Genomic DNA, 57,671 nt, shown 5'->3' on the forward strand with positions numbered 1-57,671 from the left:
CTAACATTTGTTTAGCCATATAACCTGCATAGGCATGAGGAATCGCGTAGTGAACGTGTAGAACATCAATTTGATGCAATTTCACCATGTCTACCAATTTACTCGAAAGTGCTAATTCATAAGGTTGGTAATGAAATAAAGGATATTCTGGAACGTGAACTTCATGATAATGCACATTTTGATTCAATAATGCTAAACGAACAGGCTGACTGTAGGTGATAAAATGAATTTCATGACCTCTTTTAGCCAATTCCAAACCAAGTTCGGTTGCTACAACACCACTTCCTCCAAATGTAGGATAACAAACTATCGCAATTTTCATCTATTTAAATTTTGAAATAAAATTACCACTTCTAACGTTGGCAATTATAAAACATTTGTTAAAAATTATTTTTTTAAAGACGCTTCGTAGGTAGCTATCCAATCTTGCACTGTGATTTTTTTTACTAATTCACCAATCAATTCAAATGGTATATTTTCTGGTTTTTTGATGCGCAAACAGCTTTTGCCAATATCTAATTTTTGCTTTGAATGTTTTGGATATTCGGTTACAAACCAATCGTATAATTCTGGCTTAGCATAAATTCCCATGTGATAAAAATTGATGCTATTTTTCTGGCTTGCAAATCCCATAAAAGGCAATGCTTGTTTCGGATTACAATGGTAGCCTTGCGGATAAATTGAATGTGGAACTACATAGCCTGCCATACCATAGCCCATACCTTCTTGAAAACCTTCTGGAAGATTCTCTAAAATTATATTTCTTAATTTATGTAACGCTTCTCTTCTATCTTCTGGAGCTTCGTTGATGTATTGATCTACTGTTGTTGCTTCTGACGTCATGGTTAGAAATAGTTTTCGATTAAATTAAATTACTCAACAATTGCTTCATAAATTACTTTCTGAATATTTTCTCTGATATTCTCTTTTGATAATTTGTTGGTTGCATTTGAATCAGGATACGTTCTATTGGACAGAAAAACATAAACAATTTCTTTTTCTGGATCGGCCCAAGTCATGGTTCCAGTAAAACCGGTATGTCCAAAACTCGTCATAGAAACACAACCACAGGTAGGACCTTCATTTCCTAATTGCGGCTTATCGAAACCAACACCTCTTCTATTACCATCCTTACAGAAATAACACGTATTGAAAATATTAAATGTATTTTCAGAAATGTATGTTCTTCCACCATAAGTTCCTTTTTGAAGATACATTTGCATCACTTTAGCTACATCCAAAGCATTAGCAAATAGACCAGCATGACCCGATATTCCGCCTTGCATAGCCGCCGCCATATCATGAACATAACCTTGCACCAATTGATGTCTAAAATAGGTGTCATTTTCCGTTGGAATTACTCTATTTGAATTTACTTTTCGTAACGGATTATACATGATAGAATTCGCTCCAAGTGGATTGTAAAAATTATCCTGAGCCAATACTTCGAGCGATTTTTTATTGTGATATTCTAAATATTCTTTGAAAAGAATGAAAGAAAAATCACTGTATTTGTATTGTTTTTTTGGTAATAATTCACTTTCTAAAATAGTGTTTATAATAGTGTCTTTATAATCTTTTCTTAAATACAATTTATCCGCTACATGAATTGGAAAATCCTCTGAAAATTCACTTCTATAATAATGAGTGCTAGGTCTTTTTAAGCTATCAAGAGTAGCCTTGTAAAATGGAATCCATGGTTGAAAACGCGCCTGATGTGTTAACATATCCAAAACTGTTGCATTTGCTTTGTTAGAACTTTTTGCTATTGGCAACATGGTTTTCAACTTGGTTTCTAATGACAAATGGCCTTGATCAAACTCTCTCATTACACTGGGTAAAGTAGCTATAATTTTGGTTAATGAGGCAATATCATACAAATCCGTGTTACTCACTTTTTGAGTGGATTCATATGTGTGATTCCCAAAGGATTTTTGATAAATTACTTTTCCTTTCCTAGCGACTACCACCTGAAGTCCTGGTGTCATTTTTTTTGAAATTGCGTAATTGGCAATAGAATCAATTTTGGTCAAAACTTTAGAATTCATACCAACATTTTCTGGTATAGAAAAACCTAATCTTTTGATGTCTAATGTTTCAATCCCTTCATTAACTTTGAATTCGTCATCAATAGTAACAGGTAATTTTCCTTTTGCTCCCATAGCGCCAAAAATGATTTGAGGAGCAATAGTTTGAGCAATATCGTTATTTTGGTAGGCCAAAACTATGGTTTCAATATCCTCAAAATTTTTCAAATTTGTCAGAGAATAAGGTTTTGTAAAACAAGTTAAAATCACATCATTTTGTTTAGCAATTTGATTAATCCAAAGCATTTCTTTGAAATTCAAATTGTGATTTCTCCAAGCTCCATCTTGCTTGTGATATCCAATAATGACTTTTGTATAATCTTGTAATTGTACTAAAACAGAATCTAAATTTTGATTGGTAATTTCACTAATTGAAGCAAAGTTTCTCAGATTAGCTAAAAAAGTATCCGATTTATCATTTCCTAACTTAATGTAAGCTATTCTCTCTTTCTCGATATCTCGAATAGGCACTATATTTTCATGATTTTTAACAACCGTTACTGCATTTTCATACAATTTGTAATTCAAAGCATCAAATTCTATTGAATTTAAATCTTTATAAAGATTATCTAAAACTATTGGTTGGTAATTGTTTAAATTCGATTTGTATTTGAAATTTAAAATCTTTTTAACCGAATACATCAATCGTTCTTCGGTAATAATTCCAGCATCATAAGCTTCTTTGAATTTCTGTATCGCAACAGGAACATTTTCGGCAAATAACAATATGTCATTTCCAGCTAAAAAAGCTTCTAAATCAATATCTCCTGGCTTTTTAAAATTACTTGCTCCTTTCATATTTAAGGCATCGGTAAAAATTAAACCTTCAAATTGCAATTCTTTTTTTAAGATATCAGTAACTACAGGATAAGAAATGGAAGTTGGATAATTATCTCTAGGTTCAATGCTAGGTACATTTAAATGCGCCACCATTATACTCGCCAATCCATTTTTAATCAATTCTCTATATGGAAAAAGTTCTATGTCATTTAATCTGTTTTTGTCAAAATTCACAACGGGTAACGTATGATGTGAATCGGTTGAAGTATCGCCATGACCTGGGAAATGTTTAGCAGTTGCATAGACGCCTTCATCTTGCAAACCTTTCATTAAAGCAATCGCTCTCGCAGTAACATTTTCTTTAGTTTCTCCAAACGAACGATTGCCAATAATTGGATTTTTTGGATTGGTATTGATATCGACTACTGGCGCAAAATTGAAGTGAATTCCCATTCGTTTTGATTGCTTTGCCATTTGATTTCCGGCTTTTTCAATCAATTTCATATCTTGAACTGCACCTAATGTCATGTTCCAAGGATAACGATAGGTAGAATCCAATCGCATGCTTAATCCCCACTCAGCATCAATTCCAATGAACAATGGCACTTTAGCTTTTGCTTGATATCGATTGGTTAATTTAGCCTGACGAACAGGTCCGCCTTGAAAGAAAATCAAACCTCCAATTTTATATTCTTCCACTAATTTATCGATGGATTTATTGTGTGCTTCATCTTTATTAGAATACGCTGCTACCATGAATAATTGTCCCACTTTTTCTTCGAACGAAAATTGGTTGTAAATACTGTCGACCCAAACTTGTTGCGAAACGACTTTTTTTGCAGTTAAAACAGGTTTAGATTTATTTTGGGAAAATGATATATGTATGAAAACTACCGAAAACAGTAGGGTAAGCACTCTTTGCATAAATTATTGTTTGATTTTTTAACTTAGAACTAAATCCATGCCAAAATACTACATCTTTACTTTAAAATAAAGTGTTTTAGATTTATTTTATGAAGAAAGTTGTTAACGAAAGATTCAGTTCCTTTTCTGAAAGATTTGAAAGATTAATCCATCAAATCGATATGGCGGTCATGATAGCCTAATAAATAAAGAATTCCATCTAATCCTATACTTGAAATGGAGCTTTGAGCGTTGTCTTTTACTTTTGGTTTTGCATGAAAAGCAATTCCTAAACCAGCCAGATTCAACATGGGTAAATCATTAGCGCCATCACCAACAGCAATGGTTTGGTTAATGTGAATTCCTTCTTTAAGTGCGATTTCTTTTAAATAATCTGCTTTTTTATTTCCGTCGACGATTTCACCGATATATCCACCAGTCAAAACTCCATCTTTGATTTCAAATTCATTGGCATAAACGTAGTCAATTCCGAGTTCTTTTTGCAAGTATTTTCCAAAATAAGTAAATCCACCAGAAAGAATGGCGGTTTTAAATCCGTATGATTTCAAAGTATCAATTAATCGTCTTGCTCCTTTTGTGATGGGTAAATTTAGGGCAACTTCTTCCAGAACATCTTCACTTAAACCTTTTAAAAGTAACATTCTTTGCTTAAAACTTTCTTGAAAATCAATTTCACCTTGCATTGCAGATTCTGTAATGGCTTTTACTTGTTCGCCAACGCCTGCCAGTTCTGCTAATTCGTCAATAACCTCGGTTTGGATTAAAGTGGAATCCATATCAAAGCAAACTAATCGCCGGTTTCTTCTAAAAATATTGTCTTCCTGAAAGGCGATATCTAGATTTAATTCAGATGCAATTGCCATGAATTTTTCGGTAAATTCAGACTTATTTTTTATTTCACCACGAATGGATAACTGAATAGAAGACCTTGGATAATCATCTTTCTTTGTTAAGGAAATTCTACCAGTTAATCTTTTGATAGCATCGATATTTAAGTTCTTTTCAGAAATAACTTGCGTTACACGAGAAATTTGTTCGGCAGTTAATTTATCCCCTAAAAGGGTTACGATATAACGATCTTTTCCTTGAAGACTGACCCATTTTTCATACTCCTCAAGAGTAATGGGTTTAAATTTTGCTTTTATTCCTAATTCATAGGATTTAAATAAAATATCTTTTAAAACGGCAGCCGATTTTTTGCCCGATTTAATTTGAAATAAAATACCTAATGAAAGTGTATCGTGAATATTAGCCTGACCAATATCAAGTACATTGGCATCATATGCTGCCAAAACAGCTGTTAATGCAGAAGTCAGACCTGGTTTATCTTGTCCTGAAATGCTTAATAAAAATATATCGCTATCCATGATAGAGTCAGAAAATGAATCTAAAAAAATCGATTGTGCCAACTTTCACTAGCAGGAACTTCCCAGAAATCTTGCCACTCTCCTAAAGTATTTAAAAGATTGTTGAAGACAATTGTGTTTTCTGAAACAGCCTTTTCTTTAGCCATTTTTTTAAATTCGATAAGCGGTTTAAAAGCAACGTGATCACCAACTTTAAAAGTAACGTTCATTTTGTCTAGCAAATCCACCTTATATTTTTGTTCTAAATTTTGGATAAATTGTACCGAAGCATCAATCGAACAACCTGTAGCTGCTTGTACTTCCTGATTTACAGCAATAATAATAAAACGATTATAGCGAGTTACAAAAGAAGCTTCAAGATGCTGCCCATGGGCAGTCCAATTCTCTAAAAAAGAAGTCAAATCTTTCTCAATTTCTTGAATTTCTTCATCAGAAAATTTTCTATTGGACTGATAAATCCAAATCTTAGATTCTTCTGGTAAGGTATCAAATGGTACAAACATGTTTTATTATAAATTTTGTGCGTTTGCTATTATTTCTGCAATATCTAATACTTTAACTTCGTTTTCTTTGTGTGCAAATTTTACCCCATCCGTCATCATTGTATTGCAATACGGACAACCCGTAGCAATGATATTTGGAGTAGTTTCAAGTGCATCTTGTGTTCTTAAAACATTTATTTCCATGTTTCCTTTTTCAGGCTCTTTAAACATTTGGGCTCCACCCGCTCCACAACATAATGCAGAACTTTTACTTCTTTTCATCTCAACAATTTCGGCATTGATTTGAGATAATATTTCTCTTGGAGCTTGGTATTCATTATTCGCTCTTCCTAAATAGCAAGGATCATGAAATGTAATACGACTACCTTTGTAGGTATCCTTATTAAAATTAATACGCCCTTCTTTTAAGAGTTGCTGAATAAATTGAGTATGATGTAAAACCTCGTAATTTCCACCCAAACCAGGGTATTCATTTTTTAAACAATTAAAAGAATGAGGATCACAGGTAACTATTTTCTCTACTCCATAAGCATTAAGTAACTCAATATTCATTAATGCTTGCATTTGAAAAAGAAATTCATTACCCGCTCTTTTTGCTACGTCTCCCGTACAACTTTCTTCCGTTCCTAAAACTGCGAAATTTACATTTGCTTTATTTAAAATTTTAACGAAAGCTCTTGTAATTTTTTTTGCTCTGTCATCGAAACTACCAGCAGAACCTACCCAAAATAAAATTTCAGGTTGTTTTCCTTCGGCCATCATTTGGGCCATTGTTGGTACAATTAAATTATCTGACATATTATATACTATTTATGATAGTTAATGTAAAATTATTCGTTTATCCAATTTAAACGATCCATTTGATTGTATTGCCATGGAGCGCCATTGTTTTCAATATTACTCATCATATTATTTAATTCCATTGGAGCTGCACTTTGCTCCATCACTAAATAACGACGCATTTCAATGATAATTGATAATGGACTAATATTTATAGGACATTCTTCTACACAAGCATTACAAGTGGTACAAGCCCATAATTCTTCTGGTGTGATATAATCGTTTAACAATGATTTTCCATCATCAACAAAAACGCCTTTATTCAAATCGATGTTTCTTCCTACTTCTTCTAAACGATCACGAGTGTCCATCATAATCTTACGAGGAGATAATTTTTTGCCTGTTAAATTAGCCGGACAAGATGAAGTACAACGACCACATTCTGTGCAGCTGTATGCATTTAACAATTGAACCCAATTTAAATCTTGAACATCTGAAGCTCCAAATTTAGCTGGAACTGCATCAGGATTTGCTGGTGCTGCAAATGGATCAGCATTTGGATCCATCATTAATTTCACTTCATTTGTTACACTTTCTAGATTATTAAATTTTCCTTTTGCGTTTAAATCTGCATAAAAAGTATTTGGAAACGCTAATAAAATGTGTAAGTGTTTAGAGAAATATAAATAGTTTAAGAAAACTAAAATTCCGGCAATGTGTAACCACCAAGCTGCTCTTTCAATTAGTACTACAGTTCCTTCACTTATACCATTGTAAATAGGAGCTATAAATTGTGAGATTGGAAAACTTCCCGCTTGACTATAATGTCCAATACCTAGAGTTTGTAAATGCAAATCAGCCGAATTCATAGTGAAGAATAAAGACATGATAACAATTTCAAAATATAGAATATAATTAGCGTCATTTCTAGGTTTACCATTTAAATCTGTGCTAGTAAAACGTCCAATTTTAACAACATTTCTTCTGATCCAAAAAATACTTACTGTTACTAAAACTAAGAAAGCTAAAATTTCAAACGAACCAATTAACACGTCATATAATCCTCCCATGAAAGATAAAACTCGATGTGTTCCAAAAAGTCCGTCAATAATAATTTCAATAATCTCGATATTGATGATTACGAAACCAACATAAACCACAATGTGAAGAAATCCTGCAATAGGACGTTTTACCATTTTAGATTGCCCTAAAGCAACCATCATCATGTTCTTCCAACGTTCTGAAGAATTGTCTGATCTGTCAACATCTTGACCTAACTTTATGTTACGAATCAGTTTTTTTACGTTCATTGTAAAATAACCAATACCTGCTCCTAAAAGCAATGCGAATAAAATGTTATCTAAAAAATTCATCGTGTAAAATTTACTTTTTAATAGTATCGTTAACTGGTGCTACGTAAGGCTTATTTTTTTTACCAAAAAGAGAAACGTTTACATATCTCGTAGGATTTAACCTCAAATCTTGTAATAATAATTCTAACTCTTTAGATGTTTTAGAAAAATTAGTATACATCGCATCATCCTTCATTAATTTACCAACAGTTCCATTTCCTCTCTCGATATCTGACATAATTTTGTCTACACTAGCCAATGTCTTTTCAAGATTTTTTACGGTTTGCCCTAAATTAGCTCTCGACAAAGAATCTGAAATTTTTGAAAAATTAGCAGAAGTTTTGTCAATATTAGCCATAGTAGAATTAATTTTCGATTTGTTATTGGCAATCATCTCATTAATATTTTTAGATGCCACACTAAATTCAGTTAATGTTTTATTAAGCTCCGCAATACTACTTTTTAAGTTTTGTTTTGTTGAAGCATCTAAAATATCATTAATATTAGAAACCATAGCATCTGCATTGTCTAGTAGTTTCTGAACTTTATATTGAAGCGGTTCTAATTGTTGGGCTAAAGCATCTGTTATCCCTAATTTGCTACTAGCTTTTAGATAGTCGCCTGATTTGATGTAATTTTTATCTTGAAAATTAGGTTTAATTGCAATTTGTCTTCCTCCCACTAATCCAGAATCATATATTTCTGCAATACTGGATTTTGAAATTGGAAAATCAGTAGTGATTTGGATTTCAACCAATAATTTACCATCCGGTTGAATATTAATTGAATTCACTTTTCCAATTGCTAATCCATTTAAAGTAACTGGCGCTGAATCTACAAGGCCTGCAACGTTGTCATACACTACATAAACTCTTGTACTGCTATCTAAAATGTCTCTTCCTTTTAAAAAATTGAATCCCCAAATAAATAATAAAATCGATACAATTACAAGGACAGCGGTTTTGATTTCTCTTGTTAGTTTCAAAGCGTTATATTTTTACAACAAAATTAAACTTTTATTTTATTTTATGGCATCGGTAATGCTTATTTTTATTCCGTCTTTATAAGCAACTATGAAAGCTGAAGAATAGCCTTTTTGCTTGGCTATTGTTAATTTTTGTTTGGCCAAGTCAAAGCTTTTTTCAGAAGCATAATAATACTTATATAAATTTCCGGATTTTTCAAAAGAAATTGGTTCTAATCCTTTAAAATTTGATGGTATTACCTCAATTTCTTTTGTACTAGCAGAAATTTGAACTTTAAACACTATTCCTTTTTCCGTTTTATCTGTTTCAGTTTTAGTGATAATTTCTTTTTTAGGATTTTCTTTCACTACAATTTCCTCTCTTACCACAACTCTTTGTTCTTCTTTTTCGTCATTATCAGAAGGATTGTGAAATTCATTTTTGTAATCAATTATAGCTCCTGCAATTGATGCTGCTAGCTTATCTTGACCTTCCTCTGAATTTAAAAACTCACCTTCTTCTCTGTTCGAAATAAATCCCATTTCCACTAAAACCCTTGGCATAGTAATTTGACGAAGTACTAAAAACCCTGCTTGTTTAACTCCTCTATTTTTAAAATCAGTAGTTTTCGAGAAAAAGTCCTGTACTCTTCCTGCCAACTCAATGCTTTGGTCCAAATGCTCTTCTTGAAGAATTGAAATTCCGATTACCGATTCAGGAGATTTTGGATCATAACCATCATATTTTACTTTATAGTCGGTTTCTAACGTTACTACTTCGTTTTCCGTTTTAGCCACTTCTAAATTGGAAGCATTTCGAGTGATCCCCATTACAAATGTTTCACTACCAGAAGCTTCTAAATTCTTATTAGCATTGCAATGCACAGAGACAAAAATATCAGCTTTTGATTTATTAGCAATTTTAGCTCTTTGTTGTAATTCTACAAAAACATCGGTTTTACGAGTGTAAATAACCTCAATTTGTGGATCTTTTTCTAAAATTGCTCCCACTTTTAAAACCGCTTTAAGCGCTATATTTTTTTCGATATTTCCATGATAAACAGCACCATAGTCTTTACCACCATGTCCCGCGTCCAAAACTACTTTGAATTTGTGATTTTGACTGTAGCCAAAAAATACACTTAAAAAAAATATTGGAAAAATGATTTTCTTAAACATGATTCTAACTCTTAATTAGTAAATGTAACAATATAAGCTGATTTATACCCTTTTTTCTTTGCTTCTTCTAATTTTTTCTTACACTCATTGTAATCAGTTTCTTCACCATAATAATATTTGTACAACTTCTTATCTTGTTCGAAAGTAATGCCTCTTAAACCTTTGAAATTTGAAGGTTTTATTTCCAACTTTTTAGTACCTGCTGAAATTTGTACCTTATAATATGTTTGAGCCGATTTTGAAATTTCTTTTGGTACGTTTAGGGTTGTCGTAACTTCTGGAATTGAATTGTCTGATTGCGTTATATCCTTACCATCAAAAACATCATTTTTGTAAGCTAAAATTGCCTTAGAAATAGAAACTGACATTTCATCTTTTCCCTTTTCTGAATCTAAATATTTTGCTTCTTCTGGGTGCGACACAAAACCTAATTCAATAAGAACCCCGGGCATTACAGTGGCATCCAACACCCACAAAGGTTGTTGATGTACTCCTTTATCTTTTCTTTTTAATTCATTTTTAAATTGATTTTGAATCATAGTAGCAAATTCAATACTTTGAAGTAAAGATTCTTCTTGAACAATTTTTAAACCTATTAAAGTTTCGGGATTGTTTGGATCGAAACCTTTATACTTGTTCTTGTAATCTTTCTCCTGAAAAATTACGGCATTTTCAGTTTTAGCGATTTCTAAATTAGTTCCAGTTCTAGACATTCCCATTACCAAAGTCATAGCACCTATAGGATTTCCAGCCTTAACCGAATTACAATGAACAGAAACAAATAAATTAGCTTTAGCCTTGTTAGCGATTTGAGCACGCTCTCTTAGCTCTACAAAAACATCTGTTTTTCGAGTATATACAACCTCAATTTCCTTATGACGTTCGAGAATTTTTCCTAATTTTAAAACTACATCTAACACTACATCTTTCTCTTGCACTCCATTTTTAACAGCTCCTGGATCTTTACCTCCATGACCAGCATCCAAAACTACTTTAAATTTAGAGTTATTCTGACTAAAACCTGTTGTTACACAAAAAATAAAGATAAATATGAACAAATAATTAGCATTTTTTTTAAATGGCATAAAACAATTGATGGTATTATGAGTTATAATTTTATTAAAAGATTATTTTTGCAAAAAAATATATGTAAGTTTGACACTCCAAAAAGTGAGCCAAATTTTTACAAAAATACTATTAAAAGCATTGCATAACAAGATAATTCATATCGTTTTTTCAGTAATTTTTCTAACATTGGGATCGCATTTGGCTTTTTCACAAGAAAATCCAGCATTAAATACAATCAATTTATCTAAAACCGACTTAGAAAAAGTTAGAGATACTTCAAAAACAAATACTTCAAAAACAAATACTTCAAAAGCTGATACTCTAAAGAAGAAAAAACCTTTTCTTGACGGAGTTGTCAATATGAAAGCTAAAGAATATGAAAAGCTTGACCAAAAGAAAAAAACGGTAACTCTTCATGATGAAGCAGAAATTTACTATACCGATTTTGAGTTAAAAGCAGGGCGTATAGTTTTGGATTATGATAAAGACTTAGTATATGCTGGTCGTTTAAAAGATTCTTCAGGAAAATACATTCAAAGGCCTGTTTTTAAACAAGGAAGTAATGTTGTCGAACCTGATTCCATAATCTTTCATACGAAATCCAAAAGAGCTAAAGTTTGGAATTCAAGAACACAACAAAGTGATTTGTTTATTAAAGCCGAGATTTCCAAAAAAGAAAATGATTCGGTTTATTTTATGAGAAATGCCCGCATGACCACTTCAAAAAATGAAGAGGATCCTGAATATTATTTTTTAGTCAAAAAAGTAAAGTTTGTTCCGAAGAAGAAGGTTATCATCAACTCAACTCAAATGTATATTGCTGATGTGCCTACTCCTATTTGGTTACCTTATGGTTATTTTCCTATAACAGAAAATAGCGCATCTGGATTTATCATGCCAACACCCGGACAAAACAATCAGAAAGGATATTTTCTTCAAAACGGTGGATATTATTTTGCGTTAAGCGAAAATTATGATTTAGCAGTTTTAGGAGATTACTTTACCAATGGAAGTTACGGATTACGAGCCGAGAGTAGCTATGCCAAACGCTATAAGTTTAACGGAAGATTCAATTTAAGATTTGAAAACAATATTCAAAGTGAAAAAGGGTTCCCTGATTACACAAAATCAAGACAATACAATATCCAATGGTCTCATAGCCAAGATGCAAAAGCTGCAGCAAATTCAAGGTTTTCTGCTTCGGTAAATCTTGGTAGTAGTCAATATTACAGACAATCTGTGAATTTAAATAACATTGGATCAAGTATTAATAATAATTTAAGTTCTTCTGTTTCATTCTCAAAAACGTTTCAAACAGTTCCTCAAGTAAACATGTCGCTATCTGCCACACATTCTCAAAATACCAATACCCAGCAGATAGATATGACACTTCCTACTTTTCAAGCAAGTGTTGATCGAATATTCCCTTTCGCTTCCAAAGATGGGGTAAAAAAAGGATTGATTAAAAATATTAATTTTCAATATAACATAAGAGGTGAAAACAGAATCAGAACTACCGATTCGTTATTCTTTAAACCTCAAATGTTTAGAGATGCTCGTTCTGGATTTCAACACTCTATTCCTATAAGCACCAACTTTAAAATTTTTAAGCATTTCAGCATTAGTGCTAATGCTAGTTATAATGAAGTTTGGACAATGAATACGATAAGAAAGTTTTTCAGTCCAACAGCTAACAAAGTATTGACTGTTGAAGAAAAAGGTTTTGAATCATTTAGAACTTACAATTTTAACGTAGGAATTGGTACAACAATTTACGGGACATTCAATTTTGGTGAAGACAAGAAAATTCAAGCTATTCGACACGTAATTCGTCCAAATATATCTTATGGCTACACCCCAAGTTTTGACCAATACTTTGAAAGATATGCATTGGATGCTTCTGGAATTAACTTTTCTGAGTATACTAAGTTTGATAATGGTTTGTTTGGTGCTCCATCAAATAGTATTTCAAATGCAATGAATATTTCGATGAGTAATACTTTTGAAGCAAAAGTAAAAGACAAAGAAAGTAAAAAGGGGGAGTCTAAAAAAGTAATGTTGTTGAATAATTTAAACTTTGCAACACGTTACGATTTTACCGCTGATTCTTTAAAACTTAAGGAAATTACTATGAGCGGTGGAACTCAATTATTCAAACAAAAAATGAATATCAACTTTGCAGCTGTATTTGACCCTTATGCTATTGATAATGCTGGAAGAAGAATTGAGAAATTTAACATCGACAATGGTGGAAGTTTATTGCGAATGCCAAGAGCTAACGTTACGGTTAATTACAGTTTTTCAAACACAGGTTCTGATAAAGGTAAAACCTCTGAACAAAATGTTCAAAATGGAGGTCGTGAAGATGATTTATTTGGAGTAGGTACTGATTTAAGTAACAATAGAAATAGTCTTTTTGATAAAGATAAAAAGAAAAAAGAAGGTGAAGAAAATACGAATTCACAATGGTACAACACAAAATTACCTTGGGATTTAAGAATTGCATACTCCATGAATTATAACAACTCTAACAGACAGAATGAAATTGCCTCACATTCCTTAATGGCATCGGGAAATATTGAAATGGCACCAAGATGGAAATTAGGTTTCTCTTCTGGATATGATTTTGTTCAAAAAGGAGTTACTTTTACTCAGTTACGTTTTGAACGCGATTTAGAAAGTTGGAGAATGAGTTTTAACTGGGTTCCTTTTGGAACCAATACGTATTGGGGCTTTTTCGTAGGAATTACTTCTTCTATTTTGAGTGATATTAAATACGATAAACGTCAACTACCAGATCGTACTTTCAGACAATAATAGTAACCGTTACATTATGAAAAAAATAATTCACACCAAAAATGCACCTGCTCCTATAGGGCCTTACAATCAAGCAATTTTAGTTGGTAATACTTTATACACATCCGGACAAATTGCTTTAAACCCAGAAACTATGGAATTAGTTTTAGATGATATTGAAACTGAAACCAAACAAGTAATGGAAAATCTAAAAGCACTTTTGGCTGAAGCAGATATGACATTTGAAAATGTGATAAAAACAACCATTTTTATCATGAACATGGCAGATTTTTCTCGTATTAATGCGGTTTATGGAAGTTACTTTCACGAGGCAACAGCACCTGCTAGAGAAACGGTACAAGTTGCTTGCTTACCAAAAAATGTAAATATTGAAATTTCTATAATTGCTGTTAAATAACTTTTAATTCAATGTAACACAAAAAAAGAGTGATAAAGTACGACTTCATTACTCTTTTTGTATTATTATGAATTAGTGACAATCTGCCTCAGGCTGCACAAATAAACTCATATTACTTGGTGAAACGTAAGGAATATCTAAACCTAATCCTCTAATTATAAACAACATCCCAATAATAACAGCTACAAAAGGAATCGCTTTTTGAATAGTTCCTCTAAAAGAAAAGGAGATCAGATTAGAAATATAAACAACTGCAGCAAGCATCGGAATGGTACCAATTCCAAACAATATCATATAGAAAACACTCAAGGATAAACTTTGCATCGCTATGGCTCCAAAAAGTGCTACATAGACCATTCCGCAAGGTAAAAAACCATTCAATAATCCAATTGTAAATAATGATTTGTAGCTTTTATTTTTAAATTGTTGCCCTAAACTAGATTTTACTTTTGTAATGATTCGATAAATTGGTTTTGAAAAATTATATTTTGCAAATACCTTTTCAGGAACTAAAGCTACCATAATCATTAAAATTCCAACAATTATAGATAGTTGTTGTTGCATTCCTGCTAAATAAAAACTTCTTCCTAAAAGTCCGAAAATTAAACCTAAGATTGCATAGGATGTTAACTTACCGATGTGATAAGTTATTATTTGCGTTACTTTTTTAGCTTCATTAGTTCTATCCACCGGTAACATGATAGCAATCGGACCGCACATTCCTATACAGTGAAAACTACTTATTAAACCAAATATGAAAGCGGAATACAACATGAGAGCAATTTATTCGATTTTGAATGAATCTTTATTTAAGAATTTCACACCATCGTACTCCCAATCGATAGAAATGTCCCAAAGACCGCTAGCCAAATTACTTTTAGGTATGAGCAAATGTGGACTAGATAATGAAAGCGGAATTTCAAAATCTAATTTTTGGCTAGACGGTCTATATAGGGACACTTTTCCATTTATTTTTGAATAATCGAAATCTGATGGAAATTCAATTCTAACTCCTTCAGAAGTTTTTTCGATTTTTACTTTATTTAGTAAAGCATTTGCATTTTCTTGTCTTTCTATTTCACTCTGAACCGTAGATTCTTTTTTATAATAATCCTCTACAACCAATTCATGATCATATTTATCATTTGATTGTACCTTAAATACATAAGATAAAATAAAAGTCATAAATAGTGCAAAAGCAATTACAATTCCGGTTCCCCAATTAAATTTCATAGTAGCAATTTTTTTTTTAATTAAAGTTTCTTGGACCTTGGAAATTAGTTGATGTTTCTTCAATTAATTTATCACCATTATACAATTCCAATTCTAAGTGAACTTTTTCGTCTTTTAAATCACGTTCCAAAATGTCGATGTATAATGTACCGCTAGTTAAACCTTGTTTTGGAACTTTTATAACAGGATTTCCAACCAATTTAATTTCACCTTTATAATTTACCAGTTTAACTGTTACATTATCAAACTCTTGGTCAGTTTTATTGACAATCTTAAAGGTATAAAAATTTCTGATTTTTTCACCGTTATGTTGGAATAACTGTCCAGACATTGGTAAGAAATTAGCCTCAACATCATTACGTAAAAACAACATTCCGACTAAGACCCCAATTAATAAGGTTAAAACTGTAATATACCCTTTCATTCGAAGTGTTAGCTTGAATTTTTCTTTGTTTACAATTTCATCCTCGCTTGCATAACGAATTAAACCTTTAGGCAACCCAACTTTTTCCATAATGGTATCACACTCGTCAATACAAGCGGTACAATTAATACATTCTAATTGAGTTCCATTACGGATGTCTATACCCGTAGGACAAACTACTACACATTGATTACAATCGATACAATCTCCGTGACCTAATGCAGCTCTGTCCTCTCCATTTCTCCATTTCTTTCTTCCGTTTGCGCCCTCACCTCTTACATGATCATAAGCAACATTAATAGATTTATTATCTAAAAGTACCCCCTGCATTCTTCCATAAGGACAAGCGATGATACATACCTGTTCTCTAAACCAAGCGAATACAAAGTAAAAAACACCAGTAAAAATTAATAAAGCAATAAGTGTACTTAAATTGTTTTTTGGACCTTCGGTTACCATTTTGATAAGTTCATCACTGCTAATCAAATACGCTAAAAAAACATTCGCAATGAAAAATGAAAAAATAAAAAAGATAGTCCATTTAGAAACTCTTTTTCTTATTTTTTCAGCATTCCACTCTTGTTTTGCTAAACGAATTTGAGCTCCTCTGTCTCCATCAATCCAATATTCGATTCGTCTGAAAACCATTTCCATAAAAATAGTTTGTGGACAAAACCAACCACAAAAAATACGTCCAAAGGCAACAGTAAATAGTGTTAAACCTACTACTCCTACAATCATTGAAATTACAAACAAATGAAAATCTTGTGGCCAAAATGCAAATCCGAAAATACTAAAACGGCGTTCCAATACATTAAACATCAGAAATTGATTTCCATGTATTTTAATAAAAGGAGAAGCTATTAAAAAAAGTAATAGAAAATAACTTAATAATTTTCTTTTGTCATAAAAGAGTCCAGAAGGTTTCTTAGGATAAATAAAATTTCTCTTCCCTTCTGCATTGATGGTAGAAATGGTATCTCTAAAACTTTCGTCTGGTAAATTTGACATGATCTAATTTATTTAAAGTTTAAAAAAGGTTTTGAGATGAACTCAAAACCTTTTTTATTAATTATTTTTTAGGAGCTTCAACTTTTGAAGAATCAACTACAGCTGCAGTAGCTGGAACTGCCTCTGCAGTTTCAACCCAAATTTCACCTTCAGCCGCTTTAGCATCTGGTGGATTTGAGCCTTCTAAAGTTAAAATATAACTTGCAACACTTTGAATATCTTTTGAAGATAAGTTAGATTTCCAAGCTACCATCGAAGGGTTGTTTTTACTACCTTCAGATATAATTTTGAAAATATTTTTTATACCTCCACCATTAATCCAATGTTTATCAGTTAAGTTAGGTCCAACTAAACCTCCACCATCTACTTTATGACATGCAGCACAAGCATTTGTGAAAATTTCTTTTCCTTTTGCTAAACTTGCATCATCTGTTACAGCAACAACAGTTTCGTAACTCACTTCATCAGCTGGATCTTTTGGTAATTTAGATTTCTCTAATTCAGCTAAAGCTACTTCTTTGTTAAATTCTTCTGTTTGAGTATAATCACCCACAATATGGAATCTTACCAAATATACAGCAGCAAAAATAATGGTACCATAGAACAAATACACCCACCAAGGTGGCAAAACGTTATCTAATTCTTTAATACCGTCATAATCATGATCTAACATGATGTCTTGCTCACTTTCTATTTCTTTAGAACGAGTTAATTTACTCACTAAATTTTGATACCATTCGCTTTCTGTAAAAGAAACAGATTGCGCCTCTGCCAATTGTTTCTTTTGTTCGTCTGTTAATAAATGATAGGTAACTTTATCTACCGCATCTACTACAATTTCTATTGCAATTAAAAGGAACAAAAACACTCCTAAAAATAAAGCAACCATTGGAAACTTAATAAAGGCTGGCTTGTCTCCTGAATCAATAAAGTATTCCAAAGCTGCAAACACTATCGCAAACAGTAGTGGAACTCTTACGTATGATGGAATTAATTTTTTCATATATCGAAAATTTTGATTTTACGAGAACCTTAACAACCATGAAACTACCCCAAAAAATCATGGTTGTCTTAGTATCTCTTAATTTATTAATTTTAATTAATCGTCATTTAAAGGTATTTCGCTAATTTCTTTAATCTTTTCTTTACTGTAAGTAAAAGCCCAAACAGTGAACAATACAAAAGCTGTAAAGAAAATAGTTAAAGAAACAATTGGATAAATATCTACTCCAGCAATAGTTTCTAAATTATGTTTTATAAACTTTAGCATAATATTTATTTTTTAACTTGAGTATCAGTACCTAATCGTTGTAAATATGAAATAAGCGCTACAATCTCTCTATCTTTCAAAGGAGAAGCTGTTTCATTTCCAAATGACTTCTTAATTTCAGGATTTGCTAACAAATTAGTTTCAATTTTAGTAGCTTGCTCCTCCATATTTTTAAGAGCATTATTAATTTCTGCATCAGTATAAGGTACTCCTAATGTTACCATTACTCGCATTTTGTCTTGAATAGATGACTTGTCTAATTCATTTTTAATTAACCATTGATATCTTGGCATAATCGATTTTTCATTTAATCCTTGAGGATCATACATGTGATTAAAATGCCACACATCATCTCTACCTCCATTAAATGGTTTTCCTTTTACACCTTCACGAGCTAAATCAGGACCAGTACGTTTAGAACCCCATAAGAAAGGATGATCGTAAACAAATTCTCCAGCTTTAGAATAGTCTCCATAACGCTCTACTTCTGAACGGAACGGACGAACCATTTGTGAGTGACATCCCACACAACCTTCACGAATATAAATATCTCTTCCTTCTAACTCAAGCGGTGTATAAGGTTTTACGGAAGAAATTACAGGAATATTAGATTTTACTAAAATCGTTGGTAAAATTTGAATTAAACCTCCAATTAAAATTGCAATTGTAGTCAAAATCATAAATTGAACTGGTTTTCTTTCTAACCAAGTGTGTAATTTTTCACCTTTTAATCGGTTTGGAGAAATAGCTGCTAAAGCTGGTGCTTCTGCTAATTCATTTTCAACAGGCGAACCTTGTTTTACAGTTTTAATTACGTTGTAGACTAACACAATTACACCCACTAAATATAACGTTCCACCTACTGCACGCATCCAATACATTGGCATTAACTCAGTCACAGTTTCTAAGAAATTACCATATTGTAAAGAACCTCCGTCTGGTTTAAATTGTTTCCACATAGAGGCTTGCGTAAATCCAGCAACATACATTGGAAGTGCATATAAAATAATACCTAAAGTACCTATCCAAAAATGGAAATTAGCCAACTTTTCAGAGTATAATTTTGTTTTCGTCATTCTAGGAATTAACCAATAAATCATACCGAATGATAAGAAACCATTCCAAGCTAAAGCCCCAACGTGTACGTGAGCAATAATCCAGTCTGTAAAGTGCGCGATAGCGTTAACGTTTTTCAATGATAACATTGGACCCTCAAAAGTAGCCATACCATAACCCGTAATTGCTACCACAAAGAATTTCAATACTGCATCGGTACGAACTTTATCCCAAACACCTCTTAAGGTTAACAATCCATTAATCATACCTCCCCAAGATGGAGCAATCAACATTACAGAGAATACAACTCCTAAGTTTTGTGCCCAATCTGGTAAAGCAGTGTATAATAAGTGATGTGGTCCTGCCCAAATGTATATAAAGATTAACGACCAAAAGTGAATAATAGACAATCTGTAAGAATATACAGGACGATTTGCCACTTTAGGAACAAAATAGTACATCATACCTAAGAAAGGTGTTGTTAAGAAGAATGCTACTGCATTGTGTCCGTACCACCATTGTACTAAAGCATCTTGAACACCAGCATAAACCGAATACGATTTCATTGCAGAAACTGGTAATTCTAAACTGTTAAAGATGTGAAGTACTGCAACAGTTACAAAGGTTGCAATATAGAACCAAATAGCTACATAAATATGTCGCTCTCTTCTTTTGATTATGGTTCCAATCATATTGATACCAAATACTACCCAAATAAGAGCAATAGCAATATCAATAGGCCACTCTAATTCTGCATACTCTTTAGAAGTTGAATACCCTAATGGTAAAGAAATTGCTGCGGCAACAATAATTAATTGCCAACCCCAAAAGTGAACTTTACTCAAAAGATCACTCATCATTCTAGTCTTTAATAAACGTTGCATAGAATAATAAACTCCTGCAAACATTGCATTACCAACGAAGGCAAAAATTACCGCATTGGTGTGTAAAGGTCTTAAGCGTCCAAAACTTAAAAACGAAATACCGCTGGTTAAGTTTGGAAACAAAAATAGGAAAGCTAATATAAGCCCTACTAACATTCCTACTACACCAAAGACTATACTGGCATAGAGGAAATTCCTTACAATTTTGTTGTCGTAATAAAATTGTTGCTTCTCCATAATTAGATTGATTTTTGTTTTTCTGTTTGTATTAATTTGTTAGGTTTTTCTTTTTTTACCACTTCATCATCAAATAACATTCGGACTGATGGAGTATAATCATCATCATATTGACCACTCTTAACAGCTCTTATAAAAGCTATTAAAAAGGCAACGGCAACAACTATGCTTATTGAGATTAATAAATAAATGACACTCATACCTTAAATTGTGTTAACAAAGTTAATTCCACTTGTTTTTATAAAACATGACTTTTATCATGTATTAAAATTTTCTTAAAATTAATAAAATTATTTTTCTTTTGCATATAAATTTGTAAGAATTGTTACAAAACTTACAATAGTAATGGTACTAAGTGGCATTATAATAGCCGCCACAATAGGATCTAGATTTCCTGTTACCGCATAACTTAACCCTACTACATTATACAATAATGAAAGTCCAAAACTCATATAAATGGTTTTCATAGCATTTTTAGAGTAACGCATAAAAAAAGCAATTTTATCAAACTGGGATGCATCTAAAATCCCATCACACGCGGGGGAAAATACATTTACATTTTCAGAAATAGATAATCCTAAATTACTTTGCGCTAATGCTCCCGCATCATTTAAACCATCCCCTACCATCATTACATTTTTGCCTTCTTTTTGTAATTGAGCAATGTATTGTAATTTTTGTTCTGGTTTTTGGTTAAAAACCAAAGTAATTTTAGAAGGTAACATTTTTTCTAAAATCTTACGTTCTCCATCATTATCACCCGACAAGACTACTAAATTGTAATGTTTTGCTAAGGCATCAAACAATTGCTCTAACCCTTTTCTGTATTGATTATTGAAAACGTAACTTCCTTTATAAATACCATTAATTTCGACATGCACTTTGGTTTTCTTATGCGTGTTTTCGGTCATGGTTTTTAGGAATTGTGAAGAACCAAGTTTTATTGTATTTCCTTCAATTTCTGCAAAAATCCCTTTTCCAATGACTTCTTCAAAACGGGTAGTTTCTAACTTTTCTTGATTCGGAATGAAATCATATAATCTTCTACTTAACGGATGATTCGAACCACGTAAAACGTTTTTCAATAATATTAGTTCGGATGCATTTAATTCCGTTCCTTCGTAAGTAATAGCCGTTTTTTTATTGGTTGTAATTGTTCCTGTTTTATCGAAAACAATGGTATCTACTTTAGCCATTTGTTCCACTACTAAAGCATTTTTTAAGTATAATTTTCGATTACCTAAAATTCTTAAAACATTTCCCAAAGTAAAAGGAGCTGTTAAGGCTAAAGCACACGGACAGGCCACAATTAAAATAGCTGTAAATACATTAAAAGCCGTTTGAATGTCAATAAAAAGCCAGTAGATAAAGCAAACTACAGCTAATATCAGCAAAGCTGGCGTAAAATAACGACTGATTCTATCGGTAATATTTTTATGTTGTTGTTCTACTCTTTTTTGAAACACATCGTTACTCCATAATTGGGTTAAATAACTTTGAGAAACCGAAAATAAAACTTCCATTTCAATAACTTTCCCCATTTGTTTTCCACCTGCAAATATTTTATCACCTGATTTTTTTTCAATAGGAACCGCTTCTCCTGTTACGAAACTGTAATCGATTGACGCTTTTTCGGAAATCAAAATCCCATCTACTGGAATTAACTCTTGATTACGAATTAAAAGTCGATCTCCTTTTTGAATATCATATACTTGAACCGATTCTTCATCTCCATTTGGTAAAACCTTCGTAATAGCAATTGGAAAATAGGATTTATAATCGCGTTCAAACGAAAGGAAATCGTATGTTTTTTGTTGAAACAGTTTTCCTAACAACATGAAGAAAATCAATCCTGCCATACTATCGAAGAAACCTTGTCCGTAATCGAAAACGATATCCACAGTACTTCGTACAAACATCACCACAATTCCTAAAGCAATCGGAATATCAATATTCAACAAACCTGATTTTATGCTTTTCCAAGCGGAAACGTAATATCCAGAAGCCGAATAGATAAACGTAGGAAGCGATAATCCGAAAATCAACCAACGGAAAAATCCACGGTATTGATCAATCCAATATTCTTCCACTTCAAAATATTCGGGAAACGAAAGCAGCATGATATTCCCAAAACAGAAAAACGCTACTCCTATTTTATAAATTAGGGTGCGATCGACTTTTTTCTTTCCCTCATCAAAATTTTCTAAAGAAATATAAGGTTCGTAACCAATCGAACTTAATAAATAAACAATCTCTTTTAAAGAAGTTTGTTCGGGATTAAAAGTAATTCGGACTTTCTTTTCGCCAAAATTAACTTGTGAAGCGTTTATTCCTGGTTGAAGTCTTTGTAAATTTTCCAAAATCCAAATACACGAACTACAGTGTATATGAGGAATGTAGAGTGAAACAATGTGTGTTGTACGCTCTTGGAATTCCAATAATTTAGTAACAATTTCTTCATTGTCTAAAAAGTCATATTTGCCCTGAATGTCTTGTGGAGTGGCGCCGGGTGCTGCCTGAAAATCATAATAGCACGTTAAATCGTTTTGACTAAAAATTTCGTAAACGGTTTTACAACCATTACAACAGAACTTCTTTTCATCAAATACAATTTCGTCTTTTTTAATAATTTCATTACCACAATGGAAACAATTTTCTGCGTCCATAAATTTGCTCATTTTACCTACGACAAATGTCTTATATAAAAGTAACTCAAAATATGATAATTGTCATACATTTTTGTAAATTTGTTGACACAATAAAAATTTTTCATACTCTATGAGTAAATGTGAACAATGTATCGTGAGGCAGTTTAGTTCGTTAAAAGCTTTAGGAAAAGATGAACTTTTAAGAATGGCGGAATGCAAAACTTCCTACACTATAAAAAAAGGAGAACCTATTTTTGAAGAAGGCGAGGTAACTAATGGGATTTATTGTATTAAAGACGGTGTTTGTAAGCTATCGAAATTAAGTGATAATGGTAAAGACCAAATTGTAAAATTGGTAAAACCAGGAGAATTATTAGGCCAACGTTCTATGATTAGTGACGAACCCGCTAACTTGAGTGCAGTCGCTCTAGAAGATATGGAAGTTTGTTTTATTCCTCGTACTGAAGTAATGCAATTTTTTACTCAAAACAATCAATTTTCAATGAATGTAATGAGAACCATATGTGATGATTTAAAAGGTGCCGATGATCATATGGTAAATATGGCTCAGAAAAACGTTCGCCAACGATTAGCAGAAACTTTAATTTATTTAGAAGAAACTTTTGGTAAAAATGAAGACGATACCTTACGAATTCAATTATCAAGAGAGGAATTAGCAGGAATGATTGGAACTGCTACTGAAAGTTGTATTCGATTACTATCTGAATTAAACAAATCTGGCTACATTGAGTTGATTGGAAAGAAAATCAAACTTTTAGACAAGAATAAATTAAAACGATTATCATAAAATCCGCTCTTTAGCGGATTTTTAATAACACCTAAATTTTAAAAAAGTAAAATTGATTAATGTTTAGACACAAGGGCAAAACAAGAACTTTGAAGCATAATTTAAGAATTGCTACGTTATTGTCATTTGTGGCTGGAATTGTTAATGTTGGCGGTTTTTTGGCAGTTCAACGCTTAACAACTAATGTAACGGGACATTTTGCATTTTTTGTAGACGAAATGCTTAAACTCAACTTCTGGATGGGTTTTATCTATTTCTTATATATTTTCTTCTTTTTCTTAGGTTCGTTTACATCCAATCTTATTGTTGAAATAATAACAAAAAAAAACGATCGGTTAATTTACATCATTCCCACCATTATAGAAACGGTGATATTACTTCTTTTAGCAGTATTTGGACAATTTCTTGTTGAAAAAAATCCCAATTTATTAGCATGTACGTTACTTTTTTCGATGGGTTTGCAAAATTCGTTGGTAACCAAAATTTCGAATTCAACTGTTAGAACAACTCACTTAACAGGTTTATTTACAGACTTAGGAATTGAGCTGTCACAATTGCTCTTCTACAAAGAAAAAGAACAGAGAAAGAAACTTTTTGCTTCTATAAAATTAAGATTTACTATCATCACTTTTTTCTTCTGGGGAGGAATTTTAAGTGGTGTACTTTACTCGTCTTTGCAACTTTATGTGTTAGCTATTGCTGCTGCAATTTTGCTATTGGGAATCTTTTACGACGATTTAAAGTTTAAAATAATAATGAAAAACAGAGGACAAATCGATGAAGTGAAAACAGACGAGGAATAATTAATTCTTGAGAATAAATAGTTACATCAAAAAAAAAATTAAATAAAAACATCGTTACCTTTTTACTTTTATCTAATCCTATTATTTCTTTCTCATTTTAACCGAAGTCTTTCTCAACTGCTGCGTAGCTTTATGCTTAAATTGTTGGTGAAACATAAACCACCCTCCTATAGCTCCTAAAATACTTCCAATTATAATATCTAGAAAACGGGTTGAAACAATAATTTCAGTATTTGTTGTAAAAGAACTTCCTATTTCTGCAAGTAGAATGGTCATCGGTGTAATAAAAATCATAGCCAAAGCATAATTTCTAGTAATTAAAAACTCTACCAAAAACTGAAGAATAAAAATACTAATACAAATAGTCAAGGGTGTTTTAAAAAAAGCTAATATGAGCCAACATAATCCAATACCTATAAAGGTACCCATAATACGATGTACCATTCGTTCCCAAACATGTTGCTTTGATATTCCCTGCATAATTGCCAAACAAGAAATAGGAATCCAATACGGGTTTTGTATTTTAAATAAATACCCGATAACAAAAGAAATAAAAATAAAGAAACCAACAATTACAGAATCTATCAAAGAAACAAATTTTCCTTTCTTGATTTGAATTACAAAAGCTAAAGAAGGGATTTCATTCTGAATTAAAAGTAAACTATGCAATAATGCAAAAAAACAAGCTAACATGGTACCTAAAAACAAAAAACCAATCTTTTCAGGAATCACGTCTACATGAAATTCCTGACAACTAGCCACTGAAGCAATCATGATGAAGAAAAAATTACCAGGCGGCTTTATTTTGAAATAAGTGGTTAACCAATGAATGAGCATCGCAAATAAACCAAGAGAAATAGAGGATGCAAATGGATTAAAACTAAAACTTAATCCAATACCCAGAGAAAAGACAAATCCTAAAGAACAAAACAATAACGTTATCATTCTACTAGCAAATGACAAATTAGGCTGATAATATAAAATGACTAATCCTCCTAAACTCGCTAAAAGCCCCATAGGTATAGCATTGAATATATAACCTAAAAACAAAGGAAATCCCACACAAATAGCAGCCAAGTATGGAATATGATGGGAGCGTTTATTAGGTTTTAGCTCGAAAAAAAGTTGTATTTTTTTTCTAATTGTATTCAAAAGTGATAAAATAAGAGGTAAAGGTACTACATTTAAAAGGTATTCATTTTACAATAAACTAGTTTAACAAAAAAATCCCAATCTTACGATTGGGATTTTTACAACTAAAATCTATTTACTTGATAATTTCAATTTTCAAAGCTTCTTCTTGATTTACCGAATCAAAGAAACCTTGTTCACTCATCCATTCGTCGCTAAAAACTTTACTCATATATCTTGAGCCATGGTCTGGGAAAATGATAACTACATTACTATCAGCATCAAATTCACCATCTTCAGCATATTGCTTAACTGCTTGAAATGCTGCTCCAGAAGTGTAACCTACAAAAAGTCCTTCCTTTTTTACTATTTCTCTAGCTGTATGAGCACTGTCTTCATCCGATACTTTAATAAACTTATCAATAATATCAAAGTCAGTAGCGGTAGGTATTAAGTTTTTACCTATACCTTCTATACGATAAGGATAAATTTCGTCATTATCAAATTCTCTAGTTTCGTGATACTTTTTCAAAACCGAACCAAAAGCATCAACACCTAAAATTTTAATATTAGGATTCATTTCTTTTAAAAATCGAGCTGTTCCTGAAATAGTTCCTCCAGTACCACTACAAGCCACAAGGTGCGTAATTTTACCTTTTGTTTGTTCCCAAATTTCAGGACCTGTACTTCTGTAGTGAGCATCTACATTTAAATCGTTAAAATATTGATTGATGTAAACCGAACCTTTTGTTTCTTCATGCAAACGTTTTGCTACATTGTAATAAGAACGCTCATCATCAGCAGAAACGTGTGCTGGACAAACATAAACCTTAGCTCCCATGGAACGCAACATATCGATTTTATCTTTTGATGATTTAGAACTCACCGCTAAAATACAATCGTAACCTTTAATGATGCTTACCATTGCTAAACTAAAACCTGTATTACCTGAAGTTGTTTCGATAATCGTGTCACCTGGTTTTAGAATACCACGCTTTTCAGCCTCTTCAATGATATATAGTGCAATTCGATCTTTGGTAGAATGTCCTGGGTTAAAGGCTTCAACTTTTGCATAGAAATTACCTTTTAAATCAGCTGATACCTTGTTCAATTTAATTAATGGAGTATTTCCAATTAATTCCAAAACACTATTATAGGCTTTTATTTCTTCTTTCATATGAAGATATAGTTTGTTTTTATGTTTCAAAAATACTATGCATTACTAGCATTTGTTGTATTTTATACTTATTTAATGTCTTTAAATTGCCAAATTTGACACTTCTAAAACCTTGCAAATTTAACAAAAAAAGTTTAACTACTTAGTAATTTTTTCCAAATCTAATAAAAAAGCAAATTCTTTTGCCAATTCTTTTAATGCTTCAAATCGGCCCGAAGCACCACCATGTCCGGCATCCATGTTGGTATCCAAAAACAATTGCTTGTCATTTGTTTTCATTACACGCAATTTAGCAACCCATTTTGCTGGCTCCCAATATTGTACTTGAGAATCGTGTAAACCTGTAGAAACATACATATTTGGATAAGCTTGCGCTTTTACCTGATCATAAGGTGAATAGGACAACATATAATCATAGTATACTTTCTCATTTGGATTTCCCCATTCATCATACTCCCCTGTTGTTAATGGAATTGTATCATCTAACATAGTTGTAACTACATCCACAAACGGAACTTGAGCTATAACCCCATTGTACAATTCTGGATTCATATTCACAACAGCTCCCATTAACAAACCACCAGCCGAACCTCCTTCTGCATATAAATGTTCTGGCGATGTATATTTTTCAGCAATTACAAATTTAGAACAATCAATAAAATCGGCAAACGTGTTCATTTTCTTCAAAAGCTTTCCGTTTTCATACCATTCTCTACCTAAGTCCTCTCCTCCTCTAATATGAGCAATGGCATAGATAAAACCTCTATCCAACAAACTCAAACGAGTAGATGAAAAATAAGGATCCATTGTAGCACCGTAAGAACCATAAGCATATAATAACAATGGATTTTTACCATCTTTTTGAATTCCTTTTCTATATACCATAGAGATTGGCACTTTAGTTCCGTCAGTAGCCGTAGCCCAAATACGTTCTTCAACATAATTGTTCTTATCAAATTTGCCACCTAAAATCTCTTGTTCTTTCAATACTTTCTTCTCCTGAGTCCTCATATTAAAATCAATCACAGAAGATGGTGTTGCCATTGATTGGTAACCATAACGAAGAATTTCAGTGTCGAAATCAACGTTTGTAGTTGTGTAAGCTGTATAAGTTTCACTTTCAAAAGGTAAGTAGTACTCCCCTTTTCCATTCCAAGGACGAATTTGAATTTTATTTAATCCGTTTGAACGCTCTTCTACTACCAAATAATCTTTAAAAATTTCGATTCCTTCTAATAAAACATCTTTTCTATGTCCAATTAAATCTTTCCAGTTTTCAGCTGATGTAGCTGTTTCTGGTGTTTTCATTAATTTGAAATTCGTTGCTTTGTCTTTATTTGTAACAATGTAAAAACTGTCACCATAATGCGAAATTGTATATTCTAATCCTCGTGTTCTCTTTTGGAAAACTTTAAATTGACCGTTCGGATTTTTTGCATCTAAAATTTGATATTCCGATGTCAACGTACTTGATGAACCTATAACTAAGTATTTCTTAGATTTTTCTTTGTAAACAAATGTATTGAATGTATCATCTTTTTCATGAAAAACCATGGTGTCTGTCGAAGCATCTGTTCCTAAAGTATGCTTATAAATCTTATCAGAACGTAAGGTTTGAGCATCTTTGCGCGTATAAAACAAGGTTTTGTTATCACCAGCCCAAATAGAACCTCCAGTTGTGTTTTCTAATTTTACCGGAAGAATTTCACCTGTTTCCAAGTTTTTAATTTGAATTGTGTATTGTCTTCTTGAAACTAAATCCACTCCAAACGCCACCCATTTGTTATCTTCACTAACGCTAATACCAGACAAGTTAAAATAAGCGTGTCCTTTGGCCATTTCGTTACAATCAAACATGATTTCTTCTTTGGCATCTAAACTTCCTTTCTTGCGTGAATAAATTGGATAATCTTTTCCTTTTTCAAAACGAGTAATGTAGTAATATCCATTGTACAAATAAGGAACCGAACTATCGTCTTCTTTTATTCTTGACTTCATTTCTAAGAACAATTCGTCTTGAAATTGTTTGGTATGAGCAGTAGCCTTTTGGTAATATTCGTTTTCTTTATTTAAGTAATCGATAACTTCTGGATTTTCTCTTTCATTTAACCAATAATAGTTATCAATTCTTTTATCACCATGCTTTTCTAAAACTTTAGGAACTATTTTAGCTACAGGAGGAACTATTTTATCTGACATTTTTTTTGTTTTAATTTGACTGTAAACAGGAACAAAAATAATACAACTAAGAAGTAAATAAGTGATTTTTTTCATGAAGTTTTAAACTAATTATTAACCGCTAATTTACTATTTTTGCTCAAATAAAAAAACTAAAATTATGTTTGGAGATATTATGGGTATGATGGGTAAACTTAAGGAAACCCAACAAAAAGTAGAAGAAACCAAGAAGCGTTTAGACTTTGTTTTAATCGATGAAAAAAGCAGTGATGGCTTACTTGAAGTTACTTTAACGGCAAACCGAAAAATTAAAAACATTTCCGTAAGTGATGATTTACTTAACGACAAGGAAATGCTTGAAGATTATTTAGTTAACGTTTTAAACAAAGCCATAGAAAAAGCAACAAACGTTCATGAAACGGAGTTGGCGGCTGTTGCTAAAGAAGGCATGCCAAATATCCCAGGAATGGATATGTTTAAATAATTCCCATTCCTAAAGCTATAGCCACCAAAAGCAATAAAACAGCCACGAAAACTTGGAGAAATTTCAGGGTAACTTTCTTTAATAGTTGGTTACCCAAATACGCTCCAGCAATGGCACACAGCGTTGCCGAAATCAACAAGACTTTATTTTCATACAAGGTATAAGTGGTTATTTTTGAAGCGTAAACACTCAAGCGCGTAAAATCGATAAACATAGAAACTACGATTCCTGAAGCAATAAAACTTTCTTTGGACAAACCAGCTTTAATTAAAAACGCACTTCGCAAAGCCCCTTGATGTCCGGAAAGTCCGCCAAAAAATCCGCTTAAAATTCCACCTAAAGGCAATTTATCTTTTCCAAATTCCATTTTACTTAAATACGGAATCAAATCTAAAAGCGCAAATATTACTAATAAAACAGCTATGATGAATTTTATTGGTAAAACTTCCCATTCTTTTCCAAAAAGCGAATAACGAAACAAAGGTTGCAAATCTGAAATTTGTAATAACAACCACGAACCTATCATAGCCGCAAAAATCGCTGGGATTCCAAATTTTAGTAAAACTTCTTTGTTGGCGTGTTTTCCAACCAAAAAAAACTTGAATAAATTGTTAGCAAAATGTACTAATCCGCACAAACCTATCGCAATATCCACTGGAAAAAACAACATGAAAACTGGAGTTAGTAAAGTTCCCAATCCAAAACCTGAGAAAAAGGTTAGAATGGCAGTTAAAAAAGCTACAATTGAAATGATTACGATTTCCATAAAATTATTCTTTCAAGTTACAAGTTTCAGGTTTGATTTTCTAAATTTTAATAACTTTTATAAATCTGTGTCCAAAACATTAAAAAGTTAATTTCGAAAACACTTCCATTACATACTCATGCATCACTTCTTTGTAATCTAAATGGGTTACAATACGAAGTTTTCCATGCCCCATGGAACTAATCGAAATTCCTTTTTGTTTTAATTTTTCCATGAAAAGTTTCTCATCTACAAAGGGTTGCAAGCCAAAAATCAAAATATTAGTTTCTACAGGTTCCACATTAGCAACCCACGGCATTTTTTCCAACAAATTGCCTAATTCTTTTGCTCTTCTATGATCAATTTCTAAACGACTGATGTTATTCTGCAAAGCAAATAATCCAGCAGCAGCCAAATATCCCGATTGACGCATATTGCCTCCAAAAATTTTACGAATTCTCAACGCACGATGCATGTCTGCTTTACTTCCCAACAAAACCGAACCTATAGGAGCTCCTAATCCTTTCGATAAACAAACTGAAATTGTATCGAACAATTCCCCAAAATGTTTGGGATGTTGTTTTTTTGCTACTAACGCATTCCACAAACGTGCACCATCTAAATGATATTTTAAATTATTTTCGATGCAAACTTGTTTAATTTCTCGCAAAGGTTGTAAATCATAACAAGCACCTCCACCTTTATTCGTAGTGTTTTCAATACTTACTAGCGAAGTTAAAGGGGCATGATAAAATTCGGGATCATTAATTCCGTTTTTAACCAAGTCCGCTGTAATCATACCACGATTTCCATCAACCAAACAACATGAAACACCACTATTAAATGATGCTCCTCCCCCTTCATAATGATAAATATGTGAGTATTTATCGCAAATTACTTGCTCGCCAGGCTGCGTATGCAACTTAATCGCGGTTTGATTTGCCATTGTTCCGGAAGGAAAAAACAAGGCGGCTTCCATCCCAAATAAATCCGCCAAGGTTTCCTCTAACTCATTGACAGTTGGGTCTTGTTTGTATACATCATCACCTACTTTAGCATTAAACATAGCGTTTAACATTTCAACAGAAGGCTTCGTTACGGTATCACTTACTAAATTTATTTCCATAGAATAAAAAAGAATAGCTATTTTTGTTCTGTAAAACTACAATATTTATGATAAATACAGAACAAGTCAGAGATATTATTGATCGCCTTGGTGCGTTAAGGAGGTATCTTTGACATCGATGCCAAAACGATTGAAATAACTAACGAAGAAGAAAAAACATTCGCTCCCGACTTTTGGAACAACGCCAAAGAAGCCGAAATTATTATCCGAAACCTACGTTCGAAAAAGAAATGGGTACAAGATTATAATAAAGGTTTAGAACTTTCTGAAGAACTTCAAATAATGATGGATTTCTTTAGAGAAGGCGATGTTACAGAGGAGGAAGTTGAAGAGCAATATCAAAAAACCTTTCATCACATTGAAGATTTAGAATTCCGAAACATGCTTTCCGATGAAGGAGACAGCATGAGTGCGGTTTTACAAATTACAGCAGGTGCTGGTGGAACCGAAAGTTGTGATTGGGCATCCATGTTGATGCGTATGTATTTAATGTGGGGAGAAAAACAAGGCTACAAAATTAAAGAGCTGAACTTTCAAGAAGGTGATGTAGCAGGAATTAAAACGGTAACCTTAGAATTTGAAGGCGACTTTGCTTTTGGTTATTTAAAAGGTGAAAACGGTGTACATCGATTAGTGCGAATTTCTCCTTTTGATAGTAATGCAAAACGTCATACGTCTTTTGCTTCGGTATATGTGTATCCTTTGGTGGATGATTCTATTGAAGTAGAAATCAATCCTGCTGATATTGAAATTATCACTTCTCGTTCGAGTGGTGCCGGTGGTCAAAACGTGAACAAAGTGGAAACTAAGGTACAGTTGTTTCACAAACCAACAGGAATTCAAATTCAGTGTTCAGAAACGCGCTCACAACAAGACAACCGCCAACGTGCAATGCAAATGTTGAAATCGCAGTTATACGAAATCGAATTAAACAAACGTCTAGCACAAAGAGCCGATATCGAAGCAGGAAAAATGAAAATCGAATGGGGTTCACAAATTCGAAATTATGTTATGCATCCTTATAAATTAGTCAAAGACGTTCGAACAAGTTATGAAACAAGTGATGTTGACGCCGTAATGAATGGAGAAATAGATAATTTCTTGAAAGCCTATTTAATGATGATGGGGCAAAAAGAAGAATAAAAAAAGAGGATATATATCCTCTTTTTTTATAACTATAAATATGTATTAAAAAAATAATTTAAGGAGAAAATATATTAAAGCTGCCAAAACAGCCGAAACTGGAATTGTTAATATCCAAGCCCATAGTAATTTAACTGTTACTCCCCAACGAACAGCAGAAATCCTCTTTGTTACACCAACTCCAATAATAGAACCTGTGATAGTATGTGTCGTTGAAACTGGAATTTTAAAATGCTCTGTAGTAAATAAAGTAATGGCACCTGCAGATTCAGCTACTACACCTTCAAAAGCACTAACTTTAGTAATTTTAGAACCCATTGTTTTTACGATTTTCCAACCTCCACTCAAAGTTCCTAATGCAATTACGGTATAACATGTTAACGGAATCCATCCTGGCATAGCACCTGAATCAATATCGATATGCAAATCTAAAAGACCTCCAATAGACAATTCTGCATCAGGATTAGATTTTACATAGACCATTACAGCTGCTGCAATAATACCCATTACCTTTTGAGAATCGTTACCACCGTGTCCTAAACTGAATGCTGCAGATGATAATAATTGCATTCTCTTCAAAACTAGTTCGGCTTTAGCTGTAGACAAACTACTGAAAAGTAAATTAAAAATGGCTAAACCATAAAAGATAAAGGCAACTAAAAACCATTTGATATTGTGCGGTTCTGTAATGACACTCCAAAATTCACTTTCAAATCTTGGCTTTTTGATTTCCTCAAATGGAACCATCACACTGTACAAAAACCAAGCTACTAGTAACATCAAAAGTATAGTAAACAACTTAGGATAAATATTCTTTTTCGACGAATACATAAGCCACAAGGAGATAAAGTAAGAAATGATCATTCCAAGTAAAGGAGCAAAAACAATAAACAAAATTACAATTACTACCCCTGAAGGTAATAACTCTCCTTCTTTAGCAGCTTTGAACCAGTTTACAATTTTAAATCCTGCATGCTCAGGATCCGTAACACTTGATAAACCATGAGCAATAGCAGCCCCTGCAAATCCTCCAATAAGCGTATGAGAAGATGACGATGGTATCCCTTTTAACCAAGTGATAATATTCCAAATAATAGCGGCAATAACACCAGCTAAAATTGTAATTAAATCAATACTATTAGTATGAGCTGTTTTAGCAACTGTATCCGCTACACCAAAACCAAAAACCCAGTAGGCTAGGAAGTTAAAAAAAGCAGCCCATAGTACAGCCTGAAAAGGAGTTAATACTTTTGTAGCTACAACAGTTGCAATTGAATTTGCCGCATCATGGAAACCGTTGATGTAGTCAAAAACTAATGCCAAAAAAATGATGACAAGTAATAATGTAAAATCCATAATTGGTTTTATTTAAATTAAACAATTATGAATGTTTCACTGAAATTTGTTCCATTACGTTAGAAACACGCTTACACTTATCTGAAGCAGATTCTAAAGCAGATAATACTTCTTTATATTTGATGATGTTTTTTGCATCACTTTCACTTTCAAAAATATCAGCTACAGCTTTGTCAAAAACTAAATCTGCTTTACTTTCTAACTTATTAATTCGTTTACAAGATTCTTTAATAGCTTTATGATTCATATCTTTAAGCTCTTTGATTCCTTTTCCAATAAGTTGACAGGCCTCTAAGTTAATTTCAGTTAATTTTCTGATTGACTTAGTAATTTTCTCCACTTGGTACAAACGCATTCTACTAGCGGCACCTTGCATAAAATCAGCTACATCATCCATAGCTTTAATTAAATCATGTATGTCCTCTCTATCAAATGGTGTGATAAAGTTTTTACTTAATTCAATATTTGTATTGTGAGTGATTTCCTCAATAATAGATTCTAATTCATCTACTTTTTTGAAATATTCTTCTCTTTCTCCCTTAGGAGCGTTAACTGCTTCATGAAGAGTTTCAGCTAATAAAACTAAATTTGCTGATGCTTGCTCAAAAAGAGGGAAGAATTTTTTATCTTTCGGAACAAAAAACTGAAAAAAATTGTTTAATGACATGTTCTACATATTTAAATTCTGAGCAAAAGTAATTCATTAATGTTAAGTTACTGTTAAGTTAATAATAGCAAGAAGTTATGAATTTAATGAATTAAAAATTTTTCATAAATTAAATAACGTTTTCTTATTTTTACCAAAAAAATTGAAATGGATATTAATTTTAATAAAAACGAAGATCACAACAAACTTTTACTTTCAGATTTAAAATCTCGCTTTGCTAAAGTTAAATTAGGTGGCGGACAAAAACGTATTGATAAATTGCATGCCGAAGGCAAAATGACCGCTCGTGAACGCATTGATTATCTTTTAGATGATAAAGCAAAAAGTATCGAAATTGGTGCTTTTGTAGGAGACGAAATGTATGAAGAACACGGAGGATGTCCTTCTGGAGGTGTTGTAGTTAAAATGGGATATGTTTCTGGAAAACAATGTATTGTGGTAGCCAATGATGCTACTGTAAAAGCAGGCGCTTGGTTTCCAATTACCGGAAAAAAGAATTTAAGAGCGCAAGAAATTGCAATCGAAAATAGATTACCTATCATTTACTTAGTAGACTCTGCTGGGGTTTATTTACCATTGCAAGATGAAATTTTCCCAGATAAAGAAAATTTCGGAAGAATTTTTAGAAATAATGCCATTATGAGCAGCATGGGAATTACCCAAATTGCCGCTGTAATGGGAAGTTGTGTTGCTGGTGGTGCTTACTTGCCTATCATGAGTGATGAAGCTTTAATTGTGGATAAAACTGGAAGTATTTTCTTAGCAGGAAGTTATTTAGTAAAAGCCGCTATTGGAGAAAGTATTGATAACGAAACACTGGGTGGTGCTACAACACATTGCGAAATTTCAGGTGTAACGGATTATAAAGCTAAAGATGATAAAGATGCTTTAGACCGAATTAAATCGGTAGTTGGTAAAATTGGTGACTATGAAAAAGCAGGTTTCAACCGAGTAAAAGCAGAAAAACCAGCATTAGATCCAAAAGACATTTACGGTATTTTACCAAAATCGCGTGCAGATCAGTATGATATGATGGAAATCATTAAGCGTTTGGTAGATAATTCTGAGTTTGACGAATACAAAGCAGGTTACGGTCAAACCATAATCACTGGTTACGCACGTATTGAGGGTTGGGCAGTAGGAATTGTAGCCAATCAAAGAAAAATTGTAAAAACAGCCGGAGCCAAAACAAAACCAAGCGAAATGCAATTCGGAGGTGTAATTTATTCGGATTCAGCAGATAAAGCAACCCGTTTTATTGCTAATTGTAATCAAAAGAAAATACCATTGGTGTTTTTACAAGACGTTACGGGATTCATGGTAGGTTCAAAATCAGAACATGGTGGCATTATTAAAGATGGTGCTAAAATGGTAAATGCGGTTTCTAACTCAGTTGTTCCCAAATTTACTGTAGTTATAGGAAATTCATACGGAGCAGGAAATTATGCGATGTGTGGAAAAGCCTATGATCCAAGATTAATCTTTGCTTGGCCAAGTGCTGAATTAGCCGTAATGGGTGGTGCTCAAGCAGCAAAAGTATTGTTACAAATTGAAGCAGCTTCCTTGAAAGCAAAAGGCGAAGAAATCACACCCGAAAAAGAAGCAGAATTATTCGATAAAATTAAAGCGCGTTACGACAAGCAAGTATCTCCTTATTACGCAGCCGCTCGTTTATGGACAGATGCAATCATTGACCCATTAGACACCAGAACTTGGATTTCTATGGGAATTGAAGCAGCCAACCACGCTCCTATTGAGAAACCATTTAATTTAGGAGTGATTCAGGTATAATAAATAAAATTTTAAAAACTTAATAACCACGAATTCACGAATGTTTATATTTGTGAATTCGTGGATTTTTTTATGAAAAAAGTAATCTTCCAACCTTTCAAAACCAATATTTCAGGTATTGCTTTACCAGAAAAATTTACCTTTCCTTTTTATTACGAACCGCATGAATTGAGCATAATTGCAGCTAATGAATTGCAATCGTATTTGGAATCACAAACTGATTTTGAACATAATTTTGGATTACAAGAAAATCAAGAAGGTTTAGTAATTGGAAAAATGTTTGGCGTTTTGGTTTGTCAAAATCAAGAAGGTGAACTTGGCTATTTATGGGCTTTTTCTGGAAAATTGGCGGGTGTAAATCATCATCCCTATTTTGTACCTACTATTTTTGATATGTTGCACGAAGATGGATTTTTTAGAAAAGAAGAAGAAGTTTTGAATGCCATCAATCGTAAAATTGAAATTTTAGAAAATTCAGACGAACTTCATACAAAGAAAAATCAATTAGACATTATCAAAATTGAAGCTTTAACCGACGTTCAAAATCAGAAAGATAAAATCAAAAGATTGAAGTTGGAACGCGATGAAAAACGAAATTCCTTCGTCAATTTATCGTCATTTGAAATTGAACAATTAGAAGTGGAACTTTCGGAAGAAAGCAAAAAAGAAAGTATTTTGCTCAAAAAAATGACCAAATACTGGAATTTTCAAATCGAAAATGCTCAGAAAGAAGTCAATTTACTTTTGGATGAAATTAATAAATTGAGAGAAGAACGCCGAGTAAAATCGGGAGCATTACAACAGAAACTTTTTGCTGAATATTCTTTTCTAAATCAATTTGGTGAACGCAAAAGTATTGGCGAAATTTTCAATAATAATCCACCTGCGGGTGCTGGAGAATGTGCGGCTCCTAAGTTATTACATTTCGCTTTCGAACATCATTTAAAACCTATTGCCATGGCGGAATTTTGGTGGGGACAATCGCCAAAATCTGAAATTAGAAAGCACAAACAATTTTATCCAGCTTGCAAAAGTAAATGCGAACCTATTTTGTTATCGCACATGCTAAAAGGTTTGGATATGGATACCAATCCGTTTCAAGAAAATCCAGCGGAAGGTAAAAATATCGAGATTATTTATGAAGATGACGTTTTAGCAGTAATAAATAAACCTGCAGAATTTCTATCGGTTCCTGGAAAAATTATTTCCGATTCAGTATATCAAAGAGTCAAAGAATTATATCCAAACGCCACTGGACCATTAATTGTGCATCGTTTAGACATGTCGACCTCTGGTTTAATGTTGATTGCTAAAGAGGAAGAAACGTATGTAAAATTACAAAGTCAATTCATAAAGCGAACGATTAAAAAGCGATATGTTGCTTTACTAGATGGAATTTTAGAAGCAAATGAAGGTTTTATCGATTTACCTCTACGAGTAGATTTAGACGATCGTCCACGCCAATTGGTTTGCTATGACCATGGAAAAACAGCGCAGACCAAATGGGAAAAGATAGAAGTTAGAGACAATCAAACTTTAGTTTACTTCTACCCTATAACCGGAAGAACGCATCAATTACGAGTTCACGCTTCTCACGAATTGGGCTTAAAAACACCTATTATAGGCGATGATTTATATGGCACAAAAGCCAATCGTTTACATTTACATGCCGAAAGTCTGACTTTTGAACATCCAATAACAAAGGAAACAATCACAATTAAGAAACAAGCTGAGTTTTGAAACTAACTGTAAAATTCTATTTTTTCTACTAGGTCTTTAAAAGTAAAGGGTTTTCGAATGTAAGACTTAACGCCTAAATTTAGGCCATATAGTTCATCTTTCTTTTCCACCTTTGCAGATAAAAGTAGTACAGGAATATGAGCATTTTCAGAATTCATATGTTGATTAACAAAACCATAGCCATCTAAAATTGGCATCATTACATCACAAATAATAATTTCGGGTTGCACTTCATTTACTTTTTGTAAACCATCTTTCCCATTAAATGCCAAGAACACTTCATATCCAAAATGTTGCAACATTTCGGCTATAGTTTCTCTTAAATTAACTTCATCATCAATAATTAAAACTCGTTTCATATTCAATTGTTTTTTTTATAAAGTGGAAATTTTAAAGTGACTTTTGTTCCTTTACCTAATTGACTTTCTAACTGAACTTTACCTGAATTTTTTTTGGTAAACATTTTAACTATATACAAACCAAGCCCAGTACCTTGAATGCCATTAGAGTTACTAGCTCTGTAAAATGTGTTAAACAATTTAGGCTGATCTTCCTCTGGAATTCCAATCCCGTTGTCTATGACTTCAACAAAAATAAATTGGTCTTTAGAAAATAAATTAAGTCTAATATTTTCGCCACCATCAGAATATTTAAAGGCGTTATTTATGATATTAAATAGTGTATATTTTATTAGATTAACATCTGCAAAAATGAATGCTTCTGCATTATTATCAAAATGACTATCCACTACTCTAGCATCTTTTTGATGAGAGAAACTAGTTTCTATTACCTCTAAACAAATTTCTTTTAAATTACAAGGTGTTGGATTAAAATTGGTCTTATTGGCATCATCTTTGGAAATAATTAAAACAGCATCCATTAACTCTACAATTCGATCAATTTCTTTAGTAATAATATCAATTCTCTTTTCAACTTGAGTGGCATTTAAGAAATCGCTATTTTGCAAATACATAGAAATTAGCTCAGCACTGGTTCGTATGGTTGTCATAGGCGTTCTGAACTCATGTGAAATGGTAGACACTAGGTTAGTTCGCAATTCATTTAAGTGTCGTTCTTGAAGTAAGGTATCTTCGATAATTTTTTCCGCTTTTTTTCGTTGTGTTATATCGCGGGTGCTCGATTGAAAACTAACAGGTTCGTTTTCATCTTGAACTAAAGTTGCATTAGTTTCGAACCAAATGTATTCGCCAACAGAATTTTTTAATCGTACTTGTTCCGAAATTCGCTGTTTATTTTTTATGATATCTCCTATCCTATTTTTGAATTTCTCTAAATCATCAGGATGAATTATTTCTTGTGGATGTTTTCCAATAAGGTCTTCGGGTGAATATCCTAATAAATTTTTTATGGATGGTGAAACATATTTGAAACTTGCATCTAAATTATGTAAGCAGACTAAATCGACTGTATTATCAGCTAATAATCGGTACCAGTTCTTAGCCTCTATTAATTGTTGGGCTTTATTTCTATTGTTTTCTTCTATTAGAATTCGATTCTCTTCCTCCATTCTTTTTCGCTCCGAAATATCCACAACTTGTGCTACATAATGTTGTATTTTACCTTCGCTATCTTTAACAGTAGAAACCGATAAATGAACCCACACTAAAGATTGATTTTTATGAATAAATCTTTTTTCGAGCTGGAATCCAGGTATTAAACCATCATCTATTTTTTGTTTCAAAGCCAAATCTATTTCCAAATCCTCTTTAAAGGTAAACTCTTCAAAAGTGAGATTTTTAAATTCCTCTTTGGTATAACCGAGAATTTCACACATTCTGGTATTTACTTCAATCCAATTTCCATTTAAATTTACTAATGCGGAACCAAAAGATGAGTTGTTGAAAGCTCCTTTAAAACGTTCTTCGCTTTGCTGTAATTCATTTTTCAGGAATTTTTCTTGAGTTACATCTTGCATAGCACCAATCATTCTTATCGGTGTACCCAGACCATCATAAATAATTATAGCTTTATCACAAACATAAGCATAACTTCCGTCTGCTTTCAAATAACGATATTCGTGCCTCCACTTGATTTGTTTTTTTTTTGTTGCTAATGCTATAGAATTTTCATACTCCAATCTATCATCAGGATGGACTAAATTTTCACAAAATTCACCAGTTATTTTATTGTTTTCAAAATGATAGCCAAAAAGTTGAGAATACGTTTCTCCTACAAAAATTTCATCGGTAGTCATATTCCAATCCCACAAAGCATCGGAAGTGGCTTCACTGGCAAACTTGAAACGTTCGTTACTTTCTCTTAAGGCATCTTCAGCTTTTTTTCGTGCCGTAATATCGTTAAAAGTACATACCACATAAACCAATTCTCCTTTATCTCCAAAAACAGGAATTGCATCTACTAATAACCATGCGATGTCATTTTTTACAGGACGATGAACACCCATAACTACATTTTTAATGGGAACTAATTTGCTTATTGCTTGTGGTACAGGATGATCTTCTGACTTGAATTCCGTTCCATCTAAATGAACCACTTTCCAATGAGAATCAAAAGAAGACTTTCCTAACATTTGGTCTTCTGTTAAGCCTAACATATCACAAGCTGATTTGTTATATTCTAAAAATTCAGATTGTGGTCCTTGAACAATAATTCCAACAGCCGCATTTTGAATGACATTAGTTATTAACTGTCTACTTTTAAGAATTTCTTCGTTAATCTTCTTGCTTTCAGTAATATCTATACCATAACCTGTCATCATATCGAAATGCCCATTTTCATCAAAGATGGGAACAAACTTTCGAGAGTGATAAATTTTATCACCATTTGAACCTTCAAAAGAATCTTCCCATTCTACAATTTCACCCGAATTTAATGCACGTAAAAATTTTTCTCTTCTACTAATAGCAAAACTATCATTTCGATTCGTATGTTTTGCATATTCAAAATCATCTTTTCCTATGATAAATTTACGCAACTCATCATTTTTTATGGCTTCACGATTTAAATACATGTATTTATGATCTCGATCCCAAACTCCTAAATCTAATGGTAAACGATCTAATATTTTTTCATAAAATTCTTTTTGATTTGATATTACTTCTTGAGCTTTAATAAAATCAGTAACTTCCCTACAATTTCCAATATATAGTAATTGTCCTTCTCGTTCAACCAATATTACATTTGAAGAATGCCATACATAATGTCCTTTTTTATGTTGAACTCGATAAACAATTGTTTCATCAGATTTTTGATTAGGAATTAATTTACTTAAATAATCTTTAATATGGTCAATATCATCGGTATGAATATAAGTTGATGTACTTTTTCCTAATACATCTTCTATAGTGTAACCAGTTGTTGTTTCCCAACTATCAGAAATAAATAAAATTTCACCAGAGCTATTGAGTTCATAAAAGATTTCTTTTGAATTGTCTGAGAATAATTCAAATTTTTTATTTTGAAACCTTAAATCTCGGCTTAATCTTAAATTATCTAAAATTAAATTAAGCCCTAATTTTATTTGTTTAATGGTTAGTTCAAGTAAATTTAATTCTTTGGTTGAAAAAACTTTTTTTTCATTGTGAAATAAGGTCAAAAAAACAGAAGATTTGTTATCATCTAGAATAATAGGATAGGAAATAAAAAAAACATTTTCTAATGATTCATCTTTATGAAAACTATTGGTAAAAATATTAGAATTATGTTTTGAATCATTTGCTAAATACTTGTCGTAATCTATATTAAAATCACCTACTTTTACAGGGTAAGTATTATGATCGAACTGAACACATAACAAACAACTTGAAATATTACATTCTTCTATTAAAAAGGAAAGAATACTTTTTAACAAATCATTAGAAACCAATGTATTATGTAGATTAAAAATTGATTCTTTTTTGGTATTATGAGTAGTTTCTATCATTAAAATATCTATTTTGTGAAGAAATGCAAAGGATAAAATTTAAACATTGCAAGATAAGGCATATGTTCATAAATTTGACACAATAACTTTCAAATCAATAACATATAAATTTAATTTATAAGTATATTATACTGTAATTTTAAAAAAATAAGATTCAATATAGAAAATTAATTGAAGTTTAGTATGTTCGTGTCTAATGAATAATCGAAATAAAACATTAAAATTAAGACTAATGAAAAAAATTTTAATAATAACTATAACCTTACTGTTTGTTGATTTTATTCAAGCACAATTTACACGTAAAGATTCGCTTCAAGGGGGTTTTCATTTTGAGCGTACTTGCTTTGATGTTTTACGTTATGATTTAGATATTTGGATTGATCCAGAAAAAAAATGGATTTATGGATATAACGACATCACATTTAAAGTCGTAAAACCTACAAAAAAAATTCAAATTGACTTATTTGATAACATGAAAATTGGTGGAATTACAGAATCAAATTTTGGTAAACTTGAATATACTCGAGAAGAAAACGCAGTCTTTGTTAATTTTTCATCACAATTGGTACCCGATTCTATATACACCATTCGTTTTATGTATAGTGGAAATCCTAAAATAGCTAAAAATGCACCTTGGGATGGAGGTTTTGTTTTTACTAAAGACAATAATGGAAAAGATTTTATTGGTGTTGCCGTTCAAGGAAAGGGAGCGAGTTTATGGTATCCGGTTAAAGATTCACAATCAGACGAACCTGATTTTGGGGCTTCCATAAAAGTTGCTGTTCCAAACGGTTTGATGAATGTTTCGAATGGTCGATTTTTAGGTTCTAAAGATTTGAATAATGGCTACACACGTTGGGATTGGGAAGTAAAAAATCCGATAAACAATTACAATATTACGGTCAATGTAGCAGATTATGTTCACATTCAGGACAAAATGCAAGATTTAGATTTAGACTATTATGTTTTAAGAGAAAACGAAAACAAAGCTCGAGAACATTTTTCCGAAGTAAAACCTATGATGGAATGTTTTCAATTGAAGTTTGGGCGCTATCCTTTTTGGGAAGATGGATATAAATTAGTAGAAACTCCCTACTTGGGAATGGAGCATCAAAGTGCTGTTGCTTATGGAAATAAATATAAAAAAGGATACATGGGATTGGACTTATCAGGGACAGGTGTTGGATTGTTTTTCGATTTCATAACCATACATGAAACAGGTCATGAATGGTTTGGAAATAGTATCACTAGTAAAGATATAGCCGATATGTGGATTCATGAAGCCTTTACTACTTACTCTGAATCTGTATTTATAGAATGTATGAAAGGCTATGACGAGGCTATGAAATATATTAATGGTCAGGCAAAAAACATAAAAAATGACCGACCTATTATTGGGCAATACGCTGTAAATAATGAAGGTTCGGGTGATATGTACTACAAAGGCGCCCTTTTGTTAAACACACTACGTCACATAATTTCTGACGATCAAAAATGGTGGAAAATTCTTTTTGATTATTCCCAAACTTTTAAAAATAAAATCATCACCACAGAAATTGTTATTGAGTATTTTAATAAAGCTTCTGAAATGAACCTAACACCAGTTTTTAAACAATATTTAAACACTAATAAAATTCCAATTTTCAATTACTACTTTAGAGGGGATACCCTATTTTACTCTTGGCAAAATACTATTGAAAATTTCAAAATGCCTTTAGATGTTGAAATTGAAGGTGAGAAAATACGATTATTTCCTAAATCAACAGAACAAGAAATGAAATTGAAAAAGAAACAAAAACAAACTTTCAAAATTTATGACAAACAGTTTTTTGTAAAAATTAAAGAAGGTAAATGACCTTCTTTAAACTGTTTTTTCTAAATGCTTTTTCAGCGTTTGAATTCGATTAATTTTATTAGTTCCAGTTTCAGTAAATTTAGCAATAAAAATTACTTCTTTAGGTTTTTCAAACTTATCTAAAACCTTAAAGATTGATTTTTCAATTAGTTGTTCTTCACCTTCAATAACCAAAACAACCTTGGTTCCTAAGACTTCGTCGGGTAGACCTGTGATAAAAAACCTATTAGAAATTTTAGAAGCTAATTTTGTTTCAATTTGTTCTGGAAATAATTTTATTCCTCCACTATTAATTACATTATCATAACGCCCTAACCATTTGAATTTTTTGTCATTTTGGAGCGCTACAATGTCATTGGTAATTACTTTTTCATCAGTAATACCTGGTGCTTCTATTACCAAACAATTTCTATCATCTACGCTTATTGAAACATGTTCTAAAACATTAAAAAACTCCTCACCTATTTTTTTTGCTGCTATATGAGTAATGGTCTCTGTCATTCCGTAAGTTTCATAGATCTCAGATTTAATTTCCTTCAATCGCAAGGCTAGGTCATCTGATACTTTTGCACCTCCAATAATTATTTTTTTAAATTGGTGTAACTTATTCATGCTATTTTCGGCTTGAAGTGGCACAATAGCAACAAAATCGTATTGCTTATTGGGCAGCAAATCATCTAAATGTGATGATGGAACCATGATATCTAAATCTAACCCTAGAATCATAGCCCTAACAATCATCATTTTACCAGCAATATATCGAGCCGGTAAACACAGTAAAGCTTTGTCTTTTGGACGTAAATCAAAAAAGTTTCCAGTAGCAATAGCAGATTGTACCATGGATTGTTTTTTAATTGTAATAAGCTTCGCTGGTCCAGTAGTTCCTGAAGTAGTTAAGTTTATTGTTTCTTTTTCGTCCAACCAATCCAATAAAAAGACCCCTAAATCATTTTCATGTTCTTTTCCTTCCTTTATCAGACTGTATGCCAATTGGAATAATGCTTCTTTATCGAAATGAAAACCATTAATTTTAAACTGATTGTGTATATTTTGATAATGTGGTATCATCTAATGAATTTAATTAATTGTGGATAATTTACCTGTAAGTTTTTCTTTCCAATTCTTCCATCCGTAAACCTTGGAAAAAATGAACAATAAAATAGGAAAAAGAATAAAAACAGGTGTTAAAACATCAAATCCTGCTGATGGTTCTGAAATATCTTTAAAAACGGAATGGGTTTGAAAAGCAGTCCAATCCGAAGTCAACAAAAGAGCTCCAACCAAATTATTTGCAGCATGAAATCCTAATGCCAATTCCAAACCTTCATCCATTAAAGTAATGATACCCAAAAAGAATCCTGTCCCAATATAATAAATCATGATAACGTACCCTACTTTATCAACTTCAGGATTAGAAATATGCATTAATCCAAATAAAACAGAAGTTACAACTAATGGAATTAATCTGCTGTTGAAGGCCAAACCTAATCCCTGCATCATATGACCACGAAACAAATATTCTTCAAAACTAGTTTGCATTGGAATTAATACGAGGGCTAAAAACAAAAAAACAAAAAACTTTTCAGGCTTAAAATTCCAAACAAAATTTTCTGGATGCATCGAATACATCGCCAAAATCATCAAAACTGTAATTGTTCCCCATAAAAAAAAAGAGAAAAAAAAGCGTTTCCAATCAATTTTAACTCTAGATGTAGTTAAACTTCTAATAGATAAACCTTGAATAAATTTTACCCAAAACAAAACCAACAGCAAACCAAAAGCCAATGGGGCAATTAAAAGTATGAATGTTAAATTAACCCCTATTGAATTAATTGTTTGCTGAATAACTTGATTAGTATCTACTCCATCAGACACAAAAAAATTGAAAAATATCAATAAAATAAAACCTAATGGAATAGGAATGTAAGACGCTAAATTTATCTTTTTTGACTTTAATTGCTCTATATACATAATGAATTTTGATACTTTAAATTTGCTACTAAAGTACTATTTTTCTTCCTTTGCGAAAAACAAATTATGATAACAATTTACCATAACCCTAGATGTACTAAATCGAGAGAAGGTTTGTGCGAAATAGAAAATCTAAACCAATCTTTTAAAATTAGAAAATATCTAGACGAACCTTTTAGTGAAGAAGAACTTAAAGAAGTAATTAAAAAACTAAACATCAAACCGATTGAATTAGTTAGAACCAAAGAAGCTATTTGGATTGAAAATTTCAAAGGAAAAAACCTAAGTGATATTGAAATTATTAAAGCTATGCTTCATTATCCTAAACTAATTGAACGTCCAATAGTTATTAATGGTGACAAAGCTGTAATTGCCAGACCAAAAGATAAGATTAACGAAGTGCTTTAGCATTTTAACAAAGATTTAGCAATTAGCGTCTAAACCAAAAGCTACTTTTGCAGTCTTACTCACAAAAAAATATTTATGAACAAGAAAATTCTTATTACTACTTTAACGTTATTATTGAGTTTTGCAACTTTTGCTCAACGCCCAGATGCTAAAACGATTACTGTTTCTGGAAAAGTAATCGAAAAAGGTTCTAATTTACCATTAGAATATACTACTATAGTTTTTGAAAACGCCAGAAATAAACAACTTTCTGGTGGTATTACTGATGAAAAAGGGAATTTTAAATTTGATGTTCCGGCAGGAAGATACAATGTTCGTGTGGAATTCATTTCTTACAAAACTTTTTCTTTTCCACAAAAGGATTACTTAGAAAGCACAAACTTAGGAACTATTCAAATGGAATCTGATGTTGCCCAATTAAAAGAAGTTGAGGTAATTGCAGAAAAATCATCAGTGGAAATGAAACTTGATAAAAGAGTTTACAATGTAGGTAAGGATATGATTGTCAAAGGTGGAACAGTTAGTGATGTACTAGACAACGTTCCTTCTGTAACTGTTGATGCTGAAGGTAATGTAGCGTTAAGAGGAAATGAAAGTGTAAAAATTTTAATTGATGGTAGACCTTCAGGACTAGCTGGAATTAATATTGCTGATGCTTTAAAATTGTTACCTGCTGATGCTGTTGAAAAAATTGAAGTTGTTACTAATCCATCAGCTCGATTTGATGCTGAAGGTGGTGGCGGTATTATCAATATAATCCTTAGAAAAGGAAAAGCTAATGGAATAAATGGTTCGGTTATGGTTAATGCAGGGGATCCTGAAACATACGGAACAAGTATGAATTTAAATAAAAAAGGTGACGGCTTTAACTTGTTTTCAAACTTTGGTTACAACTACAGAAACAATCCAGGAAACTCTCTAGTTGATGCTGAATATTTCAACCCAAATGGTACAACAAGTCGTTTCATAAACGAAAGAAGAACTAATGATAGATTGAGCGAAGGATATAATGCGAATTTTGGTATTGACTTAAATTTATCAAAATCTTTAGTATGGACAAACGGATTAACTTTTAGAGAAAATAGAGGTAAAAATCCTGATAACGTATTTTTCTACAATTTCGATTCAGCATTCAACCCCACTTTCATCAGAAATCGTTTAAACGATCAAAATAGCAATGAATTTAGTATCGAATATGCTTCAAACTTTGTGAAAAAATTCAAAAAAGATGGTCATCAATTAACGGCTGATTTATCATTTTCTCAAAATAGAGAGAACGAATTTGCTACTATCACAGATCAAATTTTAGGCGATCCAAGTTCTTTAGATATTGAGCAAACTTCTAATATCCAAAAACAACAGAGAAACTTATTTCAAACTGATTACGTTTTACCTATTGGTAAAAACGGACGATTTGAAGCAGGTTATCGCGGTAACTTCCTTAAAAACCTAACGGATTTTGCAGTAACTCCTGATTTAACAAACTTTTCAAACACATTAGAATATATTGAGAAGGTAAATGCTTTTTACTCGCAATATGGTTCAAAAATTAATAAATTCTCTTATTTCTTTGGTTTGCGTTTTGAAGATAGTAATATTGAAGTTAACTCATTATCGGCAAATAATTTTAATACCAAAAAATACAACAATTTGTTTCCTTCTGCTACATTCAATTATGAATTTTCAGAATCAAGTTCGGTATCTTTGAGTTACAGTAAAAGAATCAACCGCCCAAGAGGTCGTTTCTTAAATCCAATTTCATCATTATCAAGTAACATTAATATTTTCCAAGGAAATCCAGACTTAGATCCATCATTAACCGATGCTATCGATTTAGGATACTTGAAAAGATGGAGTAAATTAACATTCAATACTTCTGCATACATTAATATAACAAATGATTCCTTCCAATTCATTAGAAAAGAATCTGGTTTATTTGTAGAAGGAGTTCCTGTTATTTTAAGTACGCCTATCAACTTAGCAAAAGAATACAGAGCAGGATTTGAATTTAACTTAAACTACACGCCTTACAAGTGGTGGAGATTAAATGGAAACTTCAATGCGTTTAGAAATGAAACTCAAGGTGATTATTCTTATGTAGATTATGTTGGAAACACAGTAAATCAAAATTTTGATAATGTTGCTTTCACTTGGTTTGCAAGAATTAATTCAAAAATTACGTTACCTTATAAAATCGATTGGCAAACTAACGGTACTTATAATGCACCTCAAAGCAATGCACAAGGTCGTTCGCTTGGTGTAGCTTCAATGAACTTAGCTTTCAGTAAAGATGTGTTAAAGGATAAAGGTACTATTGCATTAAACGTAAGTGATGTATTCAATTCTAGAAAAAGAATTATGGAAACCAATATTCCTAATGTAGTAAGTTCATATAGCGAAATGCAATGGAGAGAAAGACAAATTATGCTAACATTCACTTACCGTTTCAACAAACAGAAAAACGAAAGAGAAAGACAACCTCGTAGAGAGGATACTGGCGGTGAAGAATATATGGGAAGACCATAAAAAACAATTAGATTGAAATAAAAAAGTCCCGATTAAATCGGGACTTTTTATTTTAAGGCAAAATTTTAAAAATCTTACTCTTCTTTGTTTTTGTTTCTTTTCTCTTTAATCAATTCCATAATAGCACCGCCCAACCAATAGTGAACAAATCCTACTAAGAAAATCATCAACCAAAAACCGATAGTTAATATGGTTAAGAAAAGTAAAAAACCTAGGTACTGTTGAAATTCAAACATGTTTTCCGGAATTTTATGAATTCACGTCAAAGATAAGGTGAATATTTATTTTTGACAATAGAATTCAAAATTATTTTATGAATACTAAAACCACTTTTTTAATTTAAAATATACAAACATAAACACCACCATTACTAACATTACTCCCCAAATAATAAAGTAACCATTCTCCCACTCCAGTTCAGGAAAATGTTTAAAATTCATTCCGTAAACTCCCACAATAAACGTTAACGGTAAAAAGAACATTGAAACTACAGTTAAAGTTTTCATTACTTCATTCATTTTGTGATTTTGTGACGAAAAAAAATAACTCGACGCACTTTCTAAAGTTATCAAATCCGATTCAATCTGTTCTAATAATTCCAAACACTTTTGGTGCAATCGTGAAAAAAAGGAATAATTCTCATGCTGAATATCATTAAAAACATCGTCATCTTTCATACTTTTAATCGAATACAAAGAATCTCGTAATGGAATAATAGAACGTTTTAGGAAGTTAAAATTATCACGATGTTTTTCAATTAATTCTAAAACTTCTGGCTTCGTACTCGTTTTGGACAAATCGATTATTGCATCTACTCGATCTTCTTCGCTTTCAATAGAAATATAAAAGTTTTCTATAATGGCATCTAAAAGCAAATACAACAAATAGTCCGCTTTCTTAGTTCTTACTATACCTGAATTGGTTCGTAAACGCTCTCTGATATGAGTAAAGAAATCACTTCTTTTTTCTTGAAAGGATAACAAAACATTGTCCTTCAACATAAAACTGATTTGCTCATAACCCAATGCATCAGTATCCTTAATAGGTAAAAGCGATTTCACATTGAAAAACAAAATATCATGGTACTCCTCTAACTTTGTTCTTTTTGTTGTATTTAAGATGTCACCAATAATAAAATTATCTGCTCCAAAAATTTCTCCAATAGCAGCTATCTTTTCAGGCTCGTTTAAACCGTGAATGTTCAACCAATTCACTTTTTTTATATCTATGACATTTTTCACATCCGAAACTTCTAGTTGTTGCATTTCGGTTACATCTTCAGCATTATAAACAAATAATTGAATTTCAGTTGGGGTAGTTTTATGAGATCCCGTATATTCTAAAACACTTGGCTGAACTTTTCTTCCTTTCTTATATCTAATTTTTCTCAAAACAAACAAATTTTATATAAAGATAGGAGTTTTTAAAAATGAGAAGTATTTTTACTAAAAATTTTAGTTCAAATGCAAACCTTATTCATCAATATAAAAGAACTTTTACAAATTAGAGAAGCGGGAATTGATATGATTTCAGGTTCCGAAATGGCAATATTACCTAAAATTAATGATGCTTTTCTTTTAATAGAAAACAACATTATTACCGATTTTGGTCCAATGAAAAATTGCCCAAAAGTTTCCAATACTGAAATCATTGATGTTTCAGGACAAGTAATTTTACCCACTTGGGTGGACAGTCACACCCATATTGTGTATGCAGGAAATAGAATTCAGGAATTTGTAGATAGAATTAACGGTTTATCTTACGAGGAAATTGCGAATCGTGGCGGTGGCATTTTAAATTCAGCAAAAAAATTGAACGAAACTTCTGAAGACGAAATTTACGAGCAATCCAAATTGCGTTTAGAAGAAATCATGCAACAAGGAACAGGTGCAGTCGAAATAAAATCAGGTTACGGATTAACAGTGGAAGGCGAATTGAAAATGTTGCGCGTCATCAAAAGATTAAAAGAAAATTATCCGATTGCGATTAAAGCTACTTTTTTGGGAGCTCATGCTTTTCCTATGGAATTCAAAGAAAATCATTCGGCTTACATCGATTTAATAATCAATGAAATGTTACCGAAAATTGCTGCTGAAAATTTAGCTGATTATATTGATGCTTTCCTTGAAACTGGTTATTTTTCAGTTGAAGAAACCATTAAAATTATGAAAGCGGGTATACAATATGGTTTAGAACCAAAAATTCACGTCAACCAATTCACCGCTATTGACGGAATCAAAGCATGCGTTGAAAATGGGGCATTATCTGTTGACCATTTGGAAATCGTAACCGATGAAGATCTTGAAGTGTTGAAAAATAGTAAAACTATTCCCGTAGCTTTACCAAGTTGTTCGTATTTTATCAGTATTCCATATACTCCTGCAAGAAAGATAATAAATACAGGTTTACCATTAGCCTTAGCAACTGATTATAATCCAGGCACTACTCCTTCTGGAAATATGAATTTTGTGGTGGCAACGGCTTGCATCAAAATGAAAATGACTCCAGAGGAAGCTATCAATGCAGCAACCATCAACGGAGCTTACGCTATGGGAATTTCAGAAACCCACGGAAGTATCACAAAAGGAAAAAAAGCAAATATTATCATTACTAAACCCATAACTAGTTTTTATCAATTGCCATATGCTTTTGGGACGAACTTAATTGACAAAGTAATGATAGAAGGTAAATTCATTTAAAAAAACATCATGATAAAAACACTTTTGCTTGTTGGGTTTGGAGGTGCCATCGGAAGTATTTTCCGATACCTAACAAATTGGTTCGTTTCTAAATATTTTCAGAGTTCGTTTCCAATAAGTACTCTCTTAGTTAACGTTTTAGGAAGTTTATTAATTGGAGTATTGATAGGGTATTTTGGAAAATATTTCCCTGAAAATCATCCGTTAAAATTGCTATTGATTGTTGGCTTTTGTGGAGGTTTTACTACTTTCTCAAGTTTTGCATTAGAAAACTACAATTTACTTCAAAATAACCAACAAATTACGGCTTATCTTTATATGGCAACTACTATAATTTTAACCCTTTCAGCGGTTGGATTAGGTAGTTATTTATCAAAATATTTACAATAAAAAAAGTCCAATGAGAACCATTGGACTTTTAAATTTTACAGGATATGATTATTTCAATTCAAAACTTGTTTTAGAAACTAATTCTGCATTTTTATCAAATACATTTACAAAGTAAGTTCCTTTTGCAAAATCTTTACCTGGGACATCTTCGTTTACTTGAACTGTTTTATTTTCATATTTCACAGTTGAAATAAAGCTATAAGTTAAAGTTTTATCTCCAGTAGGGATCGTTTTCTTTTCTCCTAAAATATTATTTTTACTATCTATAATTTGAACATAATATTCTCTAGCTCCGGTTTTAGCAATTTGGTTCTCAGCAATTAAAAAACTTACTTTTAAAACATCAGCTCTGCTAGCTTTATCAGTTTCAATTTGTTTACCTGAACTTCTTTGTTTTACTGCTAAAACTTTAAGGTTTAATACTGCTAATCTTGACCCTTTTTCAACTGTTTTTGTTAAACTTTCGTTTTGAGTTAATAAAGTATCATTGAATTTTTTTGCATCTGACAAAACAACTTTTGTACTGTCTAAACTAGAGGTCAAAGCAACATTTTGCTCTTTTAAAATTTTATTTTCAGCAACTAAATTGTCCATTTCTCGTTTTAATCGGAAATATTCATTTTTATATCTCGCCATAGCAGTTGCATCCCCTTTAGATTTTTCTACTTGTTCAAGTAAAGCTACCATTTTTGCTTGTTCTGCTTGCAATTCTTCTTTTAAAGCGGTATTGTCAGCGATCATTGTGTCATACTCCGCAATTTTAGCTTTTAATTCTTCTGCTAAGGTGTTTTTTTCAGTGGTTAATGTAGTTACAGTATCTTTATTATCTGAAGTTAATTTTACGATGTAGCCAATACTACCTAATAAAAGTAGTGCTAAAACCACTATTGCTGCTTTTAATCCAGAATTGTTTGATGTGTTTTCCATTGTTACGATTAAGTTGATTTGTTCATTAATTTCATCAAAAATACAATTTTTAAAGTATTTTTTAAATTCTAAACGATTTTTATTTTAAAATAGTATTTTTGATTTACATTTTAACAAATTATATGGATAACATTACTTTATTGAGTCAAAACGAACTTGCTAAAATAACCCATCACAGAAGTGGCGAAATTAAGTTTGGTGAAAAAATAATTACTATTCCAAAAGACACTGATATAAAGCAATTTATCTCAAATAGTGATGCAAAATTTGTTTTGCTAGGAATTCCTGAAGATATTGGAGTAAAAGCTAATTTAGGAAGAATTGGTGCCGCTTCGGCTTACGATAGTGCTTTACAAAGTTTGGCTAATATTCAACATAACAAGTTTTGTAAAGGAAGTAATTTGCTGGTTTTAGGTAAATTAAATGTAGACGAACTTCTAGAAAAAGCCGAAAATTTAAATGCAAACAATAAAGAACATAGAAAAGAACTCTTCAAAATAGTAGAACAATTAGATGTAGAAGTTTCACATATTATTCACCAAATTTGTAGTGCTGGAAAAATTCCTATTATCGTAGGAGGCGGACATAACAATGCTTATGGAAACATTAAAGGTTTAGCTTTAGCAAAAGGAAAACCAGTGAATGCAGTAAATTTTGATGCCCATACCGATTTTAGAATTTTAGAAGGAAGACATTCAGGAAACGGATTTAGTTACGCTTTTGAAGATGGCTTTTTAAAGAAATATTTCGTTTTTGGCTTGCATGAAAACTTCGTTTCAAAAAGTGTTTTCAATACATTGAAAGAATTAACTTCAAGAGTTAAATATGTTACGTATGAAGAAGTAGAAGTTAAACGTGAGAAAAACTTCGAAACCGAATTAGAAAATGCACTCAACTTTATAAAAAACGAACCTTTTGGTGTGGAATTAGATTTAGATGCTATTCCAAATATTCCCTCAAGTGCTATGACTTTAAGTGGTTTTAGTGTGGATAAAGCGCGCCATTTTACTTACTTTTTTGGAAAACATCAAAACGCGTCTTATTTTCATATTTGTGAAGGCGCTCCAACTCTTGATGATTCCAAAAACAATCACTTAACAGGTAAATTAATTGCTTCGTTAATTACTGATTTCATGAAAGCCAAAATGGGATAAAACCTTTTTCCTCAAAATAACACTATCTTTGTACTCTTATCAAACTTATTTGATAGGAAAAATTACGATTTATGACATTTAACGAATTAAAATTATTTAACAATATACAACAAGCCTTAGAAGAAGAAGGCTATACAAACCCTACTCCTATTCAAGAGCAAGCCATTCCTGAAATATTAGCAGGACAAGATTTAGTTGCCTGTTCTCAAACAGGAACTGGAAAAACCGGTGCTTTTGCTATTCCAATTTTAAACTTGATTCACCGCATTGTAGGTTCGGCAAAAAAAACAAAACATATTAGAACTTTAGTAGTTACGCCAACTAGAGAGTTAGCCATACAAATTGACGAAAGTTTTAAAACGTATGGAAAATATACCAATGTAAAATCGTTAGTGATTTTTGGTGGTGTAAATCAGGTTCCACAAGTAAATGAATTAAAAATGGGTGTTGATGTACTAATCGCAACTCCTGGACGTTTTTTAGATTTACACAAACAAGGCTTTATCGATTTGAATCACATGCATCATTTGGTTTTAGATGAAGCGGATCAAATGTTAGACATGGGATTTATTAATGATGTAAAGAAAATCATCAAATTAACTCCTGAAAACCGACAAACATTATTATTTTCTGCAACGATGCCTTTAGCGATTAGGGAATTAGCGGATACTTTCTTAACGAGACCAAAATACATTTCGGTAACCCCAATTTCGAGTACGGCAGAAAATGTAACGCAAAAAGTATATTTCGTAAACAAAGACGAAAAACGTTTGCTTTTAAAACAATTAATTATTCAAGAAAGTTTGAGTAATGCTTTAGTGTTTACCCGAACCAAACACGGCGCTGATAACATTGTAAAAGTATTGAAAAAAGCAAGTATAAAAGCTGAAGCTATTCACGGAGACAAATCGCAAAATGCACGTCAGCGTGTTTTAGAGCAATTCAAAAATAAAGAAATTGATATTTTGGTGGCAACCGATATTGCAGCTAGAGGAATTGATATTGAACAACTTCCGTTTGTAATAAACTTTGATATTCCAAATATTTCAGAAACCTATGTACACCGAATTGGTCGAACAGGTCGTGCTGGAAATTCAGGATTAGCGATTTCTTTTTGTGGAAAAGATGAAAAAACCTATTGGCAGGATATTGAAAAATTAATCCGAATGAAAGTCAAAGTAATTACGGATCATCCATATGGATGGAAAGACGAGGTTAAAAATCCAGATGCAAAACCAGATTTAAGAAATAAAAATAAGATGAATCCAGATTCAAAGTCAAGAAAGTCGGAAGCATCTAAGAAAAACAAAAAACGTTGGTACTAAACCAACGCTTTTTGTTGGTCAACTAAGCGAATAATGGTTTCAAATAACTTACTACTATCAAAAGGTTTGACAATTACATCATCAATATTTGCATCTATAATTTGTTCTTCAATATCTTGTCTATCAAAAGCCGTAACGGCAATAATTGGTATTTTAATTCCTTTTTTTCTAATTAATTTAGAGGTTTCAAAACCATTTATCAAAGGCATGTTAATATCCATTAAGATTGCATCAAATTCTTTTTGTTCAATTAATTCTAGAGCCGCATAACCATCATCTACGATTTCACAAATAATATTATGATTTTCAAGCAAGCGTTTAGTTACTACTTGGTTGATTTTATTGTCTTCGACCACTAAAATTTTATAGAATCTCTTCACAGCTAAATCAACTTTTATTTCGTTTATGATTGATTTAGCTTTTTCCATATCAGCATTTACATGAATAACAAATGTAACCATTGTTCCTTTTCCTTCTTCACTTTTTAATTCTATTGTTCCGTTAAATAAATCTACTAATTTTTTTACGATTGTTAGTCCAAGACCAGTACCTTGATAATCACTTTCTTTTCTGTAAACTTGCACAAATTTATCAAAGACTCTATTTTGATATTCTTTTGGGATACCTATACCATTATCTATAACTTGAAACTGGATTTCACAATTTTGTTCGTGTTTAGCAAGTAAATCTACTTTAATTTCAACCTTACCATTTTCGGTAAATTTTAATGAATTCGTAATAAGATTTATGAGGATTTGAGATAATCGAATTTTATCTCCAATTAATGTATTTGGAATTTCGTTACTAACTTGAATTACAATTTGGTTGTTATTTCGTAATGCTAAGAATTGCATCGAATCCTTTATGATGGTCAATTCGTCTTGAATATTAAAAACCATTTCTTTCAAAACTACCTGATTTTCTTCCATTTTGTATACTTTCAAAACATCATTAACTAATGCTAAAAGATATTTTGCAGAAAATTGTAATGACTTTAAATGAGGACTGTTTTTTAATTCTTTGTGTTCGTCTAAAATAATTTCTGTAATACCTACTACTCCATATAAAGGAGTTCGTAATTCATGACTAATAGTAGAAATAAATTGAGTTTTCAATTGAGACGCTTCTTCCGCTTTTTCTTTAGCTTCAAGCAATTCATAATTAGCACTTTTTAGTTCATTATTTAACTTAGCTTTAAGTCTATTATTTCGTACCAAAGAGAGTAAATACAATAATAAAATAATAAAAATAACACCAAGTAAGATTACAAAAATTCTATTAGCTTGAAGTTTTTCTTCCTGAATTTGACGCTCTTTTTGAATTTGATCAATCTTTCTATTAATTTCATCATGTTCTATTTGAAGTCCTAAACTTTTTACTTCATCAGCTCTAGCTTCATTATAAATTTCATCTTGAAGTTGATCATGCTTTAACAAAAAATGATGGGCTTTTTCAAAATTCTTTATTTTAAAATAAAAATTAGAAATGTCATGATAAACATCGGCTACATTCGATTTGATTAATTCTTTATCATTTTTTTCTGAATACGCAACAGCTTTCAAATAATTTTCTTCAGCTTTTTTATCTTGATTGATATGATTATAATACAAACCAAAGTTAGAATATAAAGAAATCTTAGCCTCTATATTATCTCCTTCGTCAATGCTTTTTTTGATGTCTTTGAAGTATTTGATTCCGTTTTCAAAATCCTGAATTGCAAAATAAGCACTACCTATATTTAACTTTGAAAACATAATTTCATATTCATCATTATGTTTTATCGAATATTTTAATCCCTCTAGATAATGCTTAATTCCTTTTTTAAAGTTAATTTTTCGATAACAGTAAATATTTCCAAGGTTGTTATTTAACCATCCTTTTACAGTATCATTATTTACTTTATTAGCTAAAACTAAGCCTTTGTTGTAATACTCTATTGCCTTTTTATAATCTGAAAATTCTTCAAAATTTAACCCAATTAAATTATAAGCTTTAGATGCTGTCAAATCATCATTGTTTTTGGTGGCTACTATTAAAGCTTTTTGAGCAAAGTCTAAAGAGGCTTTAGTCTCTAATTTCATAAAACTTTGTCCAGACTTTTTCAAAAGCGCTTTTGCCTCTTTACTTGTAATACTGGTGTTTTGTGCCAATCCAACTACTGTACAGATAATAAATAACGAGATAGAAAAAAAATACTTTTGAATAGTCATTTGATTATTTTGATAATAATAAACTAAAATAAAAAAAAATCCTGACTAAATCAGGATTTTATAACAAATGTTTATCGTGTTAATTTTTTGTATTTGATTCGAGTTGGTACTACATCTTTTCCTAAGCGTTTCTTTTTATTCTCTTCATATTCAGAGAAACTTCCTTCAAAGA

At 31.8% G+C, this 57,671-nt stretch carries 49 protein-coding genes (2 of these 49 cut by a window edge); 15 read left to right on the forward strand and 34 right to left on the reverse strand.

Annotated features, from left to right (window positions below; translation table 11 throughout):
* The 10 genes from bshA to NAT47_RS07680 form a co-directional block, all read right to left on the reverse strand.
* Positions 1-322 carry the start of an N-acetyl-alpha-D-glucosaminyl L-malate synthase BshA gene (bshA, locus tag NAT47_RS07635; protein WP_250581805.1) on the reverse strand. 815 nt of this gene lie to the left of the window's left edge, so only the first 322 of its 1,137 coding nucleotides appear in the window; it begins with the start codon at positions 320-322; its stop codon lies off the left edge, out of view.
* A 65-nt stretch (positions 323-387) separates the two neighbouring features.
* Positions 388-843, reverse strand: coding sequence for a DUF1801 domain-containing protein (locus NAT47_RS07640; RefSeq protein WP_250581806.1), 456 nt, complete (start codon positions 841-843; stop codon positions 388-390).
* A gap of 29 nt (positions 844-872) precedes the next feature.
* Positions 873-3,791, reverse strand: a complete 2,919-nt coding sequence (locus NAT47_RS07645; RefSeq protein WP_250581807.1) for a glycoside hydrolase family 3 N-terminal domain-containing protein — start codon at positions 3,789-3,791, stop codon at positions 873-875.
* A 143-nt stretch (positions 3,792-3,934) separates the two neighbouring features.
* Positions 3,935-5,158: a phosphoserine phosphatase SerB gene (serB, locus tag NAT47_RS07650; protein ID WP_250581808.1), complete on the reverse strand. Its 1,224-nt coding sequence runs from the start codon at positions 5,156-5,158 to the stop codon at positions 3,935-3,937.
* Positions 5,159-5,178: 20 nt separating this feature from the next.
* Positions 5,179-5,661: an ABC transporter ATPase gene (locus tag NAT47_RS07655; RefSeq protein WP_250581809.1), complete on the reverse strand. Its 483-nt coding sequence runs from the start codon at positions 5,659-5,661 to the stop codon at positions 5,179-5,181.
* Positions 5,662-5,667: 6 nt separating this feature from the next.
* A complete protein-coding gene (locus NAT47_RS07660) occupies positions 5,668-6,459 on the reverse strand; it encodes a (Fe-S)-binding protein (RefSeq protein ID WP_250581810.1) in 792 nt (263 codons plus the stop codon).
* Between the two features lie 32 nt (positions 6,460-6,491).
* Positions 6,492-7,814 carry a (Fe-S)-binding protein gene (locus NAT47_RS07665; RefSeq protein ID WP_250581811.1) on the reverse strand — a complete coding sequence of 441 codons (1,323 nt, stop codon included), beginning with the start codon at positions 7,812-7,814 and terminating at the stop codon, positions 6,492-6,494.
* Between the two features lie 10 nt (positions 7,815-7,824).
* Positions 7,825-8,778 (reverse strand): MlaD family protein, encoded by a 954-nt coding sequence (locus NAT47_RS07670; protein ID WP_250581812.1) that lies wholly within the window; start codon positions 8,776-8,778, stop codon positions 7,825-7,827.
* Positions 8,779-8,814: 36 nt separating this feature from the next.
* Complete coding sequence (locus NAT47_RS07675) at positions 8,815-9,936, reverse strand: N-acetylmuramoyl-L-alanine amidase family protein (RefSeq protein WP_250581813.1); 1,122 nt, start codon at positions 9,934-9,936, stop codon at positions 8,815-8,817.
* A gap of 11 nt (positions 9,937-9,947) precedes the next feature.
* Entirely contained in the window at positions 9,948-11,021 is a 1,074-nt protein-coding gene (locus NAT47_RS07680) for an N-acetylmuramoyl-L-alanine amidase family protein (protein ID WP_250581814.1), read from the reverse strand.
* A 70-nt stretch (positions 11,022-11,091) separates the two neighbouring features.
* Here NAT47_RS07680 and NAT47_RS07685 point away from each other — a divergent pair, with 70 nt between their 5' ends.
* The gene (locus tag NAT47_RS07685) at positions 11,092-13,821 is read left to right on the forward strand and encodes a putative LPS assembly protein LptD (protein WP_250581815.1); all 2,730 of its coding nucleotides are present in this window, start codon (positions 11,092-11,094) and stop codon (positions 13,819-13,821) included.
* 16 nt (positions 13,822-13,837) lie between these two features.
* Positions 13,838-14,218: a RidA family protein gene (locus tag NAT47_RS07690; RefSeq protein WP_250581816.1), complete on the forward strand. Its 381-nt coding sequence runs from the start codon at positions 13,838-13,840 to the stop codon at positions 14,216-14,218.
* A 72-nt stretch (positions 14,219-14,290) separates the two neighbouring features.
* Here NAT47_RS07690 and NAT47_RS07695 read toward each other — a convergent pair whose 3' ends face one another.
* The 8 genes from NAT47_RS07695 to NAT47_RS07730 all read right to left on the reverse strand — a co-directional run bounded on the left by NAT47_RS07695 (position 14,291) and on the right by NAT47_RS07730 (position 22,999).
* Positions 14,291-14,992, reverse strand: a complete 702-nt coding sequence (locus NAT47_RS07695; protein WP_250581817.1) for a sulfite exporter TauE/SafE family protein — start codon at positions 14,990-14,992, stop codon at positions 14,291-14,293.
* 9 nt (positions 14,993-15,001) lie between these two features.
* Entirely contained in the window at positions 15,002-15,451 is a 450-nt protein-coding gene (locus tag NAT47_RS07700; protein WP_250581818.1) for a FixH family protein, read from the reverse strand.
* Between the two features lie 16 nt (positions 15,452-15,467).
* Positions 15,468-16,886, reverse strand: a complete 1,419-nt coding sequence (ccoG, locus tag NAT47_RS07705; RefSeq protein WP_250581819.1) for a cytochrome c oxidase accessory protein CcoG — start codon at positions 16,884-16,886, stop codon at positions 15,468-15,470.
* A gap of 61 nt (positions 16,887-16,947) precedes the next feature.
* Positions 16,948-17,889: a cbb3-type cytochrome c oxidase N-terminal domain-containing protein gene (locus tag NAT47_RS07710; RefSeq protein WP_250581820.1), complete on the reverse strand. Its 942-nt coding sequence runs from the start codon at positions 17,887-17,889 to the stop codon at positions 16,948-16,950.
* Positions 17,890-17,985: 96 nt separating this feature from the next.
* Entirely contained in the window at positions 17,986-18,156 is a 171-nt protein-coding gene (locus NAT47_RS07715; protein WP_250581821.1) for a CcoQ/FixQ family Cbb3-type cytochrome c oxidase assembly chaperone, read from the reverse strand.
* A gap of 5 nt (positions 18,157-18,161) precedes the next feature.
* Positions 18,162-20,333 (reverse strand): cytochrome-c oxidase, cbb3-type subunit I, encoded by a 2,172-nt coding sequence (gene ccoN / locus NAT47_RS07720; protein WP_250581822.1) that lies wholly within the window; start codon positions 20,331-20,333, stop codon positions 18,162-18,164.
* Positions 20,334-20,335: 2 nt separating this feature from the next.
* Positions 20,336-20,533, reverse strand: coding sequence for a cbb3-type cytochrome oxidase assembly protein CcoS (gene ccoS, locus NAT47_RS07725; protein WP_250581823.1), 198 nt, complete (start codon positions 20,531-20,533; stop codon positions 20,336-20,338).
* A 90-nt stretch (positions 20,534-20,623) separates the two neighbouring features.
* Positions 20,624-22,999, reverse strand: coding sequence for a heavy metal translocating P-type ATPase (locus NAT47_RS07730; RefSeq protein WP_250581824.1), 2,376 nt, complete (start codon positions 22,997-22,999; stop codon positions 20,624-20,626).
* A 112-nt stretch (positions 23,000-23,111) separates the two neighbouring features.
* On the opposite strand from NAT47_RS07730, the gene NAT47_RS07735 reads away from it, so the two are divergent.
* Together NAT47_RS07735 and NAT47_RS07740 are read left to right on the forward strand one after the other, a co-directional pair.
* Positions 23,112-23,789 carry a Crp/Fnr family transcriptional regulator gene (locus NAT47_RS07735; protein ID WP_250581825.1) on the forward strand — a complete coding sequence of 226 codons (678 nt, stop codon included), beginning with the start codon at positions 23,112-23,114 and terminating at the stop codon, positions 23,787-23,789.
* A 59-nt stretch (positions 23,790-23,848) separates the two neighbouring features.
* Positions 23,849-24,592, forward strand: coding sequence for a YoaK family protein (locus NAT47_RS07740; protein WP_250581826.1), 744 nt, complete (start codon positions 23,849-23,851; stop codon positions 24,590-24,592).
* An 81-nt stretch (positions 24,593-24,673) separates the two neighbouring features.
* Here the strand turns inward: NAT47_RS07740 and NAT47_RS07745 are convergent, their stop codons facing one another.
* From NAT47_RS07745 to NAT47_RS07755, 3 genes are all read right to left on the reverse strand, one after another.
* Positions 24,674-25,744 carry an FUSC family protein gene (locus NAT47_RS07745; RefSeq protein ID WP_250581827.1) on the reverse strand — a complete coding sequence of 357 codons (1,071 nt, stop codon included), beginning with the start codon at positions 25,742-25,744 and terminating at the stop codon, positions 24,674-24,676.
* 115 nt (positions 25,745-25,859) lie between these two features.
* Positions 25,860-26,900 carry a PLP-dependent cysteine synthase family protein gene (locus tag NAT47_RS07750; RefSeq protein ID WP_250581828.1) on the reverse strand — a complete coding sequence of 347 codons (1,041 nt, stop codon included), beginning with the start codon at positions 26,898-26,900 and terminating at the stop codon, positions 25,860-25,862.
* Positions 26,901-27,038: 138 nt separating this feature from the next.
* On the reverse strand, positions 27,039-29,099 hold the full coding sequence (locus NAT47_RS07755) for a S9 family peptidase (RefSeq protein WP_250581829.1): 2,061 nt from the start codon (positions 29,097-29,099) through the stop codon (positions 27,039-27,041).
* A 139-nt stretch (positions 29,100-29,238) separates the two neighbouring features.
* On the opposite strand from NAT47_RS07755, the gene NAT47_RS07760 reads away from it, so the two are divergent.
* Positions 29,239-29,562 (forward strand): YbaB/EbfC family nucleoid-associated protein, encoded by a 324-nt coding sequence (locus NAT47_RS07760; RefSeq protein ID WP_250581830.1) that lies wholly within the window; start codon positions 29,239-29,241, stop codon positions 29,560-29,562.
* Here the strand turns inward: NAT47_RS07760 and NAT47_RS07765 are convergent.
* Positions 29,555-30,328: a sulfite exporter TauE/SafE family protein gene (locus tag NAT47_RS07765; RefSeq protein ID WP_250581831.1), complete on the reverse strand. Its 774-nt coding sequence runs from the start codon at positions 30,326-30,328 to the stop codon at positions 29,555-29,557. The two genes, NAT47_RS07760 and NAT47_RS07765, sit on opposite strands and share 8 nt — an antisense overlap.
* A gap of 79 nt (positions 30,329-30,407) precedes the next feature.
* Complete coding sequence (locus NAT47_RS07770; protein WP_250581832.1) at positions 30,408-31,433, reverse strand: threonine aldolase family protein; 1,026 nt, start codon at positions 31,431-31,433, stop codon at positions 30,408-30,410.
* Between the two features lie 47 nt (positions 31,434-31,480).
* Here NAT47_RS07770 and prfB point away from each other — a divergent pair.
* Positions 31,481-32,576 (forward strand): peptide chain release factor 2 gene (gene prfB, locus NAT47_RS07775; RefSeq protein ID WP_250581833.1). Its coding sequence is split into 2 segments (ribosomal slippage): positions 31,481-31,543 and positions 31,545-32,576, totalling 1,095 coding nucleotides; the frame shifts between segments, so codons are not numbered across the junction.
* 45 nt (positions 32,577-32,621) lie between these two features.
* Here the strand turns inward: prfB and NAT47_RS07780 are convergent.
* Complete coding sequence (locus tag NAT47_RS07780) at positions 32,622-33,932, reverse strand: inorganic phosphate transporter (RefSeq protein ID WP_250581834.1); 1,311 nt, start codon at positions 33,930-33,932, stop codon at positions 32,622-32,624.
* A 25-nt stretch (positions 33,933-33,957) separates the two neighbouring features.
* The gene (locus NAT47_RS07785) at positions 33,958-34,599 is read right to left on the reverse strand and encodes a DUF47 domain-containing protein (protein WP_250581835.1); all 642 of its coding nucleotides are present in this window, start codon (positions 34,597-34,599) and stop codon (positions 33,958-33,960) included.
* A gap of 147 nt (positions 34,600-34,746) precedes the next feature.
* Here NAT47_RS07785 and NAT47_RS07790 point away from each other — a divergent pair, with 147 nt between their 5' ends.
* Positions 34,747-36,390 carry an acyl-CoA carboxylase subunit beta gene (locus tag NAT47_RS07790; RefSeq protein ID WP_250581836.1) on the forward strand — a complete coding sequence of 548 codons (1,644 nt, stop codon included), beginning with the start codon at positions 34,747-34,749 and terminating at the stop codon, positions 36,388-36,390.
* A gap of 72 nt (positions 36,391-36,462) precedes the next feature.
* A complete protein-coding gene (locus tag NAT47_RS07795; protein WP_250581837.1) occupies positions 36,463-38,130 on the forward strand; it encodes an RluA family pseudouridine synthase in 1,668 nt (555 codons plus the stop codon).
* A gap of 2 nt (positions 38,131-38,132) precedes the next feature.
* Here NAT47_RS07795 and NAT47_RS07800 read toward each other — a convergent pair whose 3' ends face one another.
* The gene (locus NAT47_RS07800) at positions 38,133-38,489 is read right to left on the reverse strand and encodes a response regulator transcription factor (protein WP_250581838.1); all 357 of its coding nucleotides are present in this window, start codon (positions 38,487-38,489) and stop codon (positions 38,133-38,135) included.
* A gap of 2 nt (positions 38,490-38,491) precedes the next feature.
* Positions 38,492-42,034 carry a PAS domain S-box protein gene (locus NAT47_RS07805; RefSeq protein WP_250581839.1) on the reverse strand — a complete coding sequence of 1,181 codons (3,543 nt, stop codon included), beginning with the start codon at positions 42,032-42,034 and terminating at the stop codon, positions 38,492-38,494.
* A gap of 232 nt (positions 42,035-42,266) precedes the next feature.
* On the opposite strand from NAT47_RS07805, the gene NAT47_RS07810 reads away from it, so the two are divergent.
* On the forward strand, positions 42,267-43,889 hold the full coding sequence (locus NAT47_RS07810; protein ID WP_250581840.1) for a M1 family metallopeptidase: 1,623 nt from the start codon (positions 42,267-42,269) through the stop codon (positions 43,887-43,889).
* A gap of 6 nt (positions 43,890-43,895) precedes the next feature.
* Here the strand turns inward: NAT47_RS07810 and NAT47_RS07815 are convergent, their stop codons facing one another.
* A complete protein-coding gene (locus tag NAT47_RS07815; protein WP_250581841.1) occupies positions 43,896-44,957 on the reverse strand; it encodes an AMP-binding protein in 1,062 nt (353 codons plus the stop codon).
* A 9-nt stretch (positions 44,958-44,966) separates the two neighbouring features.
* Positions 44,967-45,860, reverse strand: coding sequence for a CPBP family intramembrane glutamic endopeptidase (locus NAT47_RS07820; RefSeq protein ID WP_250581842.1), 894 nt, complete (start codon positions 45,858-45,860; stop codon positions 44,967-44,969).
* A gap of 66 nt (positions 45,861-45,926) precedes the next feature.
* Between NAT47_RS07820 and arsC the strand changes: the two genes are divergently transcribed.
* On the forward strand, positions 45,927-46,268 hold the full coding sequence (gene arsC / locus NAT47_RS07825) for an arsenate reductase (glutaredoxin) (RefSeq protein ID WP_250581843.1): 342 nt from the start codon (positions 45,927-45,929) through the stop codon (positions 46,266-46,268).
* Between the two features lie 75 nt (positions 46,269-46,343).
* Entirely contained in the window at positions 46,344-48,794 is a 2,451-nt protein-coding gene (locus NAT47_RS07830; protein WP_250581844.1) for an outer membrane beta-barrel family protein, read from the forward strand.
* Positions 48,795-48,868: 74 nt separating this feature from the next.
* Here the strand turns inward: NAT47_RS07830 and NAT47_RS07835 are convergent, their stop codons facing one another.
* Positions 48,869-49,030: a hypothetical protein gene (locus NAT47_RS07835; protein ID WP_250581845.1), complete on the reverse strand. Its 162-nt coding sequence runs from the start codon at positions 49,028-49,030 to the stop codon at positions 48,869-48,871.
* A gap of 84 nt (positions 49,031-49,114) precedes the next feature.
* Positions 49,115-50,185, reverse strand: a complete 1,071-nt coding sequence (gene corA, locus NAT47_RS07840; RefSeq protein ID WP_250581846.1) for a magnesium/cobalt transporter CorA — start codon at positions 50,183-50,185, stop codon at positions 49,115-49,117.
* Between the two features lie 72 nt (positions 50,186-50,257).
* Here corA and hutI point away from each other — a divergent pair, with 72 nt between their 5' ends.
* Positions 50,258-51,493 (forward strand): imidazolonepropionase, encoded by a 1,236-nt coding sequence (gene hutI / locus NAT47_RS07845; RefSeq protein ID WP_250581847.1) that lies wholly within the window; start codon positions 50,258-50,260, stop codon positions 51,491-51,493.
* A gap of 9 nt (positions 51,494-51,502) precedes the next feature.
* A complete protein-coding gene (gene crcB / locus NAT47_RS07850) occupies positions 51,503-51,883 on the forward strand; it encodes a fluoride efflux transporter CrcB (RefSeq protein WP_250581848.1) in 381 nt (126 codons plus the stop codon).
* A 48-nt stretch (positions 51,884-51,931) separates the two neighbouring features.
* Here crcB and NAT47_RS07855 read toward each other — a convergent pair whose 3' ends face one another.
* Positions 51,932-52,810 carry a hypothetical protein gene (locus NAT47_RS07855; RefSeq protein ID WP_250581849.1) on the reverse strand — a complete coding sequence of 293 codons (879 nt, stop codon included), beginning with the start codon at positions 52,808-52,810 and terminating at the stop codon, positions 51,932-51,934.
* A 122-nt stretch (positions 52,811-52,932) separates the two neighbouring features.
* Here NAT47_RS07855 and NAT47_RS07860 point away from each other — a divergent pair, with 122 nt between their 5' ends.
* Positions 52,933-53,964 (forward strand): formimidoylglutamase, encoded by a 1,032-nt coding sequence (locus NAT47_RS07860; RefSeq protein ID WP_250581907.1) that lies wholly within the window; start codon positions 52,933-52,935, stop codon positions 53,962-53,964.
* Between the two features lie 71 nt (positions 53,965-54,035).
* The gene (locus NAT47_RS07865; protein WP_250581850.1) at positions 54,036-55,289 is read left to right on the forward strand and encodes a DEAD/DEAH box helicase; all 1,254 of its coding nucleotides are present in this window, start codon (positions 54,036-54,038) and stop codon (positions 55,287-55,289) included.
* Here NAT47_RS07865 and NAT47_RS07870 read toward each other — a convergent pair.
* Together NAT47_RS07870 and ettA are read right to left on the reverse strand one after the other, a co-directional pair.
* A complete protein-coding gene (locus tag NAT47_RS07870; RefSeq protein ID WP_250581851.1) occupies positions 55,286-57,499 on the reverse strand; it encodes a tetratricopeptide repeat-containing hybrid sensor histidine kinase/response regulator in 2,214 nt (737 codons plus the stop codon). The two genes, NAT47_RS07865 and NAT47_RS07870, sit on opposite strands and share 4 nt — an antisense overlap.
* Positions 57,500-57,570: 71 nt before the next feature.
* A protein-coding gene (ettA, locus tag NAT47_RS07875) for an energy-dependent translational throttle protein EttA (RefSeq protein WP_250581852.1) crosses the window boundary here: on the reverse strand, positions 57,571-57,671 show its final stretch. It continues 1,591 nt past the right edge of the window; only the last 101 of its 1,692 coding nucleotides appear in the window; its start codon lies beyond the right edge, outside the window; it ends in the stop codon at positions 57,571-57,573.

It is taken from the genome of Flavobacterium fragile (assembly GCF_023634865.1).
Classification (GTDB): domain Bacteria; phylum Bacteroidota; class Bacteroidia; order Flavobacteriales; family Flavobacteriaceae; genus Flavobacterium; species Flavobacterium fragile.

Bases quoted from the DNA above. Each gene is read 5' to 3' on its own strand.
- NAT47_RS07805 (WP_250581839.1), bottom strand. From the start codon at position 42,034: ATGATAGAAACTACTCATAATACCAAAAAAGAATCAATTTTTAATCTA.
- NAT47_RS07870 (WP_250581851.1), bottom strand. From the start codon at position 57,499: ATGACTATTCAAAAGTATTTTTTTTCTATCTCGTTATTTATTATCTGT.
- NAT47_RS07730 (WP_250581824.1), bottom strand. From the start codon at position 22,999: ATGGACGCAGAAAATTGTTTCCATTGTGGTAATGAAATTATTAAAAAA.
- NAT47_RS07835 (WP_250581845.1), bottom strand. From the start codon at position 49,030: ATGTTTGAATTTCAACAGTACCTAGGTTTTTTACTTTTCTTAACCATA.
- NAT47_RS07830 (WP_250581844.1), top strand. From the start codon at position 46,344: ATGAACAAGAAAATTCTTATTACTACTTTAACGTTATTATTGAGTTTT.
- NAT47_RS07790 (WP_250581836.1), top strand. From the start codon at position 34,747: ATGGATATTAATTTTAATAAAAACGAAGATCACAACAAACTTTTACTT.
- hutI (WP_250581847.1), top strand. From the start codon at position 50,258: ATGCAAACCTTATTCATCAATATAAAAGAACTTTTACAAATTAGAGAA.
- NAT47_RS07700 (WP_250581818.1), bottom strand. From the start codon at position 15,451: ATGAAATTTAATTGGGGAACCGGAATTGTAATTGCTTTTGCACTATTT.
- ccoN (WP_250581822.1), bottom strand. From the start codon at position 20,333: ATGGAGAAGCAACAATTTTATTACGACAACAAAATTGTAAGGAATTTC.
- NAT47_RS07645 (WP_250581807.1), bottom strand. From the start codon at position 3,791: ATGCAAAGAGTGCTTACCCTACTGTTTTCGGTAGTTTTCATACATATA.
- NAT47_RS07795 (WP_250581837.1), top strand. From the start codon at position 36,463: ATGAAAAAAGTAATCTTCCAACCTTTCAAAACCAATATTTCAGGTATT.
- NAT47_RS07740 (WP_250581826.1), top strand. From the start codon at position 23,849: ATGTTTAGACACAAGGGCAAAACAAGAACTTTGAAGCATAATTTAAGA.
- NAT47_RS07750 (WP_250581828.1), bottom strand. From the start codon at position 26,900: ATGAAAGAAGAAATAAAAGCCTATAATAGTGTTTTGGAATTAATTGGA.
- NAT47_RS07800 (WP_250581838.1), bottom strand. From the start codon at position 38,489: ATGAAACGAGTTTTAATTATTGATGATGAAGTTAATTTAAGAGAAACT.
- arsC (WP_250581843.1), top strand. From the start codon at position 45,927: ATGATAACAATTTACCATAACCCTAGATGTACTAAATCGAGAGAAGGT.
- NAT47_RS07770 (WP_250581832.1), bottom strand. From the start codon at position 31,433: ATGGAAATAAATTTAGTAAGTGATACCGTAACGAAGCCTTCTGTTGAA.
- NAT47_RS07780 (WP_250581834.1), bottom strand. From the start codon at position 33,932: ATGGATTTTACATTATTACTTGTCATCATTTTTTTGGCATTAGTTTTT.
- NAT47_RS07710 (WP_250581820.1), bottom strand. From the start codon at position 17,889: ATGAAAAAATTAATTCCATCATACGTAAGAGTTCCACTACTGTTTGCG.
- NAT47_RS07765 (WP_250581831.1), bottom strand. From the start codon at position 30,328: ATGGAAATCGTAATCATTTCAATTGTAGCTTTTTTAACTGCCATTCTA.
- NAT47_RS07735 (WP_250581825.1), top strand. From the start codon at position 23,112: ATGAGTAAATGTGAACAATGTATCGTGAGGCAGTTTAGTTCGTTAAAA.
- NAT47_RS07640 (WP_250581806.1), bottom strand. From the start codon at position 843: ATGACGTCAGAAGCAACAACAGTAGATCAATACATCAACGAAGCTCCA.
- NAT47_RS07675 (WP_250581813.1), bottom strand. From the start codon at position 9,936: ATGTTTAAGAAAATCATTTTTCCAATATTTTTTTTAAGTGTATTTTTT.
- NAT47_RS07655 (WP_250581809.1), bottom strand. From the start codon at position 5,661: ATGTTTGTACCATTTGATACCTTACCAGAAGAATCTAAGATTTGGATT.
- NAT47_RS07815 (WP_250581841.1), bottom strand. From the start codon at position 44,957: ATGATACCACATTATCAAAATATACACAATCAGTTTAAAATTAATGGT.
- NAT47_RS07660 (WP_250581810.1), bottom strand. From the start codon at position 6,459: ATGTCAGATAATTTAATTGTACCAACAATGGCCCAAATGATGGCCGAA.
- NAT47_RS07695 (WP_250581817.1), bottom strand. From the start codon at position 14,992: ATGTTGTATTCCGCTTTCATATTTGGTTTAATAAGTAGTTTTCACTGT.
- NAT47_RS07665 (WP_250581811.1), bottom strand. From the start codon at position 7,814: ATGAATTTTTTAGATAACATTTTATTCGCATTGCTTTTAGGAGCAGGT.
- NAT47_RS07760 (WP_250581830.1), top strand. From the start codon at position 29,239: ATGTTTGGAGATATTATGGGTATGATGGGTAAACTTAAGGAAACCCAA.
- NAT47_RS07715 (WP_250581821.1), bottom strand. From the start codon at position 18,156: ATGCTAAAGTTTATAAAACATAATTTAGAAACTATTGCTGGAGTAGAT.
- NAT47_RS07855 (WP_250581849.1), bottom strand. From the start codon at position 52,810: ATGGAAAACACATCAAACAATTCTGGATTAAAAGCAGCAATAGTGGTT.
- serB (WP_250581808.1), bottom strand. From the start codon at position 5,158: ATGGATAGCGATATATTTTTATTAAGCATTTCAGGACAAGATAAACCA.
- NAT47_RS07865 (WP_250581850.1), top strand. From the start codon at position 54,036: ATGACATTTAACGAATTAAAATTATTTAACAATATACAACAAGCCTTA.
- NAT47_RS07755 (WP_250581829.1), bottom strand. From the start codon at position 29,099: ATGTCAGATAAAATAGTTCCTCCTGTAGCTAAAATAGTTCCTAAAGTT.
- crcB (WP_250581848.1), top strand. From the start codon at position 51,503: ATGATAAAAACACTTTTGCTTGTTGGGTTTGGAGGTGCCATCGGAAGT.
- ccoS (WP_250581823.1), bottom strand. From the start codon at position 20,533: ATGAGTGTCATTTATTTATTAATCTCAATAAGCATAGTTGTTGCCGTT.
- NAT47_RS07680 (WP_250581814.1), bottom strand. From the start codon at position 11,021: ATGCCATTTAAAAAAAATGCTAATTATTTGTTCATATTTATCTTTATT.
- NAT47_RS07690 (WP_250581816.1), top strand. From the start codon at position 13,838: ATGAAAAAAATAATTCACACCAAAAATGCACCTGCTCCTATAGGGCCT.
- NAT47_RS07785 (WP_250581835.1), bottom strand. From the start codon at position 34,599: ATGTCATTAAACAATTTTTTTCAGTTTTTTGTTCCGAAAGATAAAAAA.
- NAT47_RS07810 (WP_250581840.1), top strand. From the start codon at position 42,267: ATGAAAAAAATTTTAATAATAACTATAACCTTACTGTTTGTTGATTTT.
- NAT47_RS07860 (WP_250581907.1), top strand. From the start codon at position 52,933: ATGGATAACATTACTTTATTGAGTCAAAACGAACTTGCTAAAATAACC.
- NAT47_RS07820 (WP_250581842.1), bottom strand. From the start codon at position 45,860: ATGTATATAGAGCAATTAAAGTCAAAAAAGATAAATTTAGCGTCTTAC.
- ccoG (WP_250581819.1), bottom strand. From the start codon at position 16,886: ATGTCAAATTTACCAGACGAAAGTTTTAGAGATACCATTTCTACCATC.